This window comes from Calditerricola yamamurae (assembly GCF_054654135.1).
This window is the reverse complement of the sequence record NZ_BAAIFH010000006.1, coordinates 1,021,727-1,076,880: the sequence shown is the minus strand read 5'-3', so window position 1 is coordinate 1,076,880 and position 55,154 is coordinate 1,021,727. Positions and strand designations below refer to the sequence as shown.

The 55,154-nt window shown below is 63.3% G+C and carries 60 protein-coding genes and 1 riboswitch (2 of these 61 running past the window's edge); of the genes, 40 read left to right on the top strand and 20 right to left on the bottom strand.

Going from position 1 to position 55,154, the window contains the following annotated elements; all coding sequences use genetic code 11:
* Positions 1-302, top strand: partial view of a COX15/CtaA family protein gene (locus tag ACYQ0Z_RS11605; protein ID WP_459868351.1) — the end only. 628 nt of this gene lie to the left of the window's left edge; only the last 302 of its 930 coding nucleotides appear in the window; its start codon lies beyond the left edge, outside the window; its stop codon occupies positions 300-302.
* A 97-nt stretch (positions 303-399) separates the two neighbouring features.
* On the opposite strand, the gene sspI is transcribed toward ACYQ0Z_RS11605, so the two are convergent.
* Positions 400-627, bottom strand: a complete 228-nt coding sequence (sspI, locus tag ACYQ0Z_RS11600; RefSeq protein ID WP_459868348.1) for a small acid-soluble spore protein SspI — start codon at positions 625-627, stop codon at positions 400-402.
* A 147-nt stretch (positions 628-774) separates the two neighbouring features.
* Here sspI and ACYQ0Z_RS11595 point away from each other — a divergent pair, with 147 nt between their 5' ends.
* From ACYQ0Z_RS11595 to ACYQ0Z_RS11570, 6 genes are all read left to right on the top strand, one after another.
* Positions 775-1,428, top strand: coding sequence for a potassium channel family protein (locus ACYQ0Z_RS11595; RefSeq protein ID WP_459868345.1), 654 nt, complete (start codon positions 775-777; stop codon positions 1,426-1,428).
* 6 nt (positions 1,429-1,434) lie between these two features.
* Positions 1,435-2,298, top strand: coding sequence for a TrmH family RNA methyltransferase (locus tag ACYQ0Z_RS11590; RefSeq protein WP_459868342.1), 864 nt, complete (start codon positions 1,435-1,437; stop codon positions 2,296-2,298).
* Positions 2,299-2,440: 142 nt separating this feature from the next.
* Complete coding sequence (locus tag ACYQ0Z_RS11585) at positions 2,441-3,445, top strand: FecCD family ABC transporter permease (protein ID WP_459868339.1); 1,005 nt, start codon at positions 2,441-2,443, stop codon at positions 3,443-3,445.
* Positions 3,446-3,447: 2 nt separating this feature from the next.
* The gene (locus tag ACYQ0Z_RS11580) at positions 3,448-4,485 is read left to right on the top strand and encodes a FecCD family ABC transporter permease (RefSeq protein WP_459868336.1); all 1,038 of its coding nucleotides are present in this window, start codon (positions 3,448-3,450) and stop codon (positions 4,483-4,485) included.
* Between the two features lie 15 nt (positions 4,486-4,500).
* Positions 4,501-5,325: an ABC transporter ATP-binding protein gene (locus ACYQ0Z_RS11575; protein ID WP_459868333.1), complete on the top strand. Its 825-nt coding sequence runs from the start codon at positions 4,501-4,503 to the stop codon at positions 5,323-5,325.
* 240 nt (positions 5,326-5,565) lie between these two features.
* Positions 5,566-6,375: an NAD-dependent protein deacylase gene (locus tag ACYQ0Z_RS11570; RefSeq protein ID WP_459868330.1), complete on the top strand. Its 810-nt coding sequence runs from the start codon at positions 5,566-5,568 to the stop codon at positions 6,373-6,375.
* Between the two features lie 66 nt (positions 6,376-6,441).
* Here the strand turns inward: ACYQ0Z_RS11570 and ACYQ0Z_RS11565 are convergent, their stop codons facing one another.
* A complete protein-coding gene (locus tag ACYQ0Z_RS11565) occupies positions 6,442-7,434 on the bottom strand; it encodes an ABC transporter substrate-binding protein (protein ID WP_459868327.1) in 993 nt (330 codons plus the stop codon).
* Between the two features lie 569 nt (positions 7,435-8,003).
* On the opposite strand from ACYQ0Z_RS11565, the gene pheS reads away from it, so the two are divergent.
* The 5 genes from pheS to polX all read left to right on the top strand — a co-directional run bounded on the left by pheS (position 8,004) and on the right by polX (position 14,315).
* Positions 8,004-9,029, top strand: a complete 1,026-nt coding sequence (pheS, locus tag ACYQ0Z_RS11560; RefSeq protein WP_459868324.1) for a phenylalanine--tRNA ligase subunit alpha — start codon at positions 8,004-8,006, stop codon at positions 9,027-9,029.
* Positions 9,030-9,080: 51 nt separating this feature from the next.
* Positions 9,081-11,507 carry a phenylalanine--tRNA ligase subunit beta gene (pheT, locus tag ACYQ0Z_RS11555; protein ID WP_459868321.1) on the top strand — a complete coding sequence of 809 codons (2,427 nt, stop codon included), beginning with the start codon at positions 9,081-9,083 and terminating at the stop codon, positions 11,505-11,507.
* Positions 11,508-11,707: 200 nt separating this feature from the next.
* Complete coding sequence (gene zapA, locus ACYQ0Z_RS11550; RefSeq protein ID WP_459868318.1) at positions 11,708-11,983, top strand: cell division protein ZapA; 276 nt, start codon at positions 11,708-11,710, stop codon at positions 11,981-11,983.
* Positions 11,980-12,537: a CvpA family protein gene (locus ACYQ0Z_RS11545; RefSeq protein WP_459868315.1), complete on the top strand. Its 558-nt coding sequence runs from the start codon at positions 11,980-11,982 to the stop codon at positions 12,535-12,537. The genes zapA and ACYQ0Z_RS11545 overlap by 4 nt, the downstream gene beginning before the upstream one ends.
* Positions 12,538-12,596: 59 nt before the next feature.
* Positions 12,597-14,315 carry a DNA polymerase/3'-5' exonuclease PolX gene (gene polX, locus ACYQ0Z_RS11540; protein WP_459868312.1) on the top strand — a complete coding sequence of 573 codons (1,719 nt, stop codon included), beginning with the start codon at positions 12,597-12,599 and terminating at the stop codon, positions 14,313-14,315.
* A gap of 482 nt (positions 14,316-14,797) precedes the next feature.
* Here polX and ACYQ0Z_RS11535 read toward each other — a convergent pair whose 3' ends face one another.
* A complete protein-coding gene (locus ACYQ0Z_RS11535) occupies positions 14,798-15,172 on the bottom strand; it encodes a phage holin family protein (protein WP_459868309.1) in 375 nt (124 codons plus the stop codon).
* A gap of 182 nt (positions 15,173-15,354) precedes the next feature.
* Between ACYQ0Z_RS11535 and ACYQ0Z_RS11530 the strand changes: the two genes are divergently transcribed.
* Both ACYQ0Z_RS11530 and ACYQ0Z_RS11525 read left to right on the top strand, forming a co-directional pair.
* A complete protein-coding gene (locus tag ACYQ0Z_RS11530; RefSeq protein WP_459868942.1) occupies positions 15,355-17,712 on the top strand; it encodes an endonuclease MutS2 in 2,358 nt (785 codons plus the stop codon).
* A gap of 195 nt (positions 17,713-17,907) precedes the next feature.
* Entirely contained in the window at positions 17,908-19,149 is a 1,242-nt protein-coding gene (locus ACYQ0Z_RS11525; protein WP_459868306.1) for a glycosyltransferase, read from the top strand.
* 78 nt (positions 19,150-19,227) lie between these two features.
* Here ACYQ0Z_RS11525 and csaB read toward each other — a convergent pair whose 3' ends face one another.
* The gene (csaB, locus tag ACYQ0Z_RS11520) at positions 19,228-20,325 is read right to left on the bottom strand and encodes a polysaccharide pyruvyl transferase CsaB (protein WP_459868303.1); all 1,098 of its coding nucleotides are present in this window, start codon (positions 20,323-20,325) and stop codon (positions 19,228-19,230) included.
* A 182-nt stretch (positions 20,326-20,507) separates the two neighbouring features.
* Here csaB and ACYQ0Z_RS11515 point away from each other — a divergent pair, with 182 nt between their 5' ends.
* Together ACYQ0Z_RS11515 and ACYQ0Z_RS11510 are read left to right on the top strand one after the other, a co-directional pair.
* Positions 20,508-21,539: an LCP family protein gene (locus ACYQ0Z_RS11515; protein WP_459868300.1), complete on the top strand. Its 1,032-nt coding sequence runs from the start codon at positions 20,508-20,510 to the stop codon at positions 21,537-21,539.
* A 280-nt stretch (positions 21,540-21,819) separates the two neighbouring features.
* A complete protein-coding gene (locus tag ACYQ0Z_RS11510) occupies positions 21,820-23,523 on the top strand; it encodes a long-chain-fatty-acid--CoA ligase (protein ID WP_459868297.1) in 1,704 nt (567 codons plus the stop codon).
* A gap of 8 nt (positions 23,524-23,531) precedes the next feature.
* Here the strand turns inward: ACYQ0Z_RS11510 and ACYQ0Z_RS11505 are convergent, their stop codons facing one another.
* On the bottom strand, positions 23,532-23,777 hold the full coding sequence (locus tag ACYQ0Z_RS11505) for a hypothetical protein (RefSeq protein ID WP_459868293.1): 246 nt from the start codon (positions 23,775-23,777) through the stop codon (positions 23,532-23,534).
* 107 nt (positions 23,778-23,884) lie between these two features.
* Here ACYQ0Z_RS11505 and fadR point away from each other — a divergent pair, with 107 nt between their 5' ends.
* The 6 genes from fadR (at position 23,885) to fadH (ending at position 28,913) form a co-directional block, all read left to right on the top strand.
* Positions 23,885-24,493 (top strand): fatty acid metabolism transcriptional regulator FadR, encoded by a 609-nt coding sequence (gene fadR / locus ACYQ0Z_RS11500; RefSeq protein WP_459868290.1) that lies wholly within the window; start codon positions 23,885-23,887, stop codon positions 24,491-24,493.
* A 2-nt stretch (positions 24,494-24,495) separates the two neighbouring features.
* A complete protein-coding gene (locus ACYQ0Z_RS11495; protein ID WP_459868939.1) occupies positions 24,496-25,263 on the top strand; it encodes an enoyl-CoA hydratase in 768 nt (255 codons plus the stop codon).
* Between the two features lie 45 nt (positions 25,264-25,308).
* Complete coding sequence (locus ACYQ0Z_RS11490; protein ID WP_459868287.1) at positions 25,309-26,079, top strand: electron transfer flavoprotein subunit beta/FixA family protein; 771 nt, start codon at positions 25,309-25,311, stop codon at positions 26,077-26,079.
* Between the two features lie 30 nt (positions 26,080-26,109).
* Entirely contained in the window at positions 26,110-27,087 is a 978-nt protein-coding gene (locus ACYQ0Z_RS11485) for an electron transfer flavoprotein subunit alpha/FixB family protein (protein WP_459868284.1), read from the top strand.
* A 209-nt stretch (positions 27,088-27,296) separates the two neighbouring features.
* Positions 27,297-28,097: an adenosylcobinamide-GDP ribazoletransferase gene (locus ACYQ0Z_RS11480; protein ID WP_459868281.1), complete on the top strand. Its 801-nt coding sequence runs from the start codon at positions 27,297-27,299 to the stop codon at positions 28,095-28,097.
* 51 nt (positions 28,098-28,148) lie between these two features.
* On the top strand, positions 28,149-28,913 hold the full coding sequence (fadH, locus tag ACYQ0Z_RS11475) for a 2,4-dienoyl-CoA reductase (RefSeq protein ID WP_459868278.1): 765 nt from the start codon (positions 28,149-28,151) through the stop codon (positions 28,911-28,913).
* Positions 28,914-29,011: 98 nt separating this feature from the next.
* On the opposite strand, the gene ACYQ0Z_RS11470 is transcribed toward fadH, so the two are convergent.
* The 6 genes from ACYQ0Z_RS11470 to ACYQ0Z_RS11445 all read right to left on the bottom strand — a co-directional run bounded on the left by ACYQ0Z_RS11470 (position 29,012) and on the right by ACYQ0Z_RS11445 (position 35,482).
* Positions 29,012-29,647: a response regulator transcription factor gene (locus ACYQ0Z_RS11470; protein WP_459868275.1), complete on the bottom strand. Its 636-nt coding sequence runs from the start codon at positions 29,645-29,647 to the stop codon at positions 29,012-29,014.
* A gap of 18 nt (positions 29,648-29,665) precedes the next feature.
* Positions 29,666-31,048 (bottom strand): sensor histidine kinase, encoded by a 1,383-nt coding sequence (locus tag ACYQ0Z_RS11465; RefSeq protein WP_459868272.1) that lies wholly within the window; start codon positions 31,046-31,048, stop codon positions 29,666-29,668.
* Between the two features lie 12 nt (positions 31,049-31,060).
* A complete protein-coding gene (locus tag ACYQ0Z_RS11460; protein WP_459868269.1) occupies positions 31,061-31,666 on the bottom strand; it encodes a DUF6305 family protein in 606 nt (201 codons plus the stop codon).
* Between the two features lie 152 nt (positions 31,667-31,818).
* Entirely contained in the window at positions 31,819-32,742 is a 924-nt protein-coding gene (nikC, locus tag ACYQ0Z_RS11455) for a nickel transporter permease (protein ID WP_459868266.1), read from the bottom strand.
* Between the two features lie 15 nt (positions 32,743-32,757).
* Positions 32,758-33,762, bottom strand: a complete 1,005-nt coding sequence (locus ACYQ0Z_RS11450; RefSeq protein ID WP_459868263.1) for an ABC transporter permease — start codon at positions 33,760-33,762, stop codon at positions 32,758-32,760.
* Positions 33,763-33,844: 82 nt separating this feature from the next.
* Entirely contained in the window at positions 33,845-35,482 is a 1,638-nt protein-coding gene (locus tag ACYQ0Z_RS11445) for an ABC transporter substrate-binding protein (RefSeq protein ID WP_459868260.1), read from the bottom strand.
* Between the two features lie 352 nt (positions 35,483-35,834).
* Here ACYQ0Z_RS11445 and trxA point away from each other — a divergent pair, with 352 nt between their 5' ends.
* Positions 35,835-36,149: a thioredoxin gene (gene trxA / locus ACYQ0Z_RS11440; protein ID WP_459868258.1), complete on the top strand. Its 315-nt coding sequence runs from the start codon at positions 35,835-35,837 to the stop codon at positions 36,147-36,149.
* An 80-nt stretch (positions 36,150-36,229) separates the two neighbouring features.
* Entirely contained in the window at positions 36,230-38,005 is a 1,776-nt protein-coding gene (gene uvrC / locus ACYQ0Z_RS11435) for an excinuclease ABC subunit UvrC (protein WP_459868255.1), read from the top strand.
* Between the two features lie 244 nt (positions 38,006-38,249).
* On the opposite strand, the gene ACYQ0Z_RS11430 is transcribed toward uvrC, so the two are convergent.
* Positions 38,250-38,462, bottom strand: coding sequence for a hypothetical protein (locus tag ACYQ0Z_RS11430; protein ID WP_459868252.1), 213 nt, complete (start codon positions 38,460-38,462; stop codon positions 38,250-38,252).
* A gap of 199 nt (positions 38,463-38,661) precedes the next feature.
* Positions 38,662-38,844, top strand: a riboswitch (Lysine riboswitch).
* A gap of 123 nt (positions 38,845-38,967) precedes the next feature.
* Between ACYQ0Z_RS11430 and ACYQ0Z_RS11425 the strand changes: the two genes are divergently transcribed.
* A complete protein-coding gene (locus ACYQ0Z_RS11425) occupies positions 38,968-40,206 on the top strand; it encodes an aspartate kinase (protein ID WP_459868249.1) in 1,239 nt (412 codons plus the stop codon).
* Positions 40,207-40,264: 58 nt separating this feature from the next.
* Here ACYQ0Z_RS11425 and ACYQ0Z_RS11420 read toward each other — a convergent pair whose 3' ends face one another.
* The 3 genes from ACYQ0Z_RS11420 to ACYQ0Z_RS11410 all read right to left on the bottom strand — a co-directional run bounded on the left by ACYQ0Z_RS11420 (position 40,265) and on the right by ACYQ0Z_RS11410 (position 42,110).
* Positions 40,265-41,107, bottom strand: a complete 843-nt coding sequence (locus ACYQ0Z_RS11420) for an arginase family protein (RefSeq protein WP_459868246.1) — start codon at positions 41,105-41,107, stop codon at positions 40,265-40,267.
* 74 nt (positions 41,108-41,181) lie between these two features.
* Positions 41,182-41,358, bottom strand: coding sequence for a DUF5325 family protein (locus tag ACYQ0Z_RS11415; protein ID WP_459868243.1), 177 nt, complete (start codon positions 41,356-41,358; stop codon positions 41,182-41,184).
* Between the two features lie 11 nt (positions 41,359-41,369).
* The gene (locus ACYQ0Z_RS11410; protein WP_459868240.1) at positions 41,370-42,110 is read right to left on the bottom strand and encodes a metallophosphoesterase family protein; all 741 of its coding nucleotides are present in this window, start codon (positions 42,108-42,110) and stop codon (positions 41,370-41,372) included.
* A 168-nt stretch (positions 42,111-42,278) separates the two neighbouring features.
* On the opposite strand from ACYQ0Z_RS11410, the gene ACYQ0Z_RS11405 reads away from it, so the two are divergent.
* The 6 genes from ACYQ0Z_RS11405 to ACYQ0Z_RS11380 all read left to right on the top strand — a co-directional run bounded on the left by ACYQ0Z_RS11405 (position 42,279) and on the right by ACYQ0Z_RS11380 (position 46,897).
* On the top strand, positions 42,279-42,554 hold the full coding sequence (locus tag ACYQ0Z_RS11405) for a DUF2325 domain-containing protein (protein WP_459868237.1): 276 nt from the start codon (positions 42,279-42,281) through the stop codon (positions 42,552-42,554).
* A gap of 161 nt (positions 42,555-42,715) precedes the next feature.
* A complete protein-coding gene (locus tag ACYQ0Z_RS11400) occupies positions 42,716-43,174 on the top strand; it encodes a hypothetical protein (protein WP_459868234.1) in 459 nt (152 codons plus the stop codon).
* 30 nt (positions 43,175-43,204) lie between these two features.
* Positions 43,205-44,161 (top strand): ABC transporter permease, encoded by a 957-nt coding sequence (locus ACYQ0Z_RS11395; protein ID WP_459868231.1) that lies wholly within the window; start codon positions 43,205-43,207, stop codon positions 44,159-44,161.
* The gene (locus ACYQ0Z_RS11390) at positions 44,151-45,101 is read left to right on the top strand and encodes an iron chelate uptake ABC transporter family permease subunit (protein WP_459868227.1); all 951 of its coding nucleotides are present in this window, start codon (positions 44,151-44,153) and stop codon (positions 45,099-45,101) included. The genes ACYQ0Z_RS11395 and ACYQ0Z_RS11390 overlap by 11 nt, the downstream gene beginning before the upstream one ends.
* Positions 45,095-45,853 (top strand): iron ABC transporter ATP-binding protein, encoded by a 759-nt coding sequence (locus tag ACYQ0Z_RS11385; protein ID WP_459868224.1) that lies wholly within the window; start codon positions 45,095-45,097, stop codon positions 45,851-45,853. The genes ACYQ0Z_RS11390 and ACYQ0Z_RS11385 overlap by 7 nt, the downstream gene beginning before the upstream one ends.
* Positions 45,854-45,904: 51 nt before the next feature.
* Positions 45,905-46,897, top strand: coding sequence for a siderophore ABC transporter substrate-binding protein (locus tag ACYQ0Z_RS11380; protein WP_459868935.1), 993 nt, complete (start codon positions 45,905-45,907; stop codon positions 46,895-46,897).
* Between the two features lie 72 nt (positions 46,898-46,969).
* Here ACYQ0Z_RS11380 and ACYQ0Z_RS11375 read toward each other — a convergent pair whose 3' ends face one another.
* The 4 genes from ACYQ0Z_RS11375 to ACYQ0Z_RS11360 all read right to left on the bottom strand — a co-directional run bounded on the left by ACYQ0Z_RS11375 (position 46,970) and on the right by ACYQ0Z_RS11360 (position 49,700).
* Entirely contained in the window at positions 46,970-47,818 is an 849-nt protein-coding gene (locus ACYQ0Z_RS11375) for a family 1 encapsulin nanocompartment shell protein (protein WP_459868221.1), read from the bottom strand.
* A 48-nt stretch (positions 47,819-47,866) separates the two neighbouring features.
* Positions 47,867-48,451 (bottom strand): IMEF encapsulin system ferritin-like cargo protein, encoded by a 585-nt coding sequence (locus ACYQ0Z_RS11370; protein ID WP_459868218.1) that lies wholly within the window; start codon positions 48,449-48,451, stop codon positions 47,867-47,869.
* A 280-nt stretch (positions 48,452-48,731) separates the two neighbouring features.
* Entirely contained in the window at positions 48,732-49,439 is a 708-nt protein-coding gene (locus ACYQ0Z_RS11365) for a S1C family serine protease (RefSeq protein WP_459868215.1), read from the bottom strand.
* A 177-nt stretch (positions 49,440-49,616) separates the two neighbouring features.
* Complete coding sequence (locus tag ACYQ0Z_RS11360) at positions 49,617-49,700, bottom strand: YjcZ family sporulation protein (protein WP_459868932.1); 84 nt, start codon at positions 49,698-49,700, stop codon at positions 49,617-49,619.
* Positions 49,701-49,874: 174 nt separating this feature from the next.
* Here ACYQ0Z_RS11360 and ACYQ0Z_RS11355 point away from each other — a divergent pair, with 174 nt between their 5' ends.
* The 5 genes from ACYQ0Z_RS11355 (at position 49,875) to ACYQ0Z_RS11335 (ending at position 51,663) form a co-directional block, all read left to right on the top strand.
* Positions 49,875-49,976, top strand: coding sequence for a YjcZ family sporulation protein (locus ACYQ0Z_RS11355; protein WP_459868212.1), 102 nt, complete (start codon positions 49,875-49,877; stop codon positions 49,974-49,976).
* Between the two features lie 138 nt (positions 49,977-50,114).
* Positions 50,115-50,321 (top strand): hypothetical protein, encoded by a 207-nt coding sequence (locus ACYQ0Z_RS11350; protein ID WP_459868209.1) that lies wholly within the window; start codon positions 50,115-50,117, stop codon positions 50,319-50,321.
* A gap of 93 nt (positions 50,322-50,414) precedes the next feature.
* Positions 50,415-50,777, top strand: a complete 363-nt coding sequence (locus ACYQ0Z_RS11345; RefSeq protein WP_459868206.1) for a VanZ family protein — start codon at positions 50,415-50,417, stop codon at positions 50,775-50,777.
* Between the two features lie 119 nt (positions 50,778-50,896).
* The gene (locus ACYQ0Z_RS11340) at positions 50,897-51,250 is read left to right on the top strand and encodes a hypothetical protein (protein ID WP_459868203.1); all 354 of its coding nucleotides are present in this window, start codon (positions 50,897-50,899) and stop codon (positions 51,248-51,250) included.
* A 35-nt stretch (positions 51,251-51,285) separates the two neighbouring features.
* Positions 51,286-51,663 (top strand): DUF309 domain-containing protein, encoded by a 378-nt coding sequence (locus tag ACYQ0Z_RS11335; protein WP_459868200.1) that lies wholly within the window; start codon positions 51,286-51,288, stop codon positions 51,661-51,663.
* 131 nt (positions 51,664-51,794) lie between these two features.
* Here ACYQ0Z_RS11335 and ACYQ0Z_RS11330 read toward each other — a convergent pair whose 3' ends face one another.
* Positions 51,795-52,871 carry an isocitrate/isopropylmalate family dehydrogenase gene (locus ACYQ0Z_RS11330; protein WP_459868197.1) on the bottom strand — a complete coding sequence of 359 codons (1,077 nt, stop codon included), beginning with the start codon at positions 52,869-52,871 and terminating at the stop codon, positions 51,795-51,797.
* A 157-nt stretch (positions 52,872-53,028) separates the two neighbouring features.
* On the opposite strand from ACYQ0Z_RS11330, the gene ACYQ0Z_RS11325 reads away from it, so the two are divergent.
* From ACYQ0Z_RS11325 to ccpA, 4 genes are all read left to right on the top strand, one after another.
* Entirely contained in the window at positions 53,029-53,262 is a 234-nt protein-coding gene (locus ACYQ0Z_RS11325) for a ferritin family protein (RefSeq protein WP_459868194.1), read from the top strand.
* A gap of 25 nt (positions 53,263-53,287) precedes the next feature.
* Positions 53,288-53,614, top strand: a complete 327-nt coding sequence (locus ACYQ0Z_RS11320; protein WP_459868191.1) for a spore coat protein — start codon at positions 53,288-53,290, stop codon at positions 53,612-53,614.
* A 57-nt stretch (positions 53,615-53,671) separates the two neighbouring features.
* Positions 53,672-54,748 (top strand): bifunctional 3-deoxy-7-phosphoheptulonate synthase/chorismate mutase, encoded by a 1,077-nt coding sequence (locus ACYQ0Z_RS11315; protein WP_459868188.1) that lies wholly within the window; start codon positions 53,672-53,674, stop codon positions 54,746-54,748.
* A gap of 263 nt (positions 54,749-55,011) precedes the next feature.
* Positions 55,012-55,154: the 5' portion of a catabolite control protein A gene (gene ccpA, locus ACYQ0Z_RS11310; protein ID WP_459868185.1), read on the top strand. 883 nt of this gene lie beyond the right edge of the window; only the first 143 of its 1,026 coding nucleotides appear in the window; the start codon lies at positions 55,012-55,014; the stop codon falls past the right edge of the window.

The window sequence follows — 55,154 nt, the reverse complement described above, 5'->3', positions numbered from 1 at the left end:
TGCTGATCCTCCTGGTGTTGGCCATCGTGGTGATGACGGAGCGGTCGTTGCGCGATCGTCGCGATCTGCGATGGGCCGGCTGGGTCGTGCTTGCCCTGACGGGGCTGCAGGTGGTCAGCGGCGGGTTGGTCGTGTTGACCGGGCTGAACCTGCTGGTCGCCCTGGTGCACACCGTCCTGGTGGCGGCCCTGTTTGGCGTGCTGGTATGGATGACCCTCCAGGCTTGGGACGGACGCGAGGCCCGCACCGGCAGCGCCGTTTCGGCGGTTACGCGCACCGGGGCCCTCACCCTCCGCGGCTGAGCAAGGCCTGCAGGGGTCAAGCGGCTCAACAGCGAATGGAAAAGCGGCCGATGGTTCGGCCGCTTTTCGCGTTTCTGCCGTGTGCGCGGGAGGGTTCCTATGCGTGGGGCGGGTTGACCTGCGCTTCCAGGGTGGACAGCATGTGTTGCTGTTCTTGGGGGCTTGCGTGGGTCCACAGGAGTTCGAACAACACGCCGAGCCCCGGGAGGGCCTTCTCTTCCCGCGTCGTGATGGCGTCGGTGATCATGTCGCGCAGCTCTTCGCTGGTCGCGCCACGCAGGTTGTGCAGAACGGCCTGGCGCAGGTCCAGGTCTTCGATGCGCACGGGACATGCCTCCTTTGTCCGGAAGTCTTCCGCCTGCGCTTATCCTACCCGCCCGCGCGCGGTTTTACGCGGAACTGCGCCGTTGCCTTCTGATTGCGGAGGTGGCTCGGGGCCTGTGATAAACTAAGGGCGAAAGAGGGGATGGACATGGCGAAACAGTTTGCCGTGATCGGTCTGGGCCGTTTCGGTTCGAGCGTCGCGCGCACCTTGACCGAGCTGGGACACGAGGTGCTGGCCATCGATAGCGACGAGGACCGCATCCAGGAGGCCCTGCCCTATGTGACGCATGCGGTGCAAGCCGACGCGACGGACGAGGAAGCCCTCAAGGCCCTGGGTATCCGCAATTTTGACGTCGTGGTCGTGGCCATCGGGGCCGACATCCAGGCAAGCATTCTCGCAACGTTGATCCTGAAGGAACTGGGCGTACAGCGCATTGTCGTGAAGGCGCAGAACCACCGCCACGGGCAGGTGCTGTACAAGATCGGCGCCGACGAGGTGATCTTCCCGGAACGGGACATGGGGGTACGGGTGGCCCGCCACCTCGTGTCTCCGAACATCCTCGACTACATTGAGCTGGCCGACGACTACAGCATCGCCGAAGTCGTCGCCTCGCACAACATGGACGGCAAGACGCTGCGTGAGCTCGACATTCGGGCCAAGTTTGGCTGCAACGTGATGGCCATCAAGAGCGGAACACGCATCAACATCGCCCCGCGGGCCGAAGACGTGGTGCGCACCGGCGACATCCTCGTCGTGTTGGGGCGCAACGACGATTTGCGCCGGTTGCAGGACAAGGCGTGAGGATCGATGGAACGGATCGTATCGCTGCAAAACACGCGGGTTCGCGCGTGGCGCAAGCTGCAGACGCGCAAGGGACGTGAGCGCGCCGGCTTGTTTTTACTTGAGGGAACGCATGTGGTGGCGGAGGCGCTGGCTGCGGGGGCGCCGGTCACCCATGTGCTGTGGGACGAGACGCGTCCGCTGCCGGAGGAACTGGCCACATGGGCGCGTGGCGCGGAGGGGCCGTGCTGGGTCGCGTGTACGCCCGAGGTGATCGCGCACCTGGCGACGACGGAGACGCCGCAGGCCGTGTTGGCCATTGCGCGCATGCCGGTGCGCGACTGGCGGCAGTGGCTGGCCGAGCAGGCCACCACCGCGACGGGGCGGGGGCTGCTTCTCCTGGTCGACGCCGTGCAGGATCCCGGCAACGTCGGCACGCTCATCCGCACGGCCGACGCCGCCGGCGCCGATGCCGTGTTTCTCGGGACCGGCACCGCCGACGCGTACAACCCCAAGACGGTGCGCGCCACAATGGGCTCCCTGTTTCACGTGCCGGTTTTTGCCGCGCCGCTGGCGGACGTGGTACCGGCGTTGCGAAAGGCCGGATGGGCTGTGTGGACGGCGGCGCTCTCCGGTTGCCGCTACGACGATCCGGCGCTGTATGTGCGGCCCACCGCCTTTGTGGTGGGCAACGAGGGCAGCGGCGTGTGCCCCGATCTTGCGGCGCTCGCCGACGGCGCGGTAACCATTCCCATGCCCGGGCGGGCGGAGTCGCTCAACGTGGCCGTGGCCGCAGGGGTGCTCCTGTTTGAAGCGGTGCGGCAGCGCGGACAGCAAGGCGGTGCGGGGGATCCGTACCCGCCGGATGTGCGCGGTGGAAGCGCGAAGTGAGGCGTCATGCATTGACGTAAGTGGAGCCCCCTCTCTATACTTGTAAGAGAGAAAGATTCTCAATCCCAATGAAGGCGACGCGTCCGATGAAGCGGCACAGGGACGCTTGAGGCAAAACCTTGGGTGAAGGTGGCCCGAAGCGATGACCGGCTTGCTGTCCACGCCTGTGCGCCGTGCGGCCGGGTTGTTGGTGGGCCTGCTGGTGATTGCCCTGTTGGCGGCAGTCAGCGTGGCCTATGGCGCGCTGTCTACCAGCTGGCGCACGGTGATCGAGGCGTACACCCAATTTAACGGAAGCAATGAGCACCTGGTGATCACCGAGGTGCGCGTTCCCCGCACGGTGATCGCCTTGGCCGTCGGCGCGAGCCTGGGGATGGCCGGCGCTCTGTTGCAGATGCTGACGCGCAATCCGCTGGCCGATCCGGAGGTGTTTGGACTGAACGCGGGGGCGGCCGTGGCCATTGTGGTGGCTGTCAGCGTGTTTGCCATCAGCTCACTTTCCGCATTCACGGTGCTGGCCTTTGTGGGGGCGGCGTGCGCCGGAGTTGGGGTGCTCCTGCTCGGATCCCTCGGCCCAGGCGGCATGACGCCGCTCAAGCTGACGCTGGCCGGCGCGGCCGTCTGGGCCCTCTGCGAGTCGGTCACCAGCGGGTTCCTGACAATCAACGAGCGAGCTCTGGACGAGGTGCTGTTTTGGCTGAAGGGTTCGGTGGCCGGGCGCAACCTGGAGCGGTTTCTCCCGGTGTTGCCGTACATGGTGCTCGGATGGGTGGGCGCCATCTGGGTGGCTGGGCCACTGCGCGCCCTGATGATGGGAGAAGATGTGGCCCGCGGCCTCGGCCAGCGCACGATGCAGGTGAAGGTGGCAACGGGCGCCGTTATCGTGCTGTTGGCCGGCAGTTCCGTGGCCATCGCCGGGCCCATTGGCTTTATCGGGTTGTTGGCGCCGCACGCGGCACGGGCGCTGGTGGGGTTTCGCCTGCGATGGCAAGCGGTGTACAGCGGCCTGTTGGGGGCCATTTTGCTGCTGGCGGCTGACATCGGGGGGCGGTATGTGGCCATGCCCAAGGAGCTACCCATTGGGGTGATGACGGCCCTGATTGGCGCTCCGGTGTTCATCGCCCTGGCGAGAAGGGAGCGGAGGTAGGCATGCGCGGATTCGTCACGCTGCGCCTGCGCCGCCTGCCCGTTTCCGTCCAGGTGGAGAAGCGGACGGTGGCGGTGGTGCTGCTCTTGTTCGCGATGACGGTGGCGGCGGCCATCGCCAGTTTGGGCGCCGGGCAGCTCGCGCTTTCGCCGATGGATGTGGTGCGGTCCTTGTGGGGCAGCGGTGCCGAGCACCATGTCTTTGTGGTGCAAACGCTCCGCCTCCCGCGCATCCTGGTCGGCCTGATGGTGGGCGCGGCGCTGGGGCTTTCGGGGGCCATTTTGCAGGGGCTCTTTCGCAATCCGCTTGCCGCTCCGGACATCCTCGGCGTGACCGGCGGGGCCGCCGTGGCGGCGGTGGCCTTCCTGGTCTACGGGCAGGGGCTCAGCATCTGGTGGCTTCCGGCGGTTGCCTTTACCGGCGCCTTGGGCATCGCCCTGTTGCTTTATCTCATCGCCTGGAAGGCCGGGGTGTCCACCTTTCGCCTCGTCCTGGTGGGCATTGGCCTGAAAGCGGCTACGGCGGCGCTGACCACCCTGCTCGTCGTCAAGAGCCCCATCTACTTGACGCAAAAGGCCATGGTGTGGTTGACGGGCAGCATTTACGGGACCGCGTGGATCGACGTGGGGCTGTTGGCGCCCTGGCTCGCGGTGCTCACAATCTTGGTGGCCGTCAGCGCCCGTCACGTCAACGCCCTGCAGCTCGGCGACGAGGTGGCTGCCGGCGTGGGGGCGGCCGTATCCAGGCAGCGCCTGTTCTTGCTGATGCTGTGCGCGGCGCTGTGCGGCGCGGCAGTCGCCGTGGGCGGAGCCATCGGCTTCGTGGCCCTACTGGCGCCGCACATCGCGCGGCAGTTGGTGGGACCTTCCTTTGGACCGTTGGCGGCTGCGGCGGCGCTCACCGGCAGCTTGATGGTGGTGGTGGCCGACGCCGTGGCGCGGACGGCGTTTGCCCCGCTGGACATCCCGGTGGGCGTGTTCACGGCAGCAGTCGGCGCGCCGTTCTTTTTGTACCTGCTTGTTCGCCATCGAAACCGGTAAGGGGGGAACGCGGGCATGCCCATGCTGGAAAGCCGCCAGGTCACCGTGGCGTACGGCAACACGATCATCATTGATCAACTCGACCTGCGCGTGCCTGAGAGGAAGATCACTGTACTCATCGGCCGCAACGGTTGCGGCAAGTCGACGCTGCTTCGCGCGTTGGCTCGGCTCCTCAAACCGCAGGGAGGGGCCGTTTACCTCGACGGGAGGGCCATCGCTAAGCTGCCGACCCGCGAGGTGGCCAAGCAGCTGGCCATTCTTCCGCAAAGCCCGGTGGCACCGGAAGGGTTGACGGTGCTTGGGCTGGTCAAACAGGGACGCTATCCGTACCAGAATTGGCTGAACCACTGGAGCGAGGAAGACGAGCGCATGGTGCGGCAGGCCCTCGAATGGACGGGAATGATCGGGTATGCCGATCGTCCCGTTGACGCCCTTTCCGGAGGGCAGCGCCAACGGGCCTGGATCGCGATGGCCCTGGCCCAGGGGACACCGATCCTTCTCCTCGATGAGCCGACCACCTATCTTGATTTGGCTCACCAGGTCGAGATTTTGGATCTCTTGGCCAATTTGAACGCACGCGAGGGGCGCACCATCGTCATGGTGCTGCACGACCTTAACCTGGCCTGCCGGTATGCCCATCACCTGGTGGCCCTCCGGAACGGGGCGGTGTATGCCCAGGGGGCGCCGGAAGAGATCGTCGGAGAGGAACTGGTGCGGGACGTGTTCGGGGTCGACTGCAAGGTGGTGCCCGATCCCCTCTACGGCACGCCGCTGTGCATCCCGTACAGCCGCGCGCCGGTGGCCGGCTCTGCCCCGGCGCCGGCCGGCCACGCGGTTTGACAGGACGAAAGCGCCTGATCCCGCGCGGCGAAGGGCTCGGTTAAGAAGGTGAGAGGTACGAGTCCTTTTCGTGCCCGGACCGGTACGCAAAAGGGGAGAAAATGGTTATTTATTGACAAAAACGTGACAAATCCATCGTTATCGACGCCTATGTCAACATCACGCCCGTTGAAACGGGCGTTTGTTTTTGATTGAATCTTAACTGAATCTTAACTGTAAATTGCGAAAGCACGTTCATTATTGAAACGATCATCCTTCGACGATAGGGGTTTTCCTTTATCAAAACCCCAAAAGGAGGCGGCTTCATTGGAACCGCTTACGACACTCGCCAGGTGGATACGTGAAGCCCAGCGCATTGTTTTTCTGACCGGCGCCGGCATCAGCACCGACTCGGGGATACCGGACTTTCGCTCGGATGACGGGCTTTGGACAAAAGATCCCGACCTGCCCCAAAAACTCTCCCGTATGTATTTTCATCACCGCCCCAAGGAGTTTTGGAAAGTGTTCCGACAAGCGTTTCCCATTGAAGAGTTGGCCAAGGCCAACCCGAATGAAGGGCATCGTTTCTTGGCGGAACTGGAGAAGATGGGGAAAGATGTTGTGGTCATTACCCAGAACATCGACGGGCTTCATCAGAAAGCCGGGAGCCGAAACGTCTTGGAGCTTCACGGCACGCTCTTTTCGGCAACATGCCCGACATGCAACGCCGTCTATTCCCTCCCAATGGAAGAAGACGTTCCCCGTTGTACACAGGAACGTCCCAAGGGCGTGTGCGGTTCCATTCTCAAACCCGATGTTGTGCTCTTCGGGGACCCGGTCCAACATTTCCAGGAGGCGGTGGAACGCACGCAACATGCAGACCTCTTTGTCGCGATGGGAACCTCGTTGGAGGTGTCTCCGGCCAACGCGTTTCCCTTGTACGCAAGGGGGAAGAAAGTGTTGATCAATCGTGACGAGACGCTTATGGACGGCCATTTCGATCTCGTGATCCGTGACGCCATTCGTGATGTGATTTCGGCGATCCAGAATGAATTGCCTTTAAGACACTAACCCCCCTCGGTGTGCCACCAAGCCGAGGGGGGTTCTGTAGTCAGAAGAGCCTTCCGTTTTCTGGAATTAGGGGCGGGTATTCAGCACGTACTTGTACAGGTCGTCGAGGAGCAGATTGGCCGCCTTGATCCCGCCGGCGGTGTTCCAGATGACGTCGTCCACCTTGTACGCCTTTCCGTTCTTGACGACGGACAGGTTCTGCCACAGCGGGTCGTTGGTCCATTCCTTCTCCAGCTGCGAGGCTTTTCCTTCGCCGGTCTCGTAGGTGTAGTAGAAGAGGATGTCGCCGTCCATTTCCGGGATGCGCTCTTTGGTCACTTCGGCGGCGAAATCGTTTTTGTCCTGGGCTGGCGGGCGGGCAAAGCCGATCTCGTCGAGGATGCTGCCGGCAAAGGTGTCCTTGTACAGGATGCGTACGCGGCCGGGCATGAAGCGGACGAGGGATACCTTCATCTTCAGCTTGTCACCGGCTTTCTGCCGGAAGTCGGCGATCCGCTTGTCCCACTCGGCCAAGAGTTTTTCCCCTTCCGCCTTGCGGTTGACCGCTTCCGCCCAGAGCATGAAGTTTTCCTGCCACTTGCCTCGGATCGTCTCGGAGAAGACCGTCGGCGCGATCTGGGAAAGCTGCGGATAGATCTTTTCGTGGCGCATCTTGGTGCCCAGGATCAGGTCGGGCTTCAGCGCGGCGATCGCTTCCAGGTTCGGCTGGTCTTCCTTGCCCAGCGGCTGAACCCCTTCCATCTCCTCGGCGATGTGGTCGTACCACGGGTCACCCACCCACGAGTTCACCGCTCCGACCGGCTTGATGCCCAGGGCCAGGAGCGCCTCCGTGGCTTCGTTGGTCAGCACGACGATGCGTTCCGGCGTTTTGGGAATCCGCGTTTCGCCCATCGCGTGCTTGACCACGTACCCCTCGTTGCGGGAAGAGGAATCCGAGGCGCCGGTGTTGGCCGGCTGGGCTTCCTGTTGTGTGCTGCAGCCGGTTACGAGGAGCGACACGGCCAGAAGTGCGGTGAAGAGGGGGAACAGGATGCAACGAGAACGCCCTCCTTTGCTCATGAAACGCCCTCCCATGAAAATGATTCTTATCATCAATCCGACCCCCATCGTAGCGTGAGTGAGAGTGATTGTCAATATCTTTCGTGCCCTTGCCTTTTTCTTTGCCGCGTGTACAATAGAGAGCAACGGTAACCGACGACAACGGAATCGGTCAATGGCAATGACGGAGACGAGTAGGCGAGAGACGCGCCTTCCAGGGAGGGGGACGCCGTAGACTGGAAGCGCCCCTAAGGCGCGCCTCGCCGAATTCCCTCCCGAGCTGTCCCCTGAACCGAAGCGATGGCTGGCTGTCGATGGAGAGGGAAGGACTGCGGCCGGTCGGTGAGCGGATGTGGCCGCGGCAAGCCGCGCTTCGCAGTAGGGGGTACCGGCACGGTGCCGTTATCGCAATGAAGGGCGGACGACGGCGAGGCCCGGTATGGGCCCCGTGGTCGCCGAACTAGGGTGGTACCGCGATCCTCTCGTCCCTGGGGCGAGGGGATTTTTGTTTTTGTGCGCCGGACGCGGTGTGTCGCCCAGTGGAAGATGGGAGCGGTGCGGAAATCCGACACAAAGGAGGGACTGCCGGCATGCGCGATCGATTGGAGGCGTTGCGTGAGGAAGCGCTGGCGGGAATCGCTGCGGCGCAGGATGTGCGCGCCCTGCAGGAGTTGCGCGTGCGTTATCTGGGGAAGAAGGGGGCTCTGACGGAGATTTTGCGCGGCATGGGCAGCTTGCCGCCGGAAGAGCGTCCCCGGGTGGGGGAACTGGCCAACGAGGTGCGGCGGACCCTGGAGGCGGCATTGGCCGAACGGCAGGCGGTCCTCGAGCGGGCGGCGCTGGAGGCGCGCCTGGCCGCCGAGCGCCTTGACGTTACCCTACCGGGACGGCCCGTTCCGGCAGGGGCGCGCCACCCGCTGGTGCAGGTGATTGAGGAAATCGAGGATATCTTCATCGGATTGGGGTTTGAGGTGGCCGAGGGGCCGGAGGTGGAAAGCGACTACTACAATTTTGAGGCCCTCAACCTGCCGAAGGATCACCCGGCGCGGGACATGCAGGATTCCTTCTACATCACTGGGGAGATCTTGCTGCGAACCCACACCTCGCCGGTGCAGATCCGCACGATGGAGGCGAAGAAGGGGGCCGTTCCGGTGAAGATTATCTGTCCCGGCAAGGTGTACCGCCGGGACGACGACGATGCCACCCATTCCCACCAGTTCATGCAGGTGGAAGGGCTGGTGGTGGACCGAGGCATTCGCATGAGTGACCTTAAAGGTGTGCTGCTTGCCTTTGCCCGGGAAATGTTCGGCGCCGATGTGGAAATCCGGTTGCGGCCGAGCTTTTTCCCCTTTACCGAGCCGAGCGCTGAGGTGGACATCACGTGCGTTATGTGTGGCGGGCGCGGCTGCCGCGTGTGCAAGGACTCGGGCTGGCTGGAGATCCTGGGGGCCGGCATGGTGCACCCCGATGTCCTGCGCGCCGGGGGCTACGACCCCGAGCAGGTGAGCGGATTTGCCTTCGGCATGGGCGTGGAGCGCATCGCCATGCTGAAGTACGGCATTGACGACATCCGCCATTTCTACACGAACGATGTGCGCTTTCTCGAGCAGTTTTAGCGCCCAAGCTGCGGGAGGAATGCGTGCACCCACAAGCAGGGAGGGATCGACATGCGCGTTTCGCTGCGCTGGCTGGCACAATACGTGGACATTGCCGACCTGACGCCCGAAGCATTGGCGGAGAAGCTCACCCGCAGCGGCGTGGCCGTGGAGGCCGTGGAGCGGCGAAATCGCGGTTTGACCGGTGCGGTGATCGGGCACGTTCTCGCGTGCGCGCCCCATCCGCAAGCCGACCGGCTGCGCGTGTGCCGGGTGGACGTCGGCCGTGGCGCGCCGCTGCAGATCGTCTGCGGGGCGCCCAATGTGGCCGCGGGGCAGAAGGTGGCCGTTGCCCTGCCCGGCGCGCGTTTGCCGGACGGGCGGACCATTGGCGAAACGGTGCTCCGCGGCGTCACGTCGCAGGGGATGATCCTGTCGGGGGAAGAGATGGGGCTTCCCGACAAGGTGATTCCCCGCGCGATGCGCGACGGCATTCTCGTGCTCGCCGATGACGCGCCGGTGGGAACCGACGCCGCGGCGTACCTGGGGCTGGACGATGTGGTGCTGGAACTGGAGTTGACGCCCAACCGCGCCGACTGCTTCAGCATGCTTGGCGTCGCTTACGAGGTGGCGGCCATCTTGAATCGTTCCGTTACCCTTCCGCCGGAGGAGGTGCCGGAGGAAGGGGAACCGGCGGCGGAGGCCGTGCGCGTGGCCATCGAAGCACCAGAGCATTGCCACCGCTACGCGGCACGGCTGGTGCGCGGGGTGCGCATCGGCCCCTCACCGCAGTGGCTGCAGAACCGGCTGATGGCCGCCGGCATCCGGCCGATCAACAACGTCGTGGACGTGACCAACTATGTGATGCTCGAGTACGGCCAGCCGCTGCACGCCTTCGACTACGCCGCCTTGACGGGCGGGAACATCGTCGTGCGCCTGGCCCGGAACGGGGAGCGGTTGGTGACGCTTGACGATGAGGAGCGCATCCTGGACGGCCAAACGCTCCTCATCACCGACGGCACCAAGGCGGTGGGCATTGCCGGGGTAATGGGTGGGGCCAATTCGGAGGTGCGCGACAGCACCACCGACGTGCTGCTCGAGTCGGCCTACTTTGTGCCGGCGTCGGTGCGGCGCACGTCGCGCCGGCTCGGTATCCGCTCGGAAGCGGCGTTGCACTTTGAAAAGGGGGTCGATCCCAACCGCGTCATTCCCGCCCTCAACCGCGCCGCGCGCCTCTTGGCGGAGCTGGCCGGGGGCCGCGTCGCGCCGGGGGTGGTTGAGGCTGTCGTACGTACGGAGAAGCCGCGCGTCATTACCGTGCGACCGCAGCGCGTCAACGACCTGCTCGGCACGGCCCTGGACGAGGCGGAGATGCGTGCGGTTTTCCAGCGCCTGGGCTTCGCTGTGGAGGCACGGCCCGACGGGACGCTGGCCGTCACCGTGCCTACACGTCGGATGGATGTGACGACGGAGATCGACCTCGTGGAGGAAGTGGCCCGCCTCGTTGGCTACGACAACATCCCGACGACGATGATTGCGGGCTCCACCACCGCGGGCCGGCTCACGCGGGTGCAGGCGTTGCGCCGCCGCGTGCGGCGCCTCCTGCGGCAGGCCGGGTTATCCGAGGCGGTCACGTACTCGCTCACCGACCCCGGGCGCGCAGCGCGCGTGGCCCCGCTGCGCGACGGGGTGCGGCCCATCGCCCTGGCCATGCCGATGAGCGAGGAGCGGAGTGTGCTGCGCACCACCCTCGTCCCGCATCTTTTGGACGCCGTGGCCTACAACCGCGCGCGCAAAAACGAGGACGTCCGGCTGTTTGAAATCGGGCGCGTCTTCTGGACGGAGGAAGCGACCCTCACGCGCCTGCCCGAGGAGCGTCTCCTCGTTGCCGCGGCGCTGACCGGGCACGCCCTGCCGGTGCACTGGGCCGAGAAGCGGCAGAAGGTGGACTTCTACCACGCCAAGGGGGTGGTGGAGTTTCTGCTGAAGGAGCTGGGCATCGGCGGGGTGACCTTCCAGCCGGTCACGTGGGCGGGATTGCATCCGGGGCGAACGGCGCGCATTGCCGTCGGTCAGACGGTTGTCGGGTACGTTGGACAGCTACACCCGGAGGTCCAGAAGGCGTGGGATCTGGCCGAAACCTATGTGTTCGAGCTGGACCTCGATGCCCTGCTGGATTTGGCAGATCCGGCGCGCCGTTTTGTGCCGCTGCCCAAGGTGCCCGCCGTGCTCCGCGACCTGGCTGTCGTTGTCGACCGCGACGTGCCGGCCGCGGCGCTGGAGGCGGTTATTCGTGAGACTGGCGGGGCCATTCTCGAGGCGGTTACGCTGTTCGACGTCTACACCGGTGACCCGATACCGGAAGGCCAGAAGAGCGTCGCCTTCTCCCTGGTGTTCCGCGATCCGGCGCGAACGCTGACCGATGAGGAGGTGGCGGCAGCCCATGGGCGGATCGTCGCCGCCCTCGAGCGCGCGTACGGGGCCAAGCTGCGCGGATAAACCGGCAAAAGCGGGGCTGCCCGTCGCTGGCGTGTCGGTCGCCGCTTTCGCTGCGTTGGAAGGACATCCGGTGCCTCTCCTGTCGGTTGACGGGAGAGGCCGTTTTTGTGGCGGTCCGGCGAACAATTTTGGTGCCGCGTCGCGAATGTCGTATAATTTGGGTAACCATCCCATGGCGCGACAAAGGAGGCCCTAACCCGGTGCAGGAATCGGGGAAAAACAAGCTGAACGTCGAGATTTTCGGCCAGCATTACACGGTGGTAGGGAAGGAGCCGGTCGCCTTTTTGCGCATGGTTGCCGGCCACGTTGACGACACGATGCGCCAGATCGCCGCGGCCAACCCGCGTTTGGACGTGACGAGGCTCGCCATTTTGGCCGCGCTCAACATTGCCGGTGAGTACTTCAAACTAAAGGAGGCGTACGAACGCCTGCTGGCGCAGGAACGTGCGCCGGTGGGGTCGGTTCCGCGCGAATGAGCGGGCAGACGCTGGACCTCGTGGTGTTGGGCTTCGGCCTTTTGAGCGCGGTTGTGGGGTATCGCCGTGGGTTGGTGCGGCAGGCCGCGAACCTTGTCGGCTTGGTGGCGGGGCTGCTGGTGGCCCGCCGCTACGCATCCGATGTGGCCGGCGTGCTGGCGGACCGTTTTCCGGCATTGGGGCAAGGGCAACTGGTCATGGACGGTTCCTCCGCGCTCGGTCGGATGCTGGCCCTTGTCCTGGCGTTTGTGGGGATCGTGTTGGCGGTTCGCCTCGTCATCCAGCTTGCTGCGCGCGTCCTTGAGGGGCTCTGCACCCTGCCGGTCTTGCACGCGGTCAACCGCGTGGGCGGTGCCCTGTTCGCGACGGCCGAGTACGCGCTGGCGGTGCTCCTCGTCCTCAACCTGTTACGTCTCGTGCCCCATCCCGCCGTGGTGTCAATGCTGGCCGAATCCGCCTGCGCCCAGCAGGTCTTCACCTGGACGGCCGACCTCACGCGGTGGCTGCTTGACGGGCGGTTCCCCGTGCCCGGGGGGCCGGCGAGCCCGGCGTAACGGAGGACGCCACATCCGTGGACGGCGTCCGCAAGCCCGCACACAAGGGGGAACCGAATGTGGACAATCGCCGCCTTGCCGCCGTGCTTCGGCGGATTGCCGATCTCCTCGACATCGAGGGCGACAACCCGTTTCGCGCCAACGCCTACCGTCGTGCGGCCCAGGCCATTGAAACCTGTCGCCAGCCGGTGGCCGAGCTTCCGGACGTGACCGTGCTCCCGGGTGTGGGCAAGGGCGTGGCCGCCGTGGTGGAGGAGCTGGTGACCACGGGCCGTTCGGCGCTCCTCGAGGAGCTGGAGGCGAAAATCCCCTCCGGCTTGCTTGCCCTCCTGCGTATCCCCGGGCTGGGGCCGAAGAAAGTGGGCGTTCTCTACCGGGAACTGGGTGTCGCGTCGTTGGCCGATCTCGAAAAGGCGCTGGACGAGCAGCGCGTACGCTCCCTACCCGGTTTTGGGGCCAAGACGGAACAAAACCTGCGCCGGGCGCTCCGTGCGGCTGGCCAGCGGCCCGAGCGGCTGCCGCTGGCGTATGTGTTGCCCGTGGCGGCTGCCATCGAGCAGTATCTGGCTCGCCAGGAGGCAATTGTGCGATTTTCCCGCGCCGGGAGCCTGCGACGTTGGAAGGAGACGGTAAAGGACCTTGATTTTGTGGTGGCCACCGCTTTGCCGGACGAGGCGGCTGATGCCCTGGCGGCGATGCCGGGGGTGGCGCGGGTGATCGCCAAAGGGCCGACCAAGGTGTCCGTTGAGCTGGACCTGATGTGGCCCGTGACGGTGGATTTCCGCCTCGTGCCACCGGAGTCCTTTGCCAGCGCGCTGCACCACTTTACCGGATCGGCGGAGCACCATGTCCGGCTGCGGCAGCGGGCCAAAGCGCGGGGGCTGAAGCTGAGCGAATACGGTGCGGAAGCGACGGAAAGCGGGCGCCTGACTGCCTTTGCGACGGAAGAGGCGCTGTATGCGGCGCTCGATCTGCCCTATATCCCGCCGGAGTTGCGCGAAGGGGAAGAGGAGATCGAGGCGGCTGAAGCGGGGTGGCTCCCGCACTTGGTGGAAGAAGCCGATGTGCGGGGGGACCTGCACCTGCACACCACCTGGAGCGACGGCGGAAACACCCTGGAGGAGATGGCCGAGGCGGCGCGCCGGCGCGGATATGCGTACATTGCTGTCACCGACCATTCCCAGTCGCTCAAAATCGCCGGCGGGCTGTCACCCAAGGAGTTGGCCGCGCAACGTGAGGCCATCGCCGACCTGAACAAGCGGTGGGATGACTTCGCCGTTCTCACCGGCGTAGAGATGGACATCCTTCCCGACGGGCGGTTGGATTATCCCGATGACGTGTTGAAAGAGCTGGACGTGGTGATCGGGTCGATCCACCAGCGCTTTCGTCAAGACGAGGACACCTTGACCAAGCGGATCATCGGGGCCATCGAGAACAACCACGTGGACATCATCGCCCACCCGACGGGGCGGCTCATCGCCCGACGCGACCCGTATCCGCTCAACCTGGATGCTGTGTTCGAAGCGGCTCGGGAAACCGGGACGGCCCTGGAGCTCAACAGCAACCCCAACCGGTTGGACTTAAAACCGGAACATCTTCGCCGTGCCAAGGCGCTCGGTGTGCCGATCGCCGTGAATAGCGACGCCCATAGCGTGGCAGAACTGGACAACATGCGCGTTGGCATCGGCACGGCGCGACGGGGGTGGCTGGAGAAGCAGGACATCCTCAACACCCGTCCGCTGGATGCCCTTCTGGCATACCTGCGCCGAAACGATTGACGTTTCGGCGCTTTTGTGTGCGTCCGGCCGCGCATCCGCTGTCGTCGAGCTCGTTCTCCACAAAGGAAAGAAGGCCACCGGTCTCGCGTACTGGCGAGAAGGGGGCCTTTTCCGTTTCGCAGACGTGTACGCTCAGTTTCGTCACGCCTTGTGAACCGCCGTAGACCGAACGGTACGTACGGTGGTGTGAGGGGACGGGAAATACCAGGACCGGGGGCGCTAGGTCTTTGACGATTTCAAGGAAAACAAGGCAAGCATAGAGTGAAGGTAGGGGTCCCCGATGCGCGGAGAAGGGGGTGAAACCGTGTCCCGACATCGCTGCGGGTTCGGATTTTTTGGCGGAGGATTTTTCTCCATTCTCATTGTGATCCTGATCCTGGCGTTTTTCTGTAACGACGATTTCTTCTAGAAAAAGCGCCAACACGGCAAGCCGCCCTGGTTCCAGGGCGGCTTTTTGACGGGTCGTGTGTTCGGATTTCCGGTTACGAGTTGGTTCCGTTGCCGTTTTGCCGGGCGCTACGGGTAAAGCGGAACGGCGTGGGGATGAACAGGTCGATGATCCCGATGACCAAGGCGGCCAGAAGAGCCCCGAGAATGGTCACCCGCACGCCAGGGACCAGATACTGGGTTGCGTAGATGACGATGGCGCTCACCAAGAAGCCGACGATACCGCGGCCGTAGGGCGAGATGGTGTCCCCGAAAAGGCGCTCGATTACCCAGCCGATGACGGCGATGGCGAGCGCGGCCAAGATGGCGTTGCCAAACCCGAACACCGAAAAGCCCGGCACCAGGTAGCCGACAATCATCAACACAATCGCGGAAACGAGAAAGCGAACCACCAATCCTAACCAGCGCATTGCCAGTGTCCTCCTTCGAGGTTGTTCAGCTTTAACGTTTCCCGCTCTGACACCGTTTTATACCTGTTTGGGGAAATGGATTTCGGCTCGGTTTTTGCCATCCAGACATTCGGCGTGTCACGGGTTATAATGGTTGGAAGAAACAATGGACGGTTCGCAGATGGGCACAGGAGGATGCGATGATCGACGAACGCGTATTGGAGATCCTGGAACTCCCCAAAATTCTCGCCGCACTCGCCGAAAAGACGGCGTCCCCGCTCGGGCGGGAAAAGGCGGAGGCGCTGCGTCCCTCGACAGATCCGGCCGTCGTGCGGGTGTGGCAGGAAGAGACGGCGGAAGCGGTTCGCCTGTTGCGCCGACACGAGGCCGTGCCCCTGGATGGGGTTCACGACATCCGTCCCTGGGTCATTCGGGCGCAAAAGGGTGGCACACTGCAGCCCGACGAGCTGGCTGCCATCGCCCAGACGCTGAAAGCAGGGCGGCGCCTGAAGGCGTTTCTCCTCAAGGCCACCGAAGACGGCACCGGCTCGCGGCTACGGGCGATGGCTGAACGGCTGATCGGCTTTTCGGAGTTGGAACAGACCATTGCCGGGGCCATCGGCGAGCACGGTGAGGTGCTCGATACGGCCAGCCCCGCTCTGCGGGCTATTCGCGCGGAGATCCGCGCGTTGGAAAGCCGCATCCGCGAGACGTTGGAGGGCTTCATTCGCAATCCGGCCACGCAGAAACGGTTGCAAGAACCGCTGATCACGGTGCGCAACGGGCGGTACGTGCTGCCGGTAAAACAGGAGTACCGCCACGCGTTCGGCGGCATTGTCCACGACCAGTCGGCTTCCGGCGCCACGCTGTTTATCGAGCCCCAAGCCGTTGTCGCCCTGGGCAACCGGCTGCGGGAGGCGCAGCGCCGCGAAGAGCGGGAGATCGAACGCATCTTGGCGCACCTGTCGGCGCAGGTGGCTGCGGCCGGCGACGGGCTGCTCGCCAACGCCGAAACCCTCGGCCAGCTCGACTTTACCTTTGCCAAGGCGCTGCTGGCCCGGGAGCAGGATGCCGGCAAGCCGGCCCTCAACACGAAGGGATACCTGGTGCTTCGCCGCGCCCGGCATCCGCTCATCCCCAAGGATCGGGTGGTTCCCATTGACGTGGAGTTGGGACGGTCGTTCACCTCTCTCGTCATCACCGGTCCCAATACCGGTGGGAAGACGGTGACGCTCAAGACGATTGGCCTCCTCACCCTCATGGCCCAGGCCGGGCTACACATCCCCGCCGAGGCGGACAGCGACGTGGCGGTCTTTTCCGGCGTGTACGCCGACATTGGTGACGAACAGAGCATCGAGCAGAGCCTGAGTACCTTCTCCTCACACATGACCCACATCATTCGCATTCTCCGCCAGGTGGACGAAAACAGCCTCGTGCTCCTCGACGAGCTGGGCGCCGGTACGGATCCCACGGAAGGGGCGGCCCTCGCTACGGCGATCCTCGACGATCTGCATCGCCGTGGCGTGCGCACGGTAGCCACTACCCACTACAGCGAACTGAAGGCGTACGCCTACAACCGCCCCGGCGTGATGAACGCCAGCGTGGAGTTCGATGCGGAAACGCTGCGCCCCACCTACCGTCTGCTCATTGGCGTGCCCGGGCGTAGCAACGCGATAGCCATTGCCCGGCGGCTGGGGCTTCCCGAGGAAATTGTAGAAGCGGCGCGCAGCCGGTTGAGCGAGGACGAACAGCGCGTCGAGGCAATGATCGCCTCGCTGGAGGAAAACCGCAAGCGGGCCGAGGCCGAGCGGCAGGAAGCCGAGCGGCTGCGGAGGGAAGTGGAACGCCTGCGCGACGAGTTGGCGCGGGAACGGGAACGGTTTGCCCAGGAGAAGAACCGCCTGCTGGAAAAGGCGGAACGGGAAGCGGCCCAGGCGGTGGAAAAAGCGCGACGGGAGGCGGAGGCCATTCTGGCGGAGCTGCGCGAGCAGGCCAAAGCGGAGCAGGCGTCTATCCGTGAACACCGCCTCATCGCCCTGCGCAACCAATTGGATCGCGCGCGCGTGCGCTTTGAGCGGGAGGCATATCCGCGCCCGGCGCGGAGGGCCAATCCGCGCCCCGTGCGTGAAGGCGATGCCGTCCGCGTGCTGACCCTTGGTCAGAAGGGTACGGTGCTCGAGAAGGCCGGGGATCGGGAGTGGCTGGTTTCCGTCGGGCTGATGAAGGTGAAGGTGAAGGAAAGCGACCTTGAGTTCCTGGAGGAAGAACGGCAGGAAGAATGGGTGCCGGTTGCAACCGTGAAGGGTGCTGGCGGCGGGGTGTCACCCGAGCTCGACCTGCGCGGGCACACCGTAGAGGAAGCGCTGGTGGAGCTGGACCAATACCTCGACCGCGCCCTGATGGCGGGGCTCAACCGGGTTACCGTTATTCACGGCAAGGGGACGGGTGCGCTGCGCAGCGGCGTGCAGGAGTTTCTCAAACGGCACAAGCACGTGCGCGCCTTTCGCCTGGGCGGTCCCGGCGAAGGGGGATCGGGCGTGACGGTGGTGGAACTGGGATAACGTGCCGGCAACGGTGTGGACGGCTGCGCCTCACTCGGCGCGCACGGCAAGCTTGGGGATCCGAGGCGACAACGGGGAAGGGAGACAGCCCATGTTTCTGGACCGGCTATCCAAATGGCTGCTGATTGTCGCGACGTTGTTCTTGCTGGGGGGAGCCCTGTACTGGGCGTATTTCGCGTAGACCGGAGGGCGAAAATGAGGCGACGGGTGCTTGTCCTGGTCGAGCGATTGGGAGCAACGGGCAGTGCCGGCGCGCTGCGCGCGGCCCGGCTGACGGCAAACATGGCCGAATGGGGTTGGGATCCGGTTGTGATCCATCCGGAAGGGGACGCCGTGGTTGTCGACGAGCCCACGGCGCGGCGTCTCGCCGCGGTGGTGCGCGTGGTGGATCCGCCGCTCATTGGCCGAACGGGACCGTCTGCCCAAGGCCTTCGCTGGATGCTTGGTGTGGTGCGAGTGGCCGCGCGCGTGGCAAGACGCTTTGGCGTGCAGGCGATCCTGTCGATGGGAAGCGCGTGGTGGGCCCACGCCGCCGCATGGCGCCTGAAGCGGGCCGCGGTCTTGCCGTGGGTCGCCGACGTCGCCGCCCTTCCGGACTGGGTGTGGGACGCCGCGGAACACGAGCGAAGCATCCGCATGCGGCGCGCCCTGTTTCGGACGGTCTTGCGCGGCGCCGACGCGCTCACCGTGCCGTCGCCGGCCTTGGCCGCCGCACTGCAACCGCTCATTGATCCGCCGGAGCTGGCGGTGATCCCGCCGGGATTCGAGCCGAGCGAATGGCGGGGGGCGTCGCCGGGCGGGAGGAAAACGGAGTTTGTCACCGTCCACGTGGGCGGGTACGGATTGGACGACCCGCCGCGCGGCCTAATGCCGGTGCTGAGTGCGATGGAGGCCATGCACCGTGAGGCTGTACGCCGCCGCGAACAGTGGGTGGTACGCCTGGTTGCGGAAGGAGGCGATGCGCGCTTGGCCGATGCCGTGCGCTGGGCGCAGGGCGCGCGCCGGACGTGGTTGACCATCCAGGATGCGGCGGGCAGGGACGCCGTCCTGGCGGCCATGCGCGAAGCCAACCTGCTCTTATACGTGGGAGGGGGACAGAGCGGGAGGCTCCTGCCCGACCATGTGGTCGATTACGCCGCAGCCGGCCGCCCGGTGCTGGCGGTGGCCGGCCCAGAGGAGGCGGCGGAATTGGCCCGCGTGGGTGTGGCGGCCCAATGGGTCGCGCCGGACGACATCGCCGCCTTTCGCCTTGCCTTTTACCGCGCATATCGCTTGTGGAAGCGTGGGGTGATTGCGGTGCCGCGCCGCCGCGCCGCGGGGACGGGCGCCCTTGTGCCGTGGACGGTTCGGGCACGCGAGCTGGCGGCGGTCCTCGACGGCCTGGTGGCGTCGCGCCCGGGGTTGGCCAAACAACAAAAAGCCGTCACGGGACGGTAACCCGTGCGGCTTTTTTGTTCCCGCGCGTGTTTTCTACACCTGACAAGCGGGACCGAAGGCCACCCAGGACGTTTCCGGTCATTGCGTTTGGCGGGCGAGGCGGAAATGATCCACGATGGCCCGCGCCGGGCGCAAGGCCAGCTCGCGCAGGGGATCGACGAGGGCTGCCAGCCGTTTCCGTTCCGCTTCGCTCGCTTCAAGCTTGCGCAAGGCGGCATCGACCAGTGTCGCGGCGGACACGGTTTCGGTGGTTCCGACGGGCGCATCGCCCAATTGACGTAAAAAATGGTCGATTTTCGGGTCGTACGAGATGCCCACCATGGGAACGTGCTGCGCGGCGGCGAAGACCAGCGCGTGGAGGCGCACCCCGATGACGAGGGCTGCCCGGCCAATGACGCCCAACCATTGGGGCGGGGTCAACGGGTCGGCAAGCAGCACGGTGTGTTCGCGACGGCGCATCAGGTTTTGCACGGTCAGGCAGGCCCGCACGTCGTTTGGCGGGTGCAGGGGCAAGAGCGCGATGGTGTATCCGCTGGCAGCCAGCTGGTCTAATGCAACGGCAATCTCGGCAAGAAAGCGGCTGTTTCGCCAGTGGCGCACGCTGACGGCGACAAAGGGAGTGGTCAGGTTGAGCGACGTAACAATGGCATCGATTTCCTCGTGGGGAGCCGGCTTCAAGGTTAACACCGGGTCGGCGACCAGCTCAATGCGTTCGCGGGCGATGCCGAGTTCGGCCAGCAGGCGAGCCGAGCCTTCGTCACGGACGGAGATGTACGTGGCCCGGCGAAACGTGGAGCGAATCAGGGGGTAGAACCGCTGCTGGCGGATCGGGCCGATTCCCTGGGCATAGATGAACACCGGTTTCTGACACCATTCGGCCAAGGCGATAATTCCGGCGTAATAGGGAATGGAACGCAGGCCGCTGGCGTCTTGGAGCAAGCTTCCGCCGCCGCTCACCAAGGCGTCGGCGCTTTTCAGCGCGCGGAGCACGGAGAGCGGGTCCATCCGGTGCACAGCGTTCACGTGATACAGGCGTGCCGTGGCTGCCGGCTGGGCAGACAGCACGGTAATGACGATGGTGGGGTCAAGCTGGCGCAAGGAGGAGACGATGGCGTGCAAGATCGCTTCGTCCCCCGCGTTGTTGTACCCGTAATAACCGGATAGGACGACGTGCAAGGGCACCCGCCTCCTTTGGCCGTTTCCCGCGCGCATGGCATATGCCTGGCGAACCGGAAAAAGTTGGATGGCCCATGCCCCGCGGCGGCGTGACGACCGTGGACATACTGGTAGATGAAAATCCTCGATAACAAGGGTAATTGTATCGCATGTTTTGCCAAAGGGACAAGGAGGCGACCCGAATGCGCGGAACGGGTCGATCGCTGGCGCGGCGGTGGGTATGGGCACTTTTGGGATGCCTGGGGATGGCCCTGTTCGGCATCGGCACCTATGCCGCGTGGCAGTACGAACGGATGTGGACGCGGTGGAACGGGCCGCTGCCGCACGTCGCGGAGGTTCCCCGGGTGCCGGCTGCGTCGCCGACACCGGCCGGCGCCGCCGTAGCGAAGGCACCGGGCGACCCGTTTACGGTGGCTGTGCTCGGCATCGATTCGCGTGGGGAACGGCGCGCGCGCGCGGACACCGTGATGGTGGCGGCTGTCAATCCCCGCACGAAGCGCGTCTGTTTCGTTTCCATTCCGCGAGACACGTACGTGTACATCCCGGGGCGAGGGCCCGACAAGCTGAACCACGCCATGGCTTATGGGGGCCCGGCATTGATGAAGGCGACCCTGGAGCGGCTGCTGGCCCTGCCGATTCACCATTACGTCGTCCTCGATTTTGCCGGTTTTACCCGCCTGGTAGACGAGCTCGGCGGCATTGAGGTCAACGTTGCCAAGCGTATGAAGTATCGCGATCCCGCCGACGGAACGACAATTGACCTGTATCCCGGCAGGCAGGTGCTCAACGGGGCCCAGGCCCTGGGGTACGCGCGCTATCGCTTGAGCGACATTGGCCCCAGTGACAGCGATGTCGAGCGCATGCGCCGCCAGCAGGAAGTGCTGCGCGCGTTGGCCGACAAGACCAATGACCTGCGCACGTGGCTCCACCTGTTTGCCGTGCTGGACATTCTCGGCGACCACGTCCGTACTGACCTGTCGAAAGCCCAGGTGTTGCGCCTCGCGGGCGCGTTTGCTGGCGGCGTGTCCGACGATTTCCTCATCTTGGAGACCCTGCGCGGCGAGGACCGACTCGTGCGCGGATCCCGCGGCCGGCGCGTGTGGTACACCTTTGTGCCGGAACGGGAGCGGCAAGCGGCGGCCGCCCAGCTGCGGGCCGTTCTCAACGAGGCTGCGCAACAAGGGAAACGGAGTGAGCGGAAGGGGGTACCCTAACGCCCAAGCCGCCGGCCCATTCCCGGCAGCGGGTGCGGCGAGGCCGGGAGCCGTCCCGATGGGCGCGCCGGATTCTGCCGGCCCCCATTTCTCCGACAGAAATGACGTGAAATTCGTATTTAATACGAAAGTCGGACATGTTATAATATTAAATAGTGAATGTTCATTCAGTTTCGGCATGTGCCGTTGCCGTTGCGCATATACCACCACTAACACCTCGGGTGCGGGCAATTGCCGCAACGAAATGATCCGGCAGATCGACGAGACGGGGGGATGGGGGATGGACAGACCGTGGTTGCGCTACTATCCGAAGGGTGTGCCACCGACGCTGTCGTATCCCGATGTGCCGCTTTTTCACTATCTGCTGGACGCGGCAGCACGGGTGCCGGACCGGCCGTCGATCAGCTTTTTCGGGAAGCGTTTGACGTATGGGGAGGTGGCCGACCAGGCCAAGCGGTTGGCGCGCGCCCTGCAGGCTCTCGGGGTGCAAAAGGGTGATCGCGTGGCCATCATGCTGCCCAATTGCCCGGCCAGCGTCATCGGCTACTACGGGGCGCTCTTGGCTGGGGCTGTGGTGGTACCGACCAATCCGCTGTACACGGAACGGGAATTGGAACACCAGTTGCTCGATTCCGGCGCGGAAACGATCCTCGTGCTGGATCAGCTCTTCCCGCGCGTGTGGAACGTGCGGGCGAAGACACCCCTGACGCGCATCATCACGGTGAGCCTGAAAGATTACCTGCCGTTTCCCAAAAACGTGCTCTACCCCTTGGTGCAGCGGCGCAAAGGGCAATGGGTACGCGTCCCCAGAGGCGCCGATGGCGTGTGGACTCTCGCCGACCTTCTCCGCACCTTCTCGCCCGATCCCGAGCCGGTGGCCATTGATCCGCGCGACGACTTGGCCCTGTTGCAGTACACCGGAGGAACGACGGGTACCCCCAAGGGCGCCATGCTTACCCACCGCAACCTGGTGGCCAATACCGAGCAATGTGTCGCCTGGATGGGGGATGTGTCGTACGGCCAGGAAGTGATTCTCGGCGTGCTGCCCTTTTTCCATGTCTACGGCATGACCGTGGTGATGAATTTTGCCGTGCGCACAGCGTCCAAGATGGTCCTCGTGCCGAAGTTTGACGTCAACGAGGTGCTGACGCGGATCGAAAAAGAGCGGCCAACCATGTTTCCCGGCGCGCCGACCATCTATGTGGCCCTCATCAACCATCCCGGCATCACGCGTTACGACCTCTCGTCCATCAAGGCGTGCCTCAGCGGCTCGGCGCCGCTGCCGGTTGACGTGCAGCAAAAATTTGAAGCGCTTACAGGTGGACGACTGGTGGAGGGGTACGGGTTGACCGAGACATCGCCGGTCACCCACGCCAACCCGATTGATGGCCGGCGCGTGACCGGCAGCATCGGCCTGCCGTGGCCGGATACGGACTGCCGCATTGTCGACCCGAACACGGGCGAACCCCTTCCCCCGGGGGAGATCGGCGAAGTGGCCGTGCGCGGTCCGCAGGTGATGAAGGGGTACTGGAACCAGCCGGAACAGACGGCGGCGGTGTTGCGGGACGGGTGGCTCCTCACCGGCGACCTCGGGTACATGGACGAGGACGGGTATTTCTACATCGTCGACCGCAAGAAGGACATGATTATCGCCGGCGGGTACAACATCTACCCGCGCGAAGTGGAGGAAGTGCTGTACGAACACCCGGCGGTGCGCGAGGCGGCCGTGATCGGCGTGCCCGACCCGTACCGCGGCGAGACGGTGAAAGCCTTCGTGGTGCTCAAGGATGGCGCGCGCACCACCGAACAGGAGATGGACGCCTTCTGCCGCCAACGGCTTGCGGCGTACAAGGTGCCGCGCATCTACGAGTTCCGGCGGGAACTGCCCAAGTCGGCCGTTGGAAAGGTGTTGCGCCGCGTCTTGCAAGAGGAAGAGCGGCGCAAGCAGAAGGAAATGGCGGCGGTGAAATCGTGCGAGGGGTAAGGGGAACGTCAGGGCAAGATTGCCTCTTCGTGGATGTCCGCCGCCCTGTGGGGCCGCGTGGGGGCCAGTGAGTGCGCGACGTTGTAGGCGAAGACGAACTGACCGGGGATCATCCGTGCACCGCCGAGGGCCTGGGCGACGTTGAGCTGGGGCCCATCAGCGATTGGAACGGCCCCTGCAGGCAGGTAATGAGGGAGAAGATCCCGCCGGTGAGCAGGAAGCGCAGCGGGATGTTCGTCGCCGCGACATGCCACTGCTCGGGTCATCCCGCAACTTTCCCTTGACAAAAGTGCTCGATTTTTCGTACAATAAAATCGACTGAATGCTCATTCATTTCTGGACTTGCGGGAGGAGACGCGGCGTGGCGAAGCGGACGGGCGACAAGTACCAAACGATCATTGACGCCGCCGTGCGCGTGATTGCCAAATACGGCTATCACAACTCGCAGGTGGCCAAAATCGCCCGTGAAGCCAACGTGGCGGACGGAACGATTTACCTGTATTTTCGCAACAAAGACGATGTGCTCGTCTCGGTGTTTCGCGAAAAGATGGGGGAGTTCATCCGCGCGACGCGCGAGCGCTTGGAACAGGTGTCAACGGTGGAGGGGAAGCTGCGGGAGCTGATTTTCATGCACCTCTCCCACTTGGCCCAAAACCGGGACATGGCCGTCGTGACCCAAATCGAGCTCCGGCAGTCCAATCCCGTGGTGCGCGAAGGCATTCGCGAGACCTTGAAGCAGTATTACCGGCTGATTGAAGAGGTAATCCGCGAGGGCATGGCCGAAGGCGTTTTTCGGCGCGATGTCGACGTGCGCACGATTCGCATGATGATCTTCGGCACTCTTGACGAAGCGGCGACGTCGTGGGTGATGAAAAAGGGAAAGTTCGACCTTCTGGCGCAGGTCGATCCGATTCATCGCCTGCTGCTGTCCGCGTTGCGAAAAGAACCACAGGAGGAGGAGACAGCGTGACCCTGACGCGTTTTTCGGTAGCGCGGGAAGGGCGGGTGGCCGTCGTCACCCTCGACCATCCGCCGGCCAACACGCTTGACTCGGTGGCCATTGCGGAGCTGGGGCGCGTGTTGGAGGAGCTGGAAGCCGATGCGGCGGTCAAGGTGGTGGTGCTGACCGGAGCGGGACGCTTTTTTGCGGCCGGGGCCGACATCAAGGAGTTTGTCGGCAAGACGCCGGAAGAAGGGGAGGCGATGGCTCGCGCCGGCCAACGGCTTATGGACCGCATCGAGGCGTTTCCCAAGCCCGTCATCGCCGCTATAAACGGGGCGGCCCTCGGCGGCGGCCTGGAACTGGCCATGGCCTGCCACATCCGCATCGCGGCCGACGCGGCCAAGCTGGGCCTGCCGGAGATCAACCTCGGCCTCATCCCCGGTTTCGGCGGCACGCAGCGCCTGCCGCGCCTCATCGGGCGGGGCAAGGCGACGGAGCTGATCTTGACCGGGGAGATGATCCCCGCCGAAGAAGCGCTCCGTCTTGGCCTCGTCAACCGCGTGGTGCCCCTGGAGCGCCTGATGGCCGATGCGCTGGCGCTGGCCGAGCGGATTGCGGCCAAGAGTGCCGTGACGACGGCCCTGGCCCTCGAGGCCCTGCAGGGGGTGGAAGCGCCCTTGACCGAGGGCCTTGACCGGGAGGCGCGCCTCTTTGGTCGGGCCTTCGCCACCGAGGACAGCCGTGAGGGCGTGCAGGCGTTCCTGGAGAAGCGCCCGCCACGCTTCCGCGACCGCTGAGAGGTTCCCGGGAAGGCGATCATGCAACCAAAGGAGGAAAGGCCGATGAAGATCCTCGTCTGCCTCAAGCAAACCTTCGACACGGAAGAGAAGGTGGTCATCGAAAACGGGAAGATCAAGGAAGACGGCGTGGAGTTCGTCATCAATCCCTATGACGAGTACGCCGTTGAGGAGGCGATCCGGCTGCGCGACCGCTTCGGCGGTGAGGTGACCGTGGTGAGCATCGGGCCGGATCGGGCGGAAAGCGCCCTGCGCACGGCGCTGGCCATGGGCGCCGATAAGGCCGTTCTGGTGAACGACCCGGCCCTCTACGGCGGCGACGAGGTGACGATCAGCAAGGTGCTGGCCGCCGTGGCCAAACGGACCGGTTTTGACATCATCCTGTGCGGCAACATGGCCGTCGACGACGGTTCGGCCCAGGTGGGGGCACGGGTGGCCGAGCTCCTGGACATCCCGCAGCTGACCACCATCGTCAAACTGGAGATCGACAATGGCCGCGTCCGCGCCGAGCGCGACGTGGAGGGGGACATCGAGGTCGTCGAGACGACGCTGCCCGTTCTCGTCACCTGCCAGCAGGGGCTCAACGAGCCGCGCTACCCGTCCTTGCCGGGGATCATGAAGGCGAAGAAGAAGCCCCTTGAGCGGCTTACGCTGGCTGATCTCGGGCTGGATCCCGCGCAGCTTGCGCCGAAGACGGCCGTCGTGGAGCAGTACCTGCCGCCGAAGAAACAGGGCGGGCGTATCCTGCAAGGCGAATTGGCCGATCAAGTGAAGGAACTCGTTCACCTGTTGCGCACAGAGGCCAAGGTCATCTAAACGCGCAGTGGAAGAAGGAGGATGGATGGGATGAGCCGTACGGTCCTGGTGTTGAGCGAAGTTCGCGACGGCAAACTGCGCAACGTCTCCTACGAATGCGTAGCCGCGGCAAGGCGCATTGCCGAGGGGGGGCCGGTGGTGGCCGCCGTCTTTGGCACGAAGGCCGGTGCGTATGTAGAGGCCCTGGCCCAGCGCGGGGCGGACCGGGTGGTTCGCGTCGAACATGCCGCCCTCGATGCGTACACCACCGATGCCTACGCCCAGGCCCTCATCCAGGTGATCGAAGCGGTGAAACCCGACGCCGTGCTCCTCGGTCACACGGCTCTGGGGAGGGACCTGGCTCCGCGCGTGGCGGCGCGCCTCGACGTGGGGCTCATTTCCGACTGCACGGATGTGGCGGTGGAGAACGGCGAGGTGATCTTTACCCGGCCGATCTACGCGGGGAAGGCGTTCCAGAAGAAGAAGGTCCTCTCGGGTCTCGTCTTTGCCACGATCCGCCCGAACAACATTCCGCCGCTGGAGGTAGACGCGTCGCGACAGGCGGATGTGGAGACGCTCGGTGTGGTGATTGAGAACGTGCGCACGGAGGTCAAGGAGGTCGTGCGGAAGACGGCCCAGGGCGTCGATTTGTCGGAGGCCAAGATCATTGTCTCCGGCGGCCGCGGCGTGAAGAGCGCCGAAGGGTTCAAGCCGCTGTACGAGCTGGCCGAGGTGCTCGGGGGGGCGGTAGGCGCCTCCCGCGGGGCGTGCGACGCCGGCTACTGCGACTACGCCCTGCAGATCGGGCAGACGGGAAAAGTGGTGACGCCCGACCTGTACATCGCCTGCGGGATTTCCGGAGCCATCCAGCACCTGGCCGGGATGAGCAACTCCAAGGTGATCGTGGCCATCAACAAGGACCCCGAAGCGCCCATCTTCCAGGTGGCCGATTACGGGATCGTTGGCGATCTCTTCGAAGTGGTGCCGCGCCTCACCCAGGAACTGCGCAAGGCGTTGCAGGAAGTGTGATGCGCGTCGCGGGGCGGGGAGGGGCCACGCCCAACCTGTTCCGGCGGTACACGGCTGTTGCCGCGCGATCCCTCGGGATCGGGCAGCAGCCGTTTTTTCGTAGGGACAGGGCCGGCATCGAGCGGGATCGGCGGCAGGAGGAGGGGAGGGTCGGAGCGCGAAATAAGCAAAGGGAAGGAAAAGACAGGGGAAACGTCAGGAGGATTGCCGTGAAGGGGCAGCGGTTTTGGCTGGCCGTTCAGTTTTTGACGCGTCTCCCCGTCCCGCGAGGCGTGGCGTATGATCCGGCCGCCTTTCACGCCGCCGTCGGCTACTTTCCGCTCGTCGGGCTTGTGCTGGGCTTAAGCTATGCCCTTGTCGACGCCGTCGGGCGCGTGTTGTTTGGGACGCCGGCCGTTTCCAGCCTGCTGGTCGTCGGCAGCATGCTCCTGGTCACCGGCGCGCTGCATCACGACGGCCTGATGGACACCGCCGACGGCCTCCTGAGCAACCGGCCGCGCGAGGAGATGCTCGCCATCATGCGCGACAGCCGGGTTGGGGCGATGGGGGCCCTGACCGGCAGCTTTGCGCTCCTGGCCCAGTGGGTGCTCCTGACCGCCCTCCCGGAGCCCGTGCGCGCGGGGGTGTTGGTGGGTGCGCCGGCGTTGAGCCGCTGGGCGGTGGTGTGGGCGATGGGCCAGTGGCCCTATGCGCGGGAAGGCGGCAGCGTGGCCGGACAGCTGGGCCGGTCGGTCACGGCGCGGACGCTGGCCGTGGCCACGGGATGGGCCCTCCTCGCGTGGGCCGTGGCGCTGGCTGTGCTGGCGTGTCCGCTCACCCGCTCCGGTGCCGCGCTCGCCTCCTGGGCCGCCTTTGCCCTCCTGGCTCCGGCAGCGGCATGGGGGACCTATCGCGGTTTGGCCCGCTGTGCCGCCGCGCGCCTCGGGGGACTGACCGGGGACGTGTACGGGGCGATTGCCGTAGCGACGGAAGTGGCGGTGCTGGCGGTGGCCGTGGCGTGTGTTCGGTAGGGAAAGGCGCTGGGAACCGGGATGCGGAGGAGTCGATGGGGGGGGAGCCGTGTGCGTGAACGCGTTGCCATCGTGACGGGGGGAAGCAGCGGGATTGGCAAGGCTATCGCCAGGAAACTGGCGGAGGCCGGGGCTTACGTGGTGATTACCGGGCGCAACGCAGAGCGGTTGGACGCGGCCAGGACGGAGATCGAGCGCACACCCGGCCAGGTGTTGACCGTGCCGATGGACGTGCGCGACCCGGAGCGGGTGCAGCAGATGGTAACGGCGGCCAAGGAGGCCTTTGGGCGCATCGACGCGCTCATCAACAACGCGGCGGGGAATTTCCTCTGCCCGGCCGAAAACCTGTCGGTGAACGGATGGAACGCCGTCATCAACATCGTGCTGAATGGCACCTGGTACTGCACCCAAGCGGTGGGCAAGGAATGGATTGCCGCGGGGCAGCCCGGCGCCATTGTCAACATTGTCACCACCTATTCGTGGACAGCGGGGCCGGGGGTGATTCACTCCGCCTGTGCCAAGGCGGGCGTGCTGGCCATGACGCGCACGCTGGCGGTGGAGTGGGGCGGCAAGTACGGCATCCGCGTCAACGCGGTGGCGCCCGGCCCCATTGCCGACACGGGCGGCGCCGAGCGGCTGTTGCCTGACGAGGAGGCGTTGCGGAAGACGGTCGAGAGCGTGCCGCTGGGACGATTGGGGCGCCCCGAGGAGGTGGCGGATGCGGTGCTCTTCCTCCTGTCGCCGGCAGCGGCGTACATCAACGGCGCGTGCCTGACCGTTGACGGCGGGCAATGGCTCAACCGGGCGCCCTTTTGAGCAAAGGGGCGCAGCGGGTTGTGTGGCGGACGGGCGCATGCCGGTCCGGCGGCCGCGAGGGGACGTACGGAATCGGGGCCGTCGGGCCGTCTCTTTTCTTAGGACAGGATGCGGTACCGCTTGCGCGGCCGGCCCACCTTGCCGTAGTCGTGTTCGGTGGCCACGCGTCCCGTTGCTTCGAGGTACTGGACGTAACGGTGCACCGTGGGATAGGCCAAGGCGGTGCCCTGGGTGATCTCGGCCAAGGTGACGGGGCGGGCCTGCTCGCGCAGGAAGGCGAGGATCCGCTCCAGCGTGGAGGGGCAAATGCCCTTTTCCCCGCCGGGTTCGGCACGACGGTGGCGTTGCGCTTCCACCAGGGCGCGCATCTTGAGGTGGAGGCGGACGCGTGAGATCAGGTCCGGTGCCTTGACCGGCTTGACGGCAAAGTCGGTAGCCCCCGCATCGAGAAATCGGGCCGCCACATCGGCCTTTTCCTCAACGGTGAGCACAAGGATGGGGACGTCCGGATCGAGGGCGCGCAGGCGGCGCACGGTGGTGAGCCCGTCGCCGTCGGGCATGTGGTAATCGACGATGACGAGGTCATGGCGGCGGGCGCGGAACCGTTCCAACCCGTCCCGCCCGGTTGCCGCCGTTTCGACCTGCCAGCCGGCGAAGGTGAGGATCTCGGATAGGGTGAAGCGGATGCTTTCGTGGTCGTCGATGACGAGGACGGAGGCGGGTCTGTGGCGCAAGGGTGGTTTCCTCCCTTCTCATGAAGGGGTTGTCCGCTTCGCCGGTGCCCCGGTGTCCGGGGCACAGGGCAGCGTGATGCACACGGTGGTTCCGCGGCCCGGTGTACTCGTCAGGGTTACCGTACCGCCGTGGGCCTCGACCATTTTCTTCACAAAGGGAAGGCCCAGTCCCGTGGCCTGCTTGGTGCTGAAGCCCGGTTTGTCGATCTCGTGCAGCAGGTGGGGCGGGATGCCGGGCCCGTCGTCCTCGATGCGCAGGAGGACGACCCCGTCGGCAGCCTCTGCGCGGATGGCGATGTGCCCCGGCCGGTCGCCGATGGCGCTCATGGCGTTTTCAAGGAGGTTCATCAGCACGCGGGCCATGCGAATGCGGTTGACGCGAACCGGTGGCAGATCCGGTGGGACCTCCACCTCGAGGCGGATATGGTCCCGTGGGGGCAGCCAGTGGGCGCGCACCAGGTCGACCAGTTCGTGCGGCCGTGTGTCGACGCGCACGTCCTCGCGCAGGATCTCGTTGATCATGGTGGTCAGCGTCTGCACCGCTTCCTCGATGCGCCGGGCATAGGCGCGCGTGCGCCCGCATGGGGAGGCGAGGGCCAGAAGCGAAGCCAGCCCCTCCACCGTCACGAGGGGCGTTTTCAGGTCGTGGACAAGGGTGTGCAGCTCCTGGTACACCCGGTTTTCCAGGAGCTGCAGCTTGGTCTCGTGCAGCGCGCGGGCTTGCCTCTGAATCGTTTCTGCCGCCTTGAGCTGCGCGGCGTAGCCGACGGCCAGCTGCACGTACAGGACGGCGGAGGCCAGAAGGGGCACGACCAGCGCAACGGCCAGGATGGCCAGAAGCGGCTCGGCCCCGAGAAATTCGGCGGCAAGATGCAGGTTGACGGCCAGATCATCGCGCCCGAATCCGAAGGGCACCAAAAAGGAAACGGCGTTCAGCCATTGTCCGGCAAACAACACATGCCCGACGATGCCGACGGTAGGCCACACCGTGCGCTGCCGTTCAGGGACGTGGGCCAATAGCGCGGTGATGGTGGCCACGGTCATCAGGTGCGGGACAGGCGAGCCGGGAATGCCGCCGGCAGCGAGGGTGTCCCGCGCAAGCAGGACGGCAAGGGCTAGGGCGACGAATGCGCCTTGCCTTCGCAGGGAGGAGAAGGAACCCGCGGTGGCAAGCCACGCCCCCACAACGGCGAATCCGTCCATCAGCGTGTAAAGGCCGGCGCGCCCAAAGGCGGCGAGCGCGAGGGTTCCGCTGTCGGCATCCCGGATGGCCAGGGCGATGGCGTGCGCGATGGAGGCCGACAGCGGCGTGCTCCAGGACGGAGCGGTGGCGGCAAGGAAAAGCAGCGCCACGCCGGATGCCAGCCGTGCGGGCTGCCGCGGACGAAGGGCGGAGACCATTCGGGCCGCCTCCTAGCGGTATACGGAGTTGAGCGGGATTTTCGCCGCCTCGAACGTGCGTACGCGCGTGTACGGCACATCGTGGCGGCGGGCCAGGGAGGCGATGCGCCGGTCCTGATCCCCGTCGGCGCGGGCAATGACGTAACGGGCATAGGGAAGCAGCAGGTCAAGCAAAGCGGTGCTGCGCGCATCGGCGCGCCGGGGGCCGCCGAAAAAGACGAGGATGAGCGGCACGCCGCTGCGGTGGGCGAACCGGGCGATCTCCTGCGCGCGCCGCACTTCCGCTTCCCAGTTCCTCCCTGCGGCGGCGAGGCCGGCAGGGCTGTAGCCGACCGCCAGGAGCACGCTGCGGTAAGGGGAGACGTCCCGTGCTTCGGCGTGGGGGCGGACGTCCCCGTCAATGTGCAGCGTGTCAGCCAGGTGCGCAAGGGCATGCACTTCGACGCCCTGGCCGGCCGACGTGATCAGGGCCGGTTCGCGGGCGACGGGAACCGGCAGGTGGGGGAGTGTCCATTCCCGCGCCGGGACGGTGGCGATCGCCTCTCGGTACGCCCATGCCAGAGCCAGCACAACCAGCAGGGCCGACACGATCCAGGGGCGTTGACAACGGTTGGACATAGCCGGTCCTCCCCGTGAGGTCTCGTCCGGACCGCGCGCGTTCGGGACTGTCCTCGAAAAAAGAAAACCAGAGGATCGGTTCATCCTCTAGTCTAGCAAATAGGACAAAAATGTTCATCTTTTTTTAACGTTTTCATTGTTCGCGGGGTTTTCTATCGCTTCAACCGCGGGTCCAGGGCGTCGCGCAAGCCGTCGCCGAGCAGGTTGAACCCCAGCACCGTGAGCAGGATGGCCAGCCCCGGGAAGGTCACCACCCACACCGCCGTCTGGAAGGCCGACTGGCCTTCCTTCAGCATCAACCCCCATTCCGGCTGGGGCGGCTGGGCGCCGAGGCCGAGGAAGCTGAGGCCGGCGGCGTCGAGGATGGCCGTGCCGATGCTGAGGGTGGTCTGTACGAGGATGGGCGCGAGGCAGTTGGGCAGGATGTGCCGGAAGAGAATGCGCGCGTCGGAGGCGCCGATGGCCCGTGCCGCGTCGACGAATTCCATCTCCTTCACGGCGAGCACCGAGGAGCGGACGATGCGCGCGAACTGCGGGATGCCGACGATGCCGATGGCGATCATGGCGTTGATCAGGTCCGGCCCGAGGATGGCCACGATGGCAATGGCCAGGAGAATGCTCGGAAACGCGAGCAGGATGTCGATGAGGCGCATGATGACGAGGTCAACGGTTCCGCCGAAATAGCCCGAAACCGCGCCGAGCAGCGTGCCGAGGATCAGGGAGATGCCCACCGATACAAGACCAATTTCCAGGGAAATGCGCGCGCCGTGCAGGATGCGGCTGAAGATGTCACGGCCTTGGGCGTCGGTGCCCAGCCAGTGCTCGGCCGAGGGCGGCTGCAGGCGATTGTACAGGTCGGCGTCGTGCACCGGGTCGTACGGGGCGAGAACGTCGGCAAAGAGCGCCGCCGTCAGCAGCAAGGCGAGGATGGCGAGCCCTGCGCAGGCCGTCTTGCTGCGCAACAGGCGCGACGCCGCGTCCCGCCAGGGCCCGGACGCCCTGGTCGGCGTGGGGCCCGAAGCAGGCGCGGGCGTCCGGGAATCGTGCGCGTGGGGGATCGGTGCGAACATGGACATGCCCGGCTTCCCTCCTTACTCGAGGCGGATGCGCGGATCGACCGCTTTGTACAGGAGATCGGTGACCAGGTTGATGAGCACGAACAGGGTGGCGATGAACAGGATGGACCCTTGGACAACGGGGATGTCGCGGGCGAGGATGGCGTTGACCACGTAGCGCCCGATGCCCGGCCAGGAGAAGATCGTCTCCGTCAGCACCGCGCCGCTGAGCAGGGCGCCGAACTGCAGGCCCATCACGGTGAGCACGGGCAGAAAGGCGTTTTTCAGCGCATGGCGCACGATGATGGCCCCCCGGCGCAGCCCTTTGGCCCGGGCGGTGCGGATGTAGTCCTGTTCGAGAACCTCCAGCATGCTCGCGCGCGTCATGCGCGCGATGATGGCCATCGGAATGGTACCGAGCACGACGGCGGGCAGGAGGAGGTGGGCCAGGCTGTCCCAGAACGCCGGCCAGTTGGCCGTGAGCACGCTGTCGACCAGGTGCAGGCCGGTGATCGTCTCCAGCTGGATGCCATGGGATAGGCGACCGGACGGCGGCAGCCATCCGAGCTGGACGGAGAAGGCCCAGATGACGAGCAGACCCAGCCAGAAAATCGGCATCGACACGCCGATGAGCGCCCCGGTCATGCTGAGGTGGTCGAACCAGGAGTGGGGACGGACGGCGGCGATCACGCCGGCCGTCACCCCGACAACGGTGGCGACGAACATGGCCGCCAGGGCGAGCTCCAAGGTGGCCGGAAAGCGCTCCATCAGCTCGACGGCGATTTGCTCGTGGGTGTGGATGGAGCGGCCGAGATCGCCGGAGAGCACGCGGCCGAGAAAGCGGGCGTACTGCACGAGGAAGGGATCATTCAGGCCGAGATCTTCGCGCAGCTGCTCGAGCTGTTCCGGCGTGGCCCGCTCGCCGAGCATCACCTGCGCCGGGTCGCCGGGGATGAGGTGTAGGAGCAGAAAGGCGAGAAAGGTGACACCGATCAGCACGGGAATGAGCCAGACGAGTCGTTTGACGATGTAGCGCAGCATGGAAACGCCTCCTCATGGAAAGGCATTTCCTCCGGGGCGGGCCCGGAGGAAATGCGGAGCCTTGGCGCCGCCATCGGCGGCGTCACTTTTGAACGTCCACCTTGTTGAGCGCCTCGGAGCCGGTCGGGTGCGGGACGTAGTTCTTGACGTAGGCGCGGGCAGCCAGCGGCGGCGTGGAGTGGGCCAGGGGCACCCACGGCGCGTCGCGGTGGATGATCTCCTGAGCCTTCTGATAGAGCTCCTCGCGCTTCTTCTGGTCCGTCTCGCGCTGCGCCTGGATGAGGATCTCGTGCAGCTCGTCGCTGCGGTAGAAGGCGATGTTGCCGGCGCTGCCTTTCACGGCGTTGTCCTTATCCAAGAGCACGTACAGGAAGTTATCCGGGTCGCCGTTGTCGCCCGTCCAACCCAGCAAGGCCATGTCGTGCTCGCCGTTTTTCGTCTTCTCCAGGTAGGTGCCCCACTCGAAGGAGACGATCTTCGCCTCGATGCCCACCTTGGCCAGGTCGGCGGCGATGGCCTGGGCGATCTGCTGCGGCTGCGGCATGTACGGTCGCGGGTTGGGCATGGCCCACAGCGTTGTCTGAAAGCCGTTCGGATAGCCGGCTTCGGCCAAGAGGGCCTTCGCTTTCTCGGGGTTGTACTCGTAATCCTGGATCTCGTCGTTGTAGCCCCACAGCGTGGGCGGCAGCGGGTTTTTGGCCGGCTTGGCCAGCCCGCCGTAGAAGGCGTCGATCAGCGCCTGCTTGTTGATGGCGTGGTTGATGGCCTGGCGCACCTTCGGGTTGTCAAAGGGCTTCTTGTCCATGTTCATGGCCAGGTAGCCGACGTTCATCGACGGGCGCAGGATCAGCTGCAGGTCGGGGTTGTTCTTGACGTTCTGCACGTCTTCGGGGTTGAGCCCGTCCATGATGTCGATCGTGCCGGCCTGCAGTTCGAGGAAGCGCGCCGCGTTGTCCGGAATGACGCGGAAGATGAGCGTCTTGATCTTGGCCTTTTCGCCCCAATAGTTGTCATTGCGCTCGAGGACGATCCGGTCGTCCTTTTTCCACTCCTTGAAGATGAACGGCCCCGTACCGACCGGGTTCTTGAAGAAGTCCTGGCCATGCTTCTTGATCGCCTCGGGGCTGGCAATGGCGAAGGCCGGCATGGCCAGGGTTTGCAGGAACGGCGCGTACGGCTCCTTCAGCGTGATGTTCACTTCGTAGGGACCTGTTTTTTCTACCTTTTCAATGATGCCGGGATACCCGCCGAACATGTAGCCGTAGTATTCAAAATCGCCATGGTGGTACGGGTGGTTTTTGTCCATCCACCGCTGGAAGTTGAAGACCACGGCGTCGGCGTTGAAGTCGGTGCCGTCGTGGAACTTGACCCCCTCGCGCAGCTTGAACGTCCATACCTTGCCGTCCTCGCTCACGTTCCACTCTGTGGCCAGGGCCGGCTTGACGGTGGTGTCTTCGTCGTTGTATTGGACGAGGGTGTCGTAGATCTGGTGCGTCACCTTCATCGATTCACCGTCGGTCACGTTGGCCGGGTCGAGGCCGACCGAGTCGCTGCCGCGGCCAAAGACGAGCGTCTGGTCGCCGCCCGTGTTGCCGGTGCCTTCATTGATGGCCGGCTGGCTTGAGTTGGGGGCGGACGTTTCGCGCGTGCCGCAACCGGCCAGAGCGGTGGCCAGGATGAGGAGGAGGGAGAGGGCAAAGAGCAGGCCCCTTTTCCGCATCGCGTGCCAACCTCCTTGTGGATTGGGTTCGCTTGGGAAGCGCGCCGGAACCGGCGAGGAGTTGCCCCGGTCGCGCGCTCGCGCCGCCGGCGGGGCTCCTTCGCTTGCCCGATGGGTTCGACGGCGGGCGACGTGCTCCCTGTTTTTTCTCATATTTCTCTCAATTGCATTCCCTGTGCAACAGGCCTCTCCACATCTCATGTGTGCCTGTCGAAGGAGGGCACAACGGTGACGGGAAAGTGGCGGCGATGCGCGTGGTGTGGATATTTTCGCCGGGCGGTGGTATACTGGTGGTGTCTTGATCGAAGACGATCGATTTAAGACGAGACGACACAATAAGGGGGAAGCGCCAATGGCCATCGTGAACGCCACGGATCAGACGTTTCAAAGCGAGATTTCCGCGGGGACGGTGCTGGTCGACTTCTGGGCGCCGTGGTGCGGTCCGTGCCGCATGATTGCGCCGGTGCTGGAGGAGCTGGACAAAGAGATCGGCGACAAGGTGAAGATCGTCAAGGTGAACGTCGACGAAAACCCGGACACGGCCAGCCAATACGGCGTGATGAGCATTCCGACGCTGATCCTGTTCAAAGACGGGCAGCCGGTTGACAAGATCATCGGCTACCAGCCGAAGGAAGCCCTGCTCAGCCACCTCAACAAACATCTGTGAGCGGCAAGACGACAAGGAAAGAGCCTGTCCCTCGGGCAGGCTTTTTTCGTGGAAGCGAAGCCGAAAGGAGGTGTGCGCGTGTGCCCCGTGACCAACTCAAGGAAAAGCTTGCCCTGCTTCCGGCCAAGCCCGGCGTCTACCTCATGAAGGGGGAAGGCGGCGAGATTTTGTATGTGGGCAAGGCCAAGGTGCTGAAAAACCGCGTCCGCTCTTACTTTACCGGCAGCCACGACGGCAAGACCCAGGCCCTGGTCAATGAGGTGGCCGACATCGACTACATCGTCACCGACAACCCCGTCGAGGCGCTGATACTCGAATGCAACCTGATCAAGCAGCACAAGCCGCGCTACAACGTGCTCTTGCGGGACGACAAGTCGTACCCGTACATCAAGCTGACGCACGAGCGGCACCCGCGCCTCGAAGTGACGCGGCGGGTGAAGAAGGACAAGGCCAAGTACTTCGGCCCCTATCCCAACGCCGGGGCGGCCCAGCACGCCAAGAAGCTGCTCGACCGCCTCTATCCGCTGCGCAAGTGCCGCACCCTGCCCAAGGAGGTGTGCCTCTACTATCACCTCGGCCAGTGCCTCGCCCCTTGCGTCCATGACGTGCCCCCCGAGCGGTATGAGCCGATCGTCGAGGAGATTACCCGCTTTCTGAGCGGGGACGTCGACGGCATTGTCAAGCAACTGGAGGCAAAAATGCACGCGGCGGCCGAGGCCCTCGAGTTCGAGCGGGCCAAGGAGTACCGCGACCTGATCGCCGACATCGAGAAGGTGGCGGAAAGGCAGAAGATTGCCTTCAACGATTTCATCGACCGCGACATCTTCGCCTATCACGCCGACCGCGGCTGGATGTGCGTACAGGTGTTCTACATCCGCCAGGGTAAGCTGATCGAGCGCGACGTGGCCATCTTCCCCCACTACGGCGATCCGGACGAGGACTTCCTTTCCTACGTGACGCAGTTCTACTTTGCCCACCCCGCCCGTCCCAAGGAGATCTGGCTGCCCGAGGGCGTCGACCCCGGTGCCCTGGCCGACTGGCTGGACGTCAAGGTCCACGTGCCGAAGCGCGGGAAGAAGAAGGAGCTGGTTGACCTGGCGGCGGAGAACGCCCGGCTGGCCCTCGAGGAACGCTTCCGCCTTATGGAACGCGACGAGGCGCGCACGGTGGAGGCCCTCGACACCCTGGGCCGCCTCCTCGGTATCGGCTATCCGAAGCGCATCGAGGCTTTCGACAACGCCACCACCCAGGGCGTCGATCCCGTGGCGGCGATGGTCGTGTTCCTCGACGGCAAGCCGGCCAAGGCGGAGTACCGCAAGTACCGCATCCGCACCGCCGAAGGCCCGGACGACTACGCGGCGATGCGCGAGGTGATCCGCCGCCGCTACACGCGAGTGCTGAAGGAAAACCTCCCCCTGCCCGATCTGATCGTTGTCGACGGGGGCAAGGGACAGATTTCCGCGGCCATGGATGTGCTGGAGAATGAGCTGGGCCTGTACGTGCCGGTATGCGGCCTGGCCAAAGACGAGCGCCACCGCACCTCGCGCCTGTTGTTCGGCGACCCGCCGGAGGAGGTGCCGATTGACCGGCACAGCCACGCCTTCCACCTCCTCACGCGCATCCAGGACGAGGTGCACCGCTTCGCCAACACCTTCCATCGTCAGGTGCGCACCAAAACGGCCTTCCGCTCTGTCCTCGACGACATTCCCGGCGTCGGCCCCAAGCGGCGCCAACGGTTGCTTACGCATTTCGGCTCCCTCGAGCGGATCAAGACGGCTTCCCTGGAAGAGTTCCGTCGCATCGGCATTGGCGACAAGTTGGCCAAAACGATCCAGGAGCATCTGCGGCAGGCGTAGCCCCCTCGTACGGATGGGAGGGGGCTTTCGGTTTGGATAGAGGGACGTCGAAAAGCGTTGAGGTTGGTGAGGGCTCCAACGCAAAACGGCCGCGGTTCGGTGCAACCGCGGCCGTTTGCTGTGCATTTGCCCGCTTGACCGACGTTCTGGTTCCGGGGGAGCCAAGCCTCAGGCAGCGGCGCGGAGCCGGGAGCTTTTCCAGCCCAGCCACAACAGCGTTCTGACGGCAGGAGCGCGGTCGAGGCTATGACGAGCGGGAGGCCGAGGCCAGAAACCGCCAGGAGCCGAAGAGGTGTTTAACCAGGGGGAGAAAGGTGGCGAGCACCTTTCCCAAAAACGGGAGCACGCGCAGGGCCAGGCGCCACCATCCGATGAATTTGAACACGTTGGCCCCTTTCAGCCAGCCCAACAGCTTCAGGGGTGAAACGTGACGAAACAGGCCGGAAAACATGACCATCACCTCCGATGGCGAGGTCGGTTACTCGCGGGTGGGTACTCTCTTCTACCCTATGCGCAGGCGGCGAAACGGTGTGGATCGTTGTCCATGTGTGACCAAGGTCCGTCGTGCGAATGTTTCCTCTTGCATCGGCGAGCCGAATGGAGTATAATTTCCGACAAATCAATCGCAACACCAATCGCATATGCCCACTTTCGTCGAGTGGGGTAGAGGCGCGGAGACCAGGAGTACCCGCCGGGAGAGCCGGGGCTCGCCGAACGGCGGCGAAAGGGGGATCCGCCGAAGTCCCGTCACCACCCCGGAGGTGGCGGGGCTGGGCCGGCATCGAATAGGTGTCGGACTGTCACGGCCCGGAGAGGGGCCGTGGAGCGCTATCCTGCAACGAGGAAGTAGGGCTTTGTACGGCATGTCGCCATTGGCGTGGGGCGCGTCGGCGGCAACGGCAAGGCTTCTACCCTTGTTGTTGTCGCCGTTTTTGTTTGGGAGACAAAGGGAGGGAAACCGTATGGCGCTGATCGTGCAGAAATACGGTGGGACGTCGGTGAGCAGCATCGAGCGGATCAAGGCGGTGGCCCAGCGGGTACACCGGACACGTGAGGCGGGGCATGACGTCGTCGTGGTGGTCTCGGCCATGGGCCACACGACGGATGAGCTCATCGACCTGGCCCGGCGCGTCACCGACCAGCCGGACACCCGCGAGATGGATATGCTCCTGACGACCGGCGAGCAGGTCTCCATCGCCCTGCTTACCATGGCCCTCAAGTCGCGCGGATGCCCGGCCGTGTCGCTCACCGGTTGGCAGGCGGGCATCACCACCGAAGCGGTGCACGGGCGGGCACGCATTCTGACCATTGACACCACCCGCGTGCGTCGCGAGCTGGAGCAGGGCAAGGTGGTCGTGGTGGCCGGGTTCCAGGGCGTGACGTCGGACGGGGAGATCGCTACTCTCGGTCGGGGCGGCTCGGACACCACGGCGGTGGCCCTGGCGGCGGCCCTCGGCGCCGACCGCTGCGACATTTACACCGACGTCTCCGGCGTCTATTCGGCGGACCCGCGCGTTGTTCCCACCGCCCGCAAGCTGGAGACGATCACCTACGACGAGATGCTGGAGCTGGCCGCCCTTGGCGCCGGCGTGCTGCATCCCCGCGCGGTGGAATGCGCCAAGAAACACGGCGTGGTATTGACGGTCCGCTCCAGCTTCACCGAGGAGGAGGGGACGCTGGTGAAGGAGGTTGCCGACATGGAGCAGGGGCAAGTGGTGCGCGGCGTCGCCCAGGACAAGAACGTCGCCCGTGTGACGGCGGTGGGCCTGCCGAACAAGCCGGACACCCTGGCGGCGCTGTTTACCATTCTGGCCGAGGCCAACATCAACGTCGACATCATCATCCAGAACGCCTACGACGACGAGCGCATTAGCGTGTCGTTCTCGGTGGCCGCCGATGAGCTGCCGCGCACGCTGGAAGTGCTCACCAAGCATCGCGACCGGTTCGGCTTTGTCTCGCTGCTGTCGGAAGAGAGCTTGGCCAAGGTGTCGATCGTCGGGGCGGGCATGGTGACCAACCCCGGGGTGGCAGCGGCGATGTTCCGCACCCTCAGTGCGGAGGGCATTCCGATCAAGATGGTCAGCACGTCGGAGATCAAGGTGTCGTGCGTCATCCCCCAAGCCGACGCCGAACGGGCTGTGCGCGCCCTGCACACCGCCTTCCAGCTGGACGCGCATGAGCACGTGACGGTACACAGATGACGGGTGGGACGCGGGATGGCATCCAAAGCGGAAACGGGATCGGCCGCCCGGCTCATCGCTATGCCGGATGGGACCGAGCCGTTCCCGATGCGGCGAAGCCGACAGGTGGGCGCCGGCCTGTCGGTTTTTGTTTTGGCCATCGCGGGAACGAGCGGGGATGAGGGGCGAGGAGGGCATCCAGCAGCGCCAGGTTGGCCGCCTCGTTGCGGCGGATGGCGTGCAGGTCGTCGCGGGTGGGAAAGGGATGGCCGGGTGGCAGCACCCATTCGCCGCCGATGTCGGCGCCGATGACGCGGGCGTGTTCCCGGAAGCACGCGATCCACGCCAGCAGGTCGGCGAGGGTGAGCGTGCCGTGATCCCAGTTGGTGGCGGCGGCCTCCGGCGTAAGCACGTCTTTGTCCACGGAGAGGTAGACATCAAAGGTGGGCAGGACGCTGCGCAACCACGCCGCGGCGTTGGCCGGCGGGCGGCGCAGCGGAATCCAGACAAGGCGGGGATGCCGTTCGTGGGGAAGCGGTTGGTGCTCCGGCGCGCCGATCCACAGGACACACGCCACCCATGGCAGTTTGAGCGCGTGACGGACCCAGTTGCCACACGTGACGATCCCGGCTTCGTCGGACGCGCAGTCGCTGTGATGGTCAAAGAGGACCACCGTCAGCGGAAAGCGTAAGGCGCGCAGCCGGGCATAGGTCACGTAGTGGTAGTCTCCCGCCCCCCAAAAGAGGAGGGGGGTGCGGACGCGGGCCAGGGCCGCCTCCAGGGCGGCGAGGGTTTCCGGTGCGGCGTAAAACTTGCTTCCGGTTCGGGTCGCGATGTCCAACCATTCATGCGGCAGGGAGCGCAAGCGGTGCTGCCACGTGAGCGTATTGCCCAGGTCGAGGACCGCAAAGCGTTTCCTCATGCGCATCCCCCCGATTGGCTGCGGTTATCCGACGCCCGAGCCGGCGCGGCAAGCGAGGCGCGTGTCGGTGAGGGCTAGCGCGGATTTCGGTTCATCCGCTTTTTCAGTGCGAATCCTACCCCCATGGTCGTCAGTGCGCCGACGAGGGCAACGAGGACGCCGACCGGGCTACGGGCGGCGATGGCCGCGCTTATGCCGAGCAACCAGGCGGCCGTAACGAGGGCAAACACCAGGGCCAGCGGTTTGTGCATGGGGACCTCCCTTATGCCTGGCGGCCGTTGCGCACGGTATAGGCGATCTCGTCGGCCGCCGGGTGTTGACGTGCATGGACGATGCGGACATAGGTTTCAACGTCGTACGGCACGCGCCGCAACGTGCAGGCAAGCCGCTGTCCATCGGCTTCCACCAGCGCATATGAGGCGCGGGGATCTCCATCAAAGGGCAGTCCCACGCTGCCCGGGTTGATCACCGGCTTGCCCGCCACCATCCGGACGACGGCATGGTGGATGTGCCCATAGGCGTAGAGCGCTGCGTCTGGCTCGGCTTGCCGAAATCGCGCGTCCAGCAGGGCCGTGGGCGCGTCGGCGGGTACGATGTCCCACAGGTTTTGGGGTGTGGCGTGGAACAAAAAGGCCGACAGATTGTCCGTCAACGGTACGGTTTTCCGCTCCGGCAGGTTATTCAAAAAATGCTTCGTTCCTTCTTCAAGATTATACCATGTCCACTCCAGTACGGACCGCCATTCCGCTTCCTGCTCGGCGCTGAGCGACAGGCCAAGGGGAGAGCCGGCGACAAGCCATTCGTCGGTGTTTCCCTTAATCACGGTCGTCGGGTAGGACAGGGCCTGCAGGCGGGCAAGCACCTCCTGGGGCATGGCTCCTTTGAAGAACAGGTCTCCCAATATCCAGATCTGGTTGACGCGGTGCCGCTCGATGTCCTCCAGCACGGCGTCGAGGGCCACCGCATTGCCGTGGATGTCGGAGAGGACGGCGATCCGCAACACGCTTCACCCCTTTTCCCTTTTTTCTTTATCGTACCGCAAAGGCGGGGCGCGGCACGATCCCTCTTGCCGCACGGAGATGATAATGATAATATTTATCAACAGAAAGACCCGTGAAGAGGGATGCTCGTTCTTTCCGGACGCGGTGGGAGGGAGAAGGAGGGGAATGCGATGACGGTTCTCGTGGTCGGGGCCGACCGCCTGGGCAACATCGAGTCCTTTTTCCGAAACCGTGGTTATGAGGAAATCGTGCACGTGACCGGTCGAAAAGCGTTGGACACGGCGGTCCACATCCCGTCGCATGTGCATATGGTGGTGGTGTTCACCGATTTCGTCAACCACAATTTGGCGCGGGTGATCAAGGCGAAGGCCAAGGAGCGCAACATTCGGGTCATTTTCTCGAAGCGCTCGTGCTCGGCCTTGGCCAAAGCCTTACGGTTGGCGTGACGGCGGCGGGTTTTGGCGATTGACAACGGGAACAGCCCAAGGATAATATGAAAATGAGAATTACTATCATTTTTGGTGTGGGAATCGGCACCATACGTGACAGCTCGCCGCTCCCCGATTGTGGTGATGGCTCAACCTTGGACGACGGACGGTGAGGCTTCATGCTGTACACGGTGAACGGGTACAGAACCATCTACACGGTGGTGAACAATGAACGAATCGTGGGCGGTGCCGTGGAGGTTGACGAGTTGCGCCTGCGCGGCGGTGAGCGGTTTCGTAACGTGGTGATCACGTCCATCGAGGCGGGGGAGAACGGGACGTATATGGTCGGCTTTGTCACCGAAGACGGCCGGCGCTACATCGCGCACACGTCTGACATTAGCCTGATGGTGCAGCCGACGCACAAGCGGGTCAAAGACCTGCGCAACCCGGTGGCCCGCGAGGAGCTGTTGAAGCAGCGGCTGACCTACCTGCGTCGCGTCCTCGAGGTGAACGAGGGGAACGATTCGTTCCTCTTCCGTCAAGAGGTGAAAAACCTCGTCAATGACATCGGCCTCGAGAATGTTCGCCTGGCCGTGCGGGACATGGAGGCGCTTCAGACCACCTTGCGCATTGCGTAAAGGCCGGATTTCGCGGTGGGGGAACGATGCATGAAACAGATGCTTTTGTGGCTGCTGCTGGTCGTCATCGGTTTTCTTTCCCTGTTCATCGGCGTACAAGAGGTTTCTCCCCTCGATCTTTTTTCGCTTCAGGAGGAAAAGGCGAAGCTCCTGTTGTTGAGCCGCATTCCGCGTGTCCTAAGCATCGTGCTGGCGGGAGCCAGCTTGAGCATTGCCGGCTTGATTATGCAACAGATCGCACGGAACAAATTCGCTTCGCCGACCACTGCGGGAACGGAAGATGCCGCCCGTTTGGGCATTTTGGTAGCCATCCTGCTTTTTCCGCAGGCGAGCACGATGCAGAAAATGTTGATGGCCTTTGGCTTCGCGCTGGCCGGTACCTATGGGTTTATGACCATTTTGAATCGCGTGAAATACAAGGACGCCGTCTTTGTTCCGCTTGTTGGGCTCATGTTCGGCAATCTGATCGGCGCGTTTACCACATTTCTTGCGTATAAATATGACCTCATTCAAAATATTTCCGCGTGGTTACAGGGAAATTTCTCCCTGATTATGAAGGGCAGGTATGAGCTGTTGTACCTCAGCGTTCCCCTGGTCATCGTCGCGTATCTCTATGCCCAACGTTTTACCCTTGCGGGGATGGGTGAAACGTTTGCCGTAAGTCTCGGACTGAAATACAAACAAGTGGTGAACATGGGATTGGTCATTGTTTCCCTTCTTTCTTCCATCGTGATTCTAACCGTAGGGAAAATTCCCTTTCTCAGTCTTATTATACCAAATTTTGTGACGCTGCTGCGCGGGGACAACCTGCGCAAAAACCTCCCGCTCACCGCTTGGCTGGGAGCGATGTTCGTACTGGTGTGCGACATTTTCGGGCGCTTGGTCATTTATCCCTATGAAATTCCCATCGGGTTGACCGTGGGCGTAATCGGATCGGGAATTTTTCTGTATCTGTTGGTGAGGGGCCCGAAGGCATATGAAACCTAAGTCGAAACTTGTTCTCTTGGCCGTTCTCGCAATCGTTATGGTCATTGTGTTTCTCTTCGGCCAGATGGGAAGCAACTGGACATATATCCTGTCCCGGAGATTGGTGAAAGTGGCGGCAATGGTGCTTACCGCTGTGGCGATCGGGGTGTCCACGGTCGTCTTTCAGACGATCACGAACAACCGCATCTTGACGCCCAGCATTATTGGCCTCGATTCGCTGTACCTTTTACTGCAAACGATTATCATATTCATTTACGGTTCGACAAGCTTGACGTTCGCCCACAAACAACTCAATTTCTTTCTTTCCCTGACATTGATGATGCTTTTTTCCTTGCTGCTCTCTTCCTATCTCTTTCGCCTCGAGCGGCAGGACCTCTACCGTCTGCTCCTCATCGGCATTGTATTGGGCACGTTTTTCGGCAGCTTGTCCACGTTTATGCAGGTGTTGTTGGATCCCAACGAATTCCTGAATTTGCAGGGGCGGATGTTCGCCAGCCTGAATCAGGTAAACGGCGATGTGTTGGTGTTGTCCTTGATCGTGATGGGAGGACTGATCGGATATGGGTTACGGCTGGTGAAATACCTGGATGTCCTTGCGCTCGGGAGGGAGCAGGCGATCAATCTGGGGCTCGATTATTACGGGCTGGTCAAACGGTGGTTGATGATCATCTCCCTGCTTGTTTCCGTTGCCACCGCGTTGGTCGGACCGATTACCTTTTTGGGCCTGCTCGTGGCGAATGTGACGTATCAGGTGCTCAAAACATATCGGCACGTTGCGTTGCTTTGGGGGGTGATCTGGATCAGCATCATCGCGCTGGTCGGGGGACAGTTGGTGGTGGAAAGGGTGTTTGCGTTCGCCACACCGTTGAGCGTCATCATCAATTTTGTCGGAGGGGCTTACTTCCTGTACCTCCTCATTAAGGAGCGAACGGTATGGTAGAGATCAAGAAGGTCTCCAAAGCTTATCACGGCAAATGGGTGCTTCGCGACGTGTCTTTGCAGATTCGCAAAGGAAAAATTACCTCGTTGATCGGGCCAAACGGGGCAGGAAAAAGCACGTTGATGGCGTTGATGGGCCGCCTGCTGAAAAAAGATGCGGGAGAAATCTGGATCGATGGGAAAGAGATTGCTGCCTATAAAAGCAACGAGCTGGCAAAAAAACTTTCCGTTCTGCGGCAGACGAACGATATCCGCATTCGCATTACGGTCCGGGAGTTGGTCAGCTTTGGCCGATTTCCCTACTCGCAAGGGAAACTGGATCGGGAGGATTGGGAACATGTAGACCAAGCGATTGCCTATATGGGATTGGCGGACTTGCAGGACCGGTTTCTCGACGAGCTGAGTGGTGGGCAGCGGCAACGGGCGTATATTGCGATGGTGCTTGCGCAAGACACCGACTATGTACTGCTGGACGAACCCCTCAATAACCTGGACATGAAGCATGCTGTGCAGATTATGAAGGTTTTGCGGCGCATGGTCGACGAGCTCGGCAAAACGGTCGTCCTCGTCATGCACGATATCAATTTTGCCTCTTGGTATTCCGATGAGATCGTGGCCTTGAAAAAGGGGAGGGTGGTGAAACAGGGTTCCTGTGATGAGGTGATCCGTCGAGACGTGCTGCGGGAAATCTACGACATGGATGTACGGATTCAAACGATCGCGCGGCAAAAGGTTTGCATTTATTACCAATGATAAGGCTTGTGATTGCGAGGACCAGGAAACCATGAAGAGGGAGGATCGATGATGAAGAAAATTGCGTGGATCTGCATGACATGCTTCCTGCTGATTGTTCTGGCGGCGTGCGGAGGAGGGAATCCGGCGTCCGCTCCGGCGGATGGGACCGGGGAAGGAAGCGGTATGGCGGTGAAGGAGACCGGCAACGGTCAACAGGAAGAGATGGTGATTCGCCATCCATTAGGGGAAACGAAGGTCAAGAAAAACCCGCAAAAGGTCGTGGTGTTCGACTTTGGGGTCTTGGATTCGCTGGAGAAATTGGGGATTGAGGTGACAGGGGTCCCGCAGGCGAACATCCCGAGCTATTTGGAAAAATACAAAGACGCGAAATATGTGAACGTGGGAAGCCTGAAGGAACCGGATTTTGAAAAAATCAGTGACATCGCCCCCGACCTGATCATCATTTCCAGTCGGCAGCAGGAAGCGTATGAGGAGTTGAGCAAGCTGGGACCGACCCTCTATATGGCGGTGGACACGTCGCGGTATGTCGATTCTTTCAAAGAAAATATGCGCACGTTGGGCAAGATCTTTGGCAAGGAAGCAGAAGTGGAGAAAGAGCTGGAAAAGATCGACCGCATGATCGCCGATCTGCGCACAAAGGTAACGGCCATTGAACGGAAAAATGCCCTGGTGATTCTGGTCAATGACAAAAGCATTAGCGCGTTTGGTCCGGGTTCGCGCTTTGGCCTCCTGTACGACGTGTTCGGCTTTGCTCCTGTCGACCCGAACATTGAGGTCTCGACGCACGGAATGAATGTCTCTTTTGAGTATTTAGCCGAAAAAAATCCGGATTATCTGTTCGTGATTGATCGGGGAGCCGTTGTCGGAGGGGAAGGGGTGGCCTCTGCCCAGCAGACCCTTGATAACGAGCTCGTGAAGATGACGAACGCGTACAAGGAAGGGAACATCGTGTATCTTGACGCGAATTACTGGTACCTTTCCGGCGGGGGGCTCATCTCCGTTGAGGAGATGATCCGGCAGGTGGCGAATGCGGTGAAATAACAGGGTTGCAGCCAGCGCGCAGAGGAAAGGGGAGCGCGCTGGCTGCTGTTATGTGCGGGATGAGACACCCCCTTACGCGTCGGGATCCTCCAGCGTGCAAATGGCCTTGGGCTGTTTGATGCGCAGGACAACACACTCGTAGACGCGGAACAGGTAGTTCATGTTTTCCGTCTCGAGAAACGCCGTGTCGAGGTCCTCGGCCACGGCCAGGTCCAGGTTGTGCTGGCCGGTGGAGACGAGGACGCCCGCTCTGCCGCGGATGACCGGGGTTTGGTACACGCCGGCGGTGACGAGTTCCCGGATGTGCTCGATCTCCAGCACGTGGGTGCCGGGATGCACGCGATGGAGCAGCGCATAGAGGTCCGGCGAGACCACCAGGGCATACGGACCGGCATGGCCGTGTTGCAGCAGCTTGTTCCGCGCCTCGACGATGTCGGCAAAGGCGTTGCCCGCTTCCATCCAGTCGCGGCGAATGTGGGTCAGGCGCCCTTTGACCGTCATGAGGCCGGGAAGGTCAAACTGCTCGTTCCCGTTGAAGATGAGGTCGTCCTCCAGCAGGGCGCATTGGGTGGCGGCATTGGCCGCGGCGCTGAAATCGAGAGGGATGTCCAAGGTGCGCGCCTGTTCCACGTCGCGCCAGTACAGGATGAAATCCTGGTAGAGCATGGGGATCGTCAAGTGAACCCGCCGGACCGGAGTGGTGAGCTGCGACGTTTCGCCCCGCAAGTCGATGCCGCCTGTGGGCGTCACCTCGTAGATGTCGTTGGCCACGCTCTGGATCCCCTGTCCGAGCGGGCCGTACAGGGGGATGAAACGGCGGCCGACCAGCTGGTTGCGTGCGGCGTTGATCACGGTGGCGTCCAACTGCTCCCATTCTTTTTCGGTTAGCGGGCTGTCCGGAAAACGCGTGACTTTGCTCACGGATTGCTCCTCCTTTGCTTCAACGAATGGGTGATCCCAAGATTCCCCTCACCGGCCAATGAGACTGCCGACGGTAAAACGGCGTTCCCGTCTGTTAGGCCGGAGCGGCGGGGCCGGTGCCGGCTCCATCGGGGCCGAGCGTTCCGATGAAGACGCGGCGATGGGGGAGTTTTCCGGGCGAAGCTCTTCATCGTCGTGGTCGAACGCTTCTTGACCGACCAGCGCGCGTGTGATTTCCTTTGTTTGCACGTAGTCTTGGTACGCGCGCATTCGAAGCTGGCGTAGCCGCTCGCCGATGGGCTGGTCCTTGAATTCGTAGAGGGCCAGGTCAAGATGTTCGACAAAGTTGTGCAATCCGAACGTCTCCAGGGCCAGGTATTGCAGGAGGATCACGTCGTCCCGTTGGTCGAGGGGCTCCCCGTCCGCTTCGCGAACCCGTTTCTCCAGGTGGGGAAGAAACCGATCGAGACGCTGCAGATGGTGTTCCTCTTCCTCCAGAATGTGATGGTAGTAGAGGCGTTCGTGGTCGTTTTGGGCTTGTTCGATAATGGGGTGCAAGAGATGGACAAATTCCTGAACGGCCTCCCGCGTGCGACGGTAGATGGCCAAAAGGGTTTCCCAATCATGACGCATGGTTTCACCTCTTGGGAGGAAACGTTTGCCGTGTTTGTAGTTCCATTATGGTAAATGATACGACAGTTTGCAAGCATAAATCCCAATTCACTTAAATGAGTGAAAATGAATTTCATTGACCTTGATTTTCTTATCTTTTCAGAGCCTAGTGTAACCGAAAAAATACAAAGTAAACCATTTGGATCCGTGAACCCGCCGGCATGTTTGCTGGAAGGAAGACAGGCGAAATCGCCCCCTCCGGAGGGAATCGGGTCGGGCGGGAAAGGGGGCGACGGATTGTCTATGGCAGATAGGGGCGGATGTAGGGCTTAAGGCTGTCAATGGCGATGGCAAAGCCGATGCTTTGGGACGGCTGGACGACGGCGACATTCATGCCGATCACGAGACCGCTGAGGTTGATGAGCGGTCCGCCACTGTTGCCGGGGTTGATGGCGGCATCGGTTTGCAGGACGTTCTCGTAGACATAGCCCTTTGCGCGTAGCGGGCGATCCTTGGCGCTGATCACGCCAACGGTTACGGTGTTCTCCAGCCCGAGCGGGTTGCCGACGGCCATAACCCATTCGCCCACCTGCGCATGGGCCGATCGGCCAAGGGGCAGATAGGGCAGCGGACGTGATACAGGAATCTGCAACACGGCGAAATCCCGTTTGCTGTCCGCGGTCACGAGGCGGGCTTGGTGTACCGTACCGTTTCGTTGCTTAACCCAGATCGTTTGCGCATTGTGAATGACGTGCTCGGCGGTCAGGATGTACCCGCGGGGATGGATGAGAAATCCCGAACCGAAACTTCGGGTTTCTTCGCCGCTGGCTTCCTCCCAGTCGGGGAAGAGAAACTGCATCAGCCAGCGGTTAAAGTCGGCGTTCACGGTTTCCCGCGTCTGAATGGCGATCACCGCGTCGCGCACGGCGTTGACGATGGGGACGAACAAGTTCCCTGGGTGAGGGACGGGCCCATCGAACAGCGGTAGCTTCCGTTTCCGTCGTTTCATGGGATCTCCTCCTGCCCGCGCCGGTGTGATATCGCAACATATGCGCAGGTGGACACGACAGGTGCGGGACAGCCGTCTAAATTGAGGTTGAGCGGAAAAAACGGGCGGATCTCTTCCAGATGAAAAGGCCGGCGGTTGCCGGCCGGTTTGCTTGAGGGGCGCACGCGCCACCGCCGGTTATTCGGCGGCGCCGACGATGACGAGGAGGATAAACAGCACCAACACCAGGGCGAAGTCGTCGAGATCGAAGATGCCGCTCATGCCGTTCCCCCCTTCTAGCAGTCTCAGTCCATCTTACCCACCGAACCGGAGGGGTGTAACGGCGATGGCCCATTTTCTGATCATTGGGGCATGCGCCTAGCGCCTAGTTCCCCTCAGGCGAATAGGGTATAGCGGTCGCATGTTACGACCTCGAATTTCCAGAGGGGGGATACGATGAGCAGTAGCAGCAGCCGTCACGGCCTGTGGAGTAGCGGTTTTGTTCTCGTGCTCGTGTTGTTTATTCTGCTGGTGATTGTGGGAATGCTCGATCACTGACGGAGACGGAACTCGTCCTGAACCCTACGGAGGGGGTTCCCGTGTTGGCACTCCACCTGCGACAGGTGGGGTGTTTTTGTGGAATAGCATCCGGAAAATGTGGGAAAAATGGCGAGTAAAACGAAAGGGGGAATCCCGGTGGCGAGAATTCCCTTTTCTTCGTTGTCCATCGGTGATCCGTTTCGTCCTCTGGCGTACAAAGCCTCGTACGACATGGATTTTTCGCTGGAGTGCTTGTACTGTTCCGGATCGCGGCTGAAGGGTTATCAAGTGGAGGATGAAAACGGCGTGCAAGCCAACCTCGTCGTCTGTGAAGATTGCGGTCGCGTCAATGGAGCCTACTGAGCCGTCTGTGTTACAATCGCAGGAGGCGTTAATCGTCACGGGCCGGTGCAGCTCACAGGGATGCCGGCCTTTTGCATGGGAGGGAATACCGGAATGTGGCGATGGCTTCCTGCGGGAGTGTGGATGACGGTCATTTTCATCTTGTCCAGTCGTACGTCCCAGGATTTGCAAAGCTGGTTTCCTTTTTTCTCTTCCTTTAATTGGGGCCATTTCGTCGCGTATTTCATCCTGGCGTGGACCTACTATTACGCCTTGTGGCCCAAGCGGCAGACGTGGAACATCAAGCGCTGGGCGGTGGTGTTGGCCATCGCTTACGGGGTAACCGATGAAATCCACCAATACTTTGTCCCGACACGCCATCCCGATGTGATGGACCTGCTCGTCGACCTGTGCGGGGCGCTTGCGGCCATGTGGGTGGCCGGCCGATGGGAAGCGCGGAGAACCATTTCGCTGTAATGGCTGCCAACAAGTTTTCAACCCGGGTCACCGAAGTTTCGCTACAATCGGGGTTGAAGGTGGGTTGCGGGAAAGGAGCCAGAGGGTCGATGGAAAAACGGTGTCGATGTGGTGGATGGATGGTTTTAACAATTCGCAATGTGGTGTATCAGGGCAGCGTGGAGATTGAAAACGTTCCGGTACTCACCTGCGAGCGCTGCGAACGCAGTGAAATCGCGGAAGCGGTAAAGGATGACCTCAAGAAGCTCCTCGATGACTTGTCGTGCGCGGCCGTGCCGGGCAAGGTGAATTTCGAGGAGGTTTCGGAATGGGCCCACGTGCTGGTGCAGTACGCCGAAAACGCCCATGTTCCGCTGCGCGATATGCTCGGCGAGCGCATTGACGATCTGCTCGACTTGTACCTGTTGGCCAAGACCCTGAACGACGAAGACTGGATGCGGGAGATTCAGGGACGGCTCAAACAAGTAATCTGATGCCCAGACACGGGAACCAAGGGAGAGGAAGCAGGGTGAACGGCTCGGGTTATCCCGTACAGTACCGGGAGTTTTTTGCGCGGTATGCGAGAGGGGAATACTGGGAAGCACATGAGGTATTGGAAGAGCTTTGGCAGACGGAGCGGCACAATGACTTCTACCATGGGCTGATTCAGGTGGCCGCCATCATGCACCAGGCCCAGCGCGGGAAAGTGGGCGGGATGCGCAAGTTGGCGGCATCGGCCCTGCGTTACTTGTCGCCGTACCGACCGCAGCACATGGGGGTTGATGTCGATCGCGTGGTGGCCTGGCTGGAAGACCTGTTGGTCCGGCTGCCGCGCGATGTCCGGACGGTGCCGCCCGAGCGTCTGGCCGAACTTGGGGTGACGAAGCTTCCGCTGCCGCTGTTTTGAGGCGATCGCTTTTCCGCAGATCGGGAAGAAGGAAGGGGCCGCGGATGTGGACGCAGGACCGCAACCGGACGAGGGAAACGCAAAGGGGATGGCCGGTTTTCGCCATCCCCTTTTTTGCGTCGTGAACGGGGCTAGATGTTGTACATGCTGGCCCAGACGTCCAATTTCGTCTGCACCTTTTTGATCACTTCGTCTGTGAACTCGGTGGTTGTGGCGCTGCCGCCCAGGTCGGCGGTGCGGACGCCGTCGCGCACCGTCTCGATCACCGCCTCGTAGATCGCGCGGGAGGCCATTGTCGCCTCCTTTTCGTCGAAGTAGCTGAGCAAGGAACCGGCGGCGAGGATCATCGCCATCGGGTTGGCGATGTTTTTCCCCTGCAGCGACGGGGCGGTACCGTGGGGGGCTTCGGCCATGACCACCTTGGTGTTGAAGTTCTCGTCGAAACTGATGAGCAGTGACTCAGAGCCGGCGATGGAGCCGAAGAGCTCCAGCACGAGGTCGCTCAAGCAGTCGCCGTCGCGGTTCAAGGCCGGGATGACGAGCGGTTCGCCCGACGTGCGCATCAAGAGGGCATAGGTGGCGTCGATCAGCTGCGGTTCATAGGGCACATCCGGATAGCGTTTTGCGGCGGCGTCCAGTTCTTCCTTGAACATGCCCTCGTAGATGGGGCTGACCGTGTACTTCGGCCCGCCGAATACCTTGGCCCGCATCTTGCGCGCGTGACGGAAGGCGTATTCGGCCACGGCGCGGCATGTGGCACGGTCGATCTTTTCCGTGCGGTAGGCCACCTCGTTCAACCCGTCCCCTTCGCGCCATTCCTTGGCCCCGTAGGCGTCACCCACGGCCATGCGCACCACGGAAATGGGCGAATGGATCCCGGCCACCGGCATCACGCCCGGCAGGCGCCGCCCCGTTCGGACGATCACCTTCCCGTCGATCTCCTTGCGCAAAATGGCGTTCGGGCTGCCCACATCGCCCTTGGCCTCCGGTGTGATGGTGGCCGCTTTCAGACCGAACCCCGCCTTTTTCATCGCCCGAGCCGCCTCATACACCACTTCGTTGTTCGTGCGGCGGCGGTTTTCCAGACTCAGGTCGAACACCTGGAAGTTGATTTCAAATCCGATAACATTGGGCTCGAGTACCCGCAGCGCCTCTTCCAGCAGTTCCTGTCCCGTTTGGTCTCCTTGCATGACGACGACGGTTTTCATCGTTCCGGCTCACCTCAGACCCAGGATCTGCACTAACGTTCTCATTATACTGCTTTTTTTTCGGTAAGGACAGAACGGGCCATCTGGGTTGTGTTGGGCCTGTCGGGGTATGCACCGGTGCGAGACGGGAAAAGGTAAAACACGGGAGGTGATCCCGTTGGCCAACCACGTGATGAAGCCGCTGACGTCGAACGAACTGGTTGCCCTCGACGCGTTGCTTGCGTTCGAGGCGCTCCTGGTGCGCAAATACCTCGATGCGGCACAGAACGTGCAGGACTTGACCTTGCAGCCGTTCTGTCGCGATATGGCCGAGCGGCACCGGCGTCACTTCGATTTGCTGCTCCTCAGCTTGCAGCAGCACGGCGGCGTGACGCCGGTGCAGACTTCGTGACGGTGGGAAAAGGAGGATCGGAAACGTGTGGCAGGACAAGGAGCGATTGGATGACCTTGTGCGTGACGAAAAGGCGCTGGTTCAGCTGTACACGAAGGCCGTGCTGGAAAGCGGATCGCCCAAACTGCAGCAGGATCTGATCTCCCTGCTGAGCGGGACCATCCAGTCCCTTGCTCTGGTGGCGGGCGAGGTGGAAACGCGCGGCTGGTCGCTGCCGGTCGCGGCCGACGGCGGTGCCGTGCAGAACCTCCTGACCCGGTACCAGGGCGAACAGGCCCAGCTGGCCCAGGAAATCCAGGCGCAGGCCTACCCGGCACAACAAGGGCCGCCACAAACGCAAATTCAGGCATGACAGATGGGAAACCGTGCGCTATAATAGTCAGAAATATTTTAGGGAGGGAGAGAAACCGTGTCGGGCGAATTGGAGACGCTCCGCAAACAGCTGGACGAGATCAACCTGCGGCTGTTGGAACTCATCAGCGAGCGCGGGCGCATCGTCCAGGAAATTGGCCGCATCAAAGGAAAACAGGGCGTACAAAAATACGATCCGCTCCGCGAGCGGGAGATGCTCGAGCGCATCAAGGCACAAAATCGCGGCCCGTTTTCCGACGCCACGATCGTGCACCTGTTTAAGGAGCTGTTTAAGGCGTCCCTCGAGCTGCAGGAGGACGATACGCGCAAGGCGCTCCTCGTGAGCCGCAAGCGCCAGAAGGAAGACACGGTTGTCACCGTCGGCGAGGTGCGCATCGGCGGGGCGGAGAAGGTCATCGTGGCCGGGCCGTGCTCGGTGGAGACGCCGGAGCAGGTGCGGGCGGTGGCCCGGTTCATGGCCGACCGCGGGCTGCGGCTGATACGCGGCGGGGCGTTCAAACCGCGCACGTCGCCCTATGACTTTCAGGGCCTGGGTGTCGACGGGCTGAAGATCCTGCGCGAAGTGGCGGATGAGTACGGCCTGTATGTGGTCAGCGAGATCGTCAACCCGGCACACGTGGAGATGGCTGTCGAGTACGTCGACGTGATCCAGATCGGGGCGCGCAACATGCAGAACTTCGAGCTGTTGAAGGAAGTGGGCCAGACGCGCACGCCGGTGCTTCTGAAGCGCGGACTCGCGGCCACGATCGAAGAATTGCTCTACGCGGCGGAGTACATCGTATCGCGGGGGAACACGCAGGTGATCCTCTGTGAACGCGGCATCCGCACCTACGAGAAGTGGACGCGCAACACGTTAGACATCGCGGCGGTGCCGATCCTCAAACAGGAAAGCCACCTGCCCGTGCTGGTCGACGTCAGCCACGCGGCGGGGCGGCGCGACATCCTCTTGCCGCTGGCCAAGGCGGCGCTGGCCGCCGGCGCCGACGGGGTGATGGTGGAGGTGCACCCCGACCCGCCGGTGGCCCTGTCCGACGCCAAGCAGCAAATCGACTTGCCCACGTTTGACGCGTTTCTGCAGGCCTTGGGGATGGTCCAGACGGAGGCGGTGCGGTAAGGCACCGCACTCCTTTGGCCATTCCGGCGGCCCGAGGGGCGAGAGGGGATAGGGCGGCCTCCCTGGTTTAGGACCGGGATACGGGTCTTTGATCGTCACTCAAAAACGCATGATCTCGTAGGCGGAGAGCGGGGACCGGGCCCCCGCACCGCCTTTTTGTGTTGGTGAAACGGGAGTTGAAATCGTGTGAAAATTGCCGTATCCTAAAACGTAAGATGAAAACCAAATGAAAACCAGTTAACGGTTGCAGGGAGGGAGCGGCCGTGTCCGTAACCATTTACGATGTGGCGCGGGAAGCGGGTGTGTCGATGGCAACGGTGTCCCGTGTGGTGAACGGCAACCCCAACGTGAAGCCGGCCACGCGGAAAAAGGTGCTCGAAGTGATCGAGCGGCTGGGGTATCGCCC

Bases quoted from the DNA above. Each gene is read 5' to 3' on its own strand.
- ACYQ0Z_RS11595 (WP_459868345.1), top strand. From the start codon at position 775: ATGGCGAAACAGTTTGCCGTGATCGGTCTGGGCCGTTTCGGTTCGAGC.
- ACYQ0Z_RS11590 (WP_459868342.1), top strand. From the start codon at position 1,435: ATGGAACGGATCGTATCGCTGCAAAACACGCGGGTTCGCGCGTGGCGC.
- ACYQ0Z_RS11585 (WP_459868339.1), top strand. From the start codon at position 2,441: ATGACCGGCTTGCTGTCCACGCCTGTGCGCCGTGCGGCCGGGTTGTTG.
- ACYQ0Z_RS11580 (WP_459868336.1), top strand. From the start codon at position 3,448: ATGCGCGGATTCGTCACGCTGCGCCTGCGCCGCCTGCCCGTTTCCGTC.
- ACYQ0Z_RS11575 (WP_459868333.1), top strand. From the start codon at position 4,501: ATGCCCATGCTGGAAAGCCGCCAGGTCACCGTGGCGTACGGCAACACG.
- ACYQ0Z_RS11565 (WP_459868327.1), bottom strand. From the start codon at position 7,434: ATGAGCAAAGGAGGGCGTTCTCGTTGCATCCTGTTCCCCCTCTTCACC.
- pheS (WP_459868324.1), top strand. From the start codon at position 8,004: ATGCGCGATCGATTGGAGGCGTTGCGTGAGGAAGCGCTGGCGGGAATC.
- pheT (WP_459868321.1), top strand. From the start codon at position 9,081: ATGCGCGTTTCGCTGCGCTGGCTGGCACAATACGTGGACATTGCCGAC.
- ACYQ0Z_RS11545 (WP_459868315.1), top strand. From the start codon at position 11,980: ATGAGCGGGCAGACGCTGGACCTCGTGGTGTTGGGCTTCGGCCTTTTG.
- ACYQ0Z_RS11535 (WP_459868309.1), bottom strand. From the start codon at position 15,172: ATGCGCTGGTTAGGATTGGTGGTTCGCTTTCTCGTTTCCGCGATTGTG.
- ACYQ0Z_RS11525 (WP_459868306.1), top strand. From the start codon at position 17,908: ATGAGGCGACGGGTGCTTGTCCTGGTCGAGCGATTGGGAGCAACGGGC.
- ACYQ0Z_RS11515 (WP_459868300.1), top strand. From the start codon at position 20,508: ATGCGCGGAACGGGTCGATCGCTGGCGCGGCGGTGGGTATGGGCACTT.
- ACYQ0Z_RS11510 (WP_459868297.1), top strand. From the start codon at position 21,820: ATGGACAGACCGTGGTTGCGCTACTATCCGAAGGGTGTGCCACCGACG.
- ACYQ0Z_RS11490 (WP_459868287.1), top strand. From the start codon at position 25,309: ATGAAGATCCTCGTCTGCCTCAAGCAAACCTTCGACACGGAAGAGAAG.
- ACYQ0Z_RS11485 (WP_459868284.1), top strand. From the start codon at position 26,110: ATGAGCCGTACGGTCCTGGTGTTGAGCGAAGTTCGCGACGGCAAACTG.
- ACYQ0Z_RS11465 (WP_459868272.1), bottom strand. From the start codon at position 31,048: ATGGTCTCCGCCCTTCGTCCGCGGCAGCCCGCACGGCTGGCATCCGGC.
- ACYQ0Z_RS11460 (WP_459868269.1), bottom strand. From the start codon at position 31,666: ATGTCCAACCGTTGTCAACGCCCCTGGATCGTGTCGGCCCTGCTGGTT.
- nikC (WP_459868266.1), bottom strand. From the start codon at position 32,742: ATGTCCATGTTCGCACCGATCCCCCACGCGCACGATTCCCGGACGCCC.
- ACYQ0Z_RS11450 (WP_459868263.1), bottom strand. From the start codon at position 33,762: ATGCTGCGCTACATCGTCAAACGACTCGTCTGGCTCATTCCCGTGCTG.
- ACYQ0Z_RS11445 (WP_459868260.1), bottom strand. From the start codon at position 35,482: ATGCGGAAAAGGGGCCTGCTCTTTGCCCTCTCCCTCCTCCTCATCCTG.
- trxA (WP_459868258.1), top strand. From the start codon at position 35,835: ATGGCCATCGTGAACGCCACGGATCAGACGTTTCAAAGCGAGATTTCC.
- ACYQ0Z_RS11430 (WP_459868252.1), bottom strand. From the start codon at position 38,462: ATGGTCATGTTTTCCGGCCTGTTTCGTCACGTTTCACCCCTGAAGCTG.
- ACYQ0Z_RS11425 (WP_459868249.1), top strand. From the start codon at position 38,968: ATGGCGCTGATCGTGCAGAAATACGGTGGGACGTCGGTGAGCAGCATC.
- ACYQ0Z_RS11420 (WP_459868246.1), bottom strand. From the start codon at position 41,107: ATGAGGAAACGCTTTGCGGTCCTCGACCTGGGCAATACGCTCACGTGG.
- ACYQ0Z_RS11415 (WP_459868243.1), bottom strand. From the start codon at position 41,358: ATGCACAAACCGCTGGCCCTGGTGTTTGCCCTCGTTACGGCCGCCTGG.
- ACYQ0Z_RS11405 (WP_459868237.1), top strand. From the start codon at position 42,279: ATGACGGTTCTCGTGGTCGGGGCCGACCGCCTGGGCAACATCGAGTCC.
- ACYQ0Z_RS11400 (WP_459868234.1), top strand. From the start codon at position 42,716: ATGCTGTACACGGTGAACGGGTACAGAACCATCTACACGGTGGTGAAC.
- ACYQ0Z_RS11395 (WP_459868231.1), top strand. From the start codon at position 43,205: ATGAAACAGATGCTTTTGTGGCTGCTGCTGGTCGTCATCGGTTTTCTT.
- ACYQ0Z_RS11390 (WP_459868227.1), top strand. From the start codon at position 44,151: ATGAAACCTAAGTCGAAACTTGTTCTCTTGGCCGTTCTCGCAATCGTT.
- ACYQ0Z_RS11385 (WP_459868224.1), top strand. From the start codon at position 45,095: ATGGTAGAGATCAAGAAGGTCTCCAAAGCTTATCACGGCAAATGGGTG.
- ACYQ0Z_RS11380 (WP_459868935.1), top strand. From the start codon at position 45,905: ATGAAGAAAATTGCGTGGATCTGCATGACATGCTTCCTGCTGATTGTT.
- ACYQ0Z_RS11370 (WP_459868218.1), bottom strand. From the start codon at position 48,451: ATGCGTCATGATTGGGAAACCCTTTTGGCCATCTACCGTCGCACGCGG.
- ACYQ0Z_RS11365 (WP_459868215.1), bottom strand. From the start codon at position 49,439: ATGAAACGACGGAAACGGAAGCTACCGCTGTTCGATGGGCCCGTCCCT.
- ACYQ0Z_RS11360 (WP_459868932.1), bottom strand. From the start codon at position 49,700: ATGAGCGGCATCTTCGATCTCGACGACTTCGCCCTGGTGTTGGTGCTG.
- ACYQ0Z_RS11355 (WP_459868212.1), top strand. From the start codon at position 49,875: ATGAGCAGTAGCAGCAGCCGTCACGGCCTGTGGAGTAGCGGTTTTGTT.
- ACYQ0Z_RS11345 (WP_459868206.1), top strand. From the start codon at position 50,415: ATGTGGCGATGGCTTCCTGCGGGAGTGTGGATGACGGTCATTTTCATC.
- ACYQ0Z_RS11340 (WP_459868203.1), top strand. From the start codon at position 50,897: ATGGTTTTAACAATTCGCAATGTGGTGTATCAGGGCAGCGTGGAGATT.
- ACYQ0Z_RS11330 (WP_459868197.1), bottom strand. From the start codon at position 52,871: ATGAAAACCGTCGTCGTCATGCAAGGAGACCAAACGGGACAGGAACTG.